Origin of the sequence: Mobiluncus curtisii subsp. curtisii ATCC 35241 (genome assembly GCF_000146285.1) — a bacterium.
GTDB classification, from domain to species: Bacteria; Actinomycetota; Actinomycetes; order Actinomycetales; family Actinomycetaceae; genus Mobiluncus; species Mobiluncus curtisii.
The window spans coordinates 1,676,922-1,734,592 of record NZ_GL385912.1; the positions used below are offsets into that span (position 1 = coordinate 1,676,922).

Annotated in this window: 44 protein-coding genes and 2 tRNA genes (1 of these 46 only partly in view); 17 read left to right on the forward strand and 29 right to left on the reverse strand. The window is 56.2% G+C overall.

What is annotated here, in order from left to right; genetic code table 11:
- Window positions 1-407 precede the first annotated feature (407 nt).
- Both HMPREF0574_RS07275 and HMPREF0574_RS07280 read right to left on the reverse strand, forming a co-directional pair.
- Entirely contained in the window at window positions 408-2,279 is a 1,872-nt protein-coding gene (locus tag HMPREF0574_RS07275) for an FtsX-like permease family protein (RefSeq protein WP_004008083.1), read from the reverse strand.
- A complete protein-coding gene (locus HMPREF0574_RS07280; protein ID WP_004008084.1) occupies window positions 2,272-2,994 on the reverse strand; it encodes an ABC transporter ATP-binding protein in 723 nt (240 codons plus the stop codon). Before HMPREF0574_RS07280 ends, HMPREF0574_RS07275 begins: the two co-directional genes overlap by 8 nt.
- A 254-nt stretch (window positions 2,995-3,248) precedes the next feature.
- On the opposite strand from HMPREF0574_RS07280, the gene HMPREF0574_RS07285 reads away from it, so the two are divergent.
- Together HMPREF0574_RS07285 and HMPREF0574_RS07290 are read left to right on the forward strand one after the other, a co-directional pair.
- A complete protein-coding gene (locus tag HMPREF0574_RS07285; protein ID WP_004008085.1) occupies window positions 3,249-4,421 on the forward strand; it encodes a sensor histidine kinase in 1,173 nt (390 codons plus the stop codon).
- Window positions 4,422-4,423: 2 nt separating this feature from the next.
- Window positions 4,424-5,098 carry a response regulator transcription factor gene (locus HMPREF0574_RS07290; protein WP_004008086.1) on the forward strand — a complete coding sequence of 225 codons (675 nt, stop codon included), beginning with the start codon at window positions 4,424-4,426 and terminating at the stop codon, window positions 5,096-5,098.
- 521 nt (window positions 5,099-5,619) lie between these two features.
- On the opposite strand, the gene HMPREF0574_RS07300 is transcribed toward HMPREF0574_RS07290, so the two are convergent.
- A tRNA-Val gene (locus tag HMPREF0574_RS07300) sits at window positions 5,620-5,693 on the reverse strand.
- Window positions 5,694-6,431: 738 nt separating this feature from the next.
- Between HMPREF0574_RS07300 and HMPREF0574_RS07315 the strand changes: the two genes are divergently transcribed.
- Window positions 6,432-7,679: a YibE/F family protein gene (locus HMPREF0574_RS07315; protein WP_004008088.1), complete on the forward strand. Its 1,248-nt coding sequence runs from the start codon at window positions 6,432-6,434 to the stop codon at window positions 7,677-7,679.
- A 175-nt stretch (window positions 7,680-7,854) separates the two neighbouring features.
- On the opposite strand, the gene HMPREF0574_RS07320 is transcribed toward HMPREF0574_RS07315, so the two are convergent.
- A tRNA-Met gene (locus tag HMPREF0574_RS07320) sits at window positions 7,855-7,928 on the reverse strand.
- 167 nt (window positions 7,929-8,095) lie between these two features.
- Complete coding sequence (locus tag HMPREF0574_RS07325; RefSeq protein WP_004008089.1) at window positions 8,096-11,386, reverse strand: UPF0182 family membrane protein; 3,291 nt, start codon at window positions 11,384-11,386, stop codon at window positions 8,096-8,098.
- 312 nt (window positions 11,387-11,698) lie between these two features.
- Here HMPREF0574_RS07325 and HMPREF0574_RS07330 point away from each other — a divergent pair, with 312 nt between their 5' ends.
- Window positions 11,699-12,400 (forward strand): hypothetical protein, encoded by a 702-nt coding sequence (locus HMPREF0574_RS07330; RefSeq protein ID WP_236585907.1) that lies wholly within the window; start codon window positions 11,699-11,701, stop codon window positions 12,398-12,400.
- Between the two features lie 27 nt (window positions 12,401-12,427).
- Here HMPREF0574_RS07330 and HMPREF0574_RS07335 read toward each other — a convergent pair whose 3' ends face one another.
- On the reverse strand, window positions 12,428-13,987 hold the full coding sequence (locus HMPREF0574_RS07335) for an ATP-dependent helicase (RefSeq protein WP_004008091.1): 1,560 nt from the start codon (window positions 13,985-13,987) through the stop codon (window positions 12,428-12,430).
- A gap of 174 nt (window positions 13,988-14,161) precedes the next feature.
- Here HMPREF0574_RS07335 and HMPREF0574_RS07340 point away from each other — a divergent pair, with 174 nt between their 5' ends.
- Window positions 14,162-15,178 carry a hypothetical protein gene (locus tag HMPREF0574_RS07340; RefSeq protein WP_004008092.1) on the forward strand — a complete coding sequence of 339 codons (1,017 nt, stop codon included), beginning with the start codon at window positions 14,162-14,164 and terminating at the stop codon, window positions 15,176-15,178.
- Here the strand turns inward: HMPREF0574_RS07340 and HMPREF0574_RS07345 are convergent, their stop codons facing one another.
- A complete protein-coding gene (locus HMPREF0574_RS07345; RefSeq protein ID WP_004008093.1) occupies window positions 15,179-16,693 on the reverse strand; it encodes a zinc-dependent metalloprotease in 1,515 nt (504 codons plus the stop codon).
- Window positions 16,694-16,711: 18 nt separating this feature from the next.
- On the opposite strand from HMPREF0574_RS07345, the gene HMPREF0574_RS07350 reads away from it, so the two are divergent.
- The 5 genes from HMPREF0574_RS07350 (at window position 16,712) to HMPREF0574_RS09670 (ending at window position 20,100) form a co-directional block, all read left to right on the forward strand.
- Complete coding sequence (locus HMPREF0574_RS07350; RefSeq protein ID WP_004008094.1) at window positions 16,712-17,929, forward strand: YlbL family protein; 1,218 nt, start codon at window positions 16,712-16,714, stop codon at window positions 17,927-17,929.
- 12 nt (window positions 17,930-17,941) lie between these two features.
- On the forward strand, window positions 17,942-18,715 hold the full coding sequence (gene rph / locus HMPREF0574_RS07355) for a ribonuclease PH (RefSeq protein ID WP_004008095.1): 774 nt from the start codon (window positions 17,942-17,944) through the stop codon (window positions 18,713-18,715).
- Complete coding sequence (gene rdgB, locus HMPREF0574_RS07360; RefSeq protein ID WP_004008096.1) at window positions 18,712-19,407, forward strand: RdgB/HAM1 family non-canonical purine NTP pyrophosphatase; 696 nt, start codon at window positions 18,712-18,714, stop codon at window positions 19,405-19,407. Before rph ends, rdgB begins: the two co-directional genes overlap by 4 nt.
- 224 nt (window positions 19,408-19,631) lie before the next feature.
- Complete coding sequence (locus HMPREF0574_RS07365; protein WP_231294218.1) at window positions 19,632-19,901, forward strand: hypothetical protein; 270 nt, start codon at window positions 19,632-19,634, stop codon at window positions 19,899-19,901.
- 34 nt (window positions 19,902-19,935) lie between these two features.
- A complete protein-coding gene (locus tag HMPREF0574_RS09670) occupies window positions 19,936-20,100 on the forward strand; it encodes a hypothetical protein (RefSeq protein ID WP_004008098.1) in 165 nt (54 codons plus the stop codon).
- A gap of 18 nt (window positions 20,101-20,118) precedes the next feature.
- Here HMPREF0574_RS09670 and murI read toward each other — a convergent pair whose 3' ends face one another.
- The 4 genes from murI to HMPREF0574_RS09675 form a co-directional block, all read right to left on the reverse strand.
- Window positions 20,119-20,928, reverse strand: a complete 810-nt coding sequence (gene murI / locus HMPREF0574_RS07370; protein WP_036324965.1) for a glutamate racemase — start codon at window positions 20,926-20,928, stop codon at window positions 20,119-20,121.
- A gap of 18 nt (window positions 20,929-20,946) precedes the next feature.
- The gene (locus HMPREF0574_RS07375) at window positions 20,947-21,771 is read right to left on the reverse strand and encodes a DUF2017 family protein (RefSeq protein ID WP_004008100.1); all 825 of its coding nucleotides are present in this window, start codon (window positions 21,769-21,771) and stop codon (window positions 20,947-20,949) included.
- Between the two features lie 15 nt (window positions 21,772-21,786).
- Window positions 21,787-22,089, reverse strand: coding sequence for an ATP-dependent Clp protease adapter ClpS (clpS, locus tag HMPREF0574_RS07380; protein WP_004008101.1), 303 nt, complete (start codon window positions 22,087-22,089; stop codon window positions 21,787-21,789).
- Between the two features lie 73 nt (window positions 22,090-22,162).
- Window positions 22,163-22,312 (reverse strand): hypothetical protein, encoded by a 150-nt coding sequence (locus HMPREF0574_RS09675; protein WP_004008102.1) that lies wholly within the window; start codon window positions 22,310-22,312, stop codon window positions 22,163-22,165.
- A gap of 154 nt (window positions 22,313-22,466) precedes the next feature.
- Between HMPREF0574_RS09675 and HMPREF0574_RS07385 the strand changes: the two genes are divergently transcribed.
- A complete protein-coding gene (locus tag HMPREF0574_RS07385; RefSeq protein WP_004008103.1) occupies window positions 22,467-23,804 on the forward strand; it encodes a nicotinate phosphoribosyltransferase in 1,338 nt (445 codons plus the stop codon).
- Here the strand turns inward: HMPREF0574_RS07385 and HMPREF0574_RS07390 are convergent.
- The 3 genes from HMPREF0574_RS07390 to HMPREF0574_RS09680 all read right to left on the reverse strand — a co-directional run bounded on the left by HMPREF0574_RS07390 (window position 23,801) and on the right by HMPREF0574_RS09680 (window position 24,934).
- Window positions 23,801-24,109 carry a DUF3039 domain-containing protein gene (locus HMPREF0574_RS07390; protein WP_004008104.1) on the reverse strand — a complete coding sequence of 103 codons (309 nt, stop codon included), beginning with the start codon at window positions 24,107-24,109 and terminating at the stop codon, window positions 23,801-23,803. The two genes, HMPREF0574_RS07385 and HMPREF0574_RS07390, sit on opposite strands and share 4 nt — an antisense overlap.
- A gap of 128 nt (window positions 24,110-24,237) precedes the next feature.
- A complete protein-coding gene (locus HMPREF0574_RS07395; protein WP_004008105.1) occupies window positions 24,238-24,522 on the reverse strand; it encodes an HU family DNA-binding protein in 285 nt (94 codons plus the stop codon).
- A gap of 259 nt (window positions 24,523-24,781) precedes the next feature.
- Window positions 24,782-24,934, reverse strand: coding sequence for a hypothetical protein (locus tag HMPREF0574_RS09680; protein WP_004008106.1), 153 nt, complete (start codon window positions 24,932-24,934; stop codon window positions 24,782-24,784).
- A gap of 14 nt (window positions 24,935-24,948) precedes the next feature.
- Between HMPREF0574_RS09680 and HMPREF0574_RS07400 the strand changes: the two genes are divergently transcribed.
- Window positions 24,949-26,382, forward strand: a complete 1,434-nt coding sequence (locus HMPREF0574_RS07400) for a sodium-dependent transporter (RefSeq protein WP_004008107.1) — start codon at window positions 24,949-24,951, stop codon at window positions 26,380-26,382.
- 44 nt (window positions 26,383-26,426) lie between these two features.
- Here the strand turns inward: HMPREF0574_RS07400 and HMPREF0574_RS07405 are convergent, their stop codons facing one another.
- The 3 genes from HMPREF0574_RS07405 to HMPREF0574_RS07415 are packed head-to-tail and all read right to left on the reverse strand — an operon-like array spanning window position 26,427 to window position 29,677.
- Window positions 26,427-27,059: an ABC transporter ATP-binding protein gene (locus tag HMPREF0574_RS07405; RefSeq protein ID WP_004008108.1), complete on the reverse strand. Its 633-nt coding sequence runs from the start codon at window positions 27,057-27,059 to the stop codon at window positions 26,427-26,429.
- A gap of 9 nt (window positions 27,060-27,068) precedes the next feature.
- Window positions 27,069-28,277, reverse strand: coding sequence for an ABC transporter permease (locus HMPREF0574_RS07410; protein WP_236585908.1), 1,209 nt, complete (start codon window positions 28,275-28,277; stop codon window positions 27,069-27,071).
- Entirely contained in the window at window positions 28,274-29,677 is a 1,404-nt protein-coding gene (locus HMPREF0574_RS07415; RefSeq protein ID WP_004008110.1) for an ABC transporter permease, read from the reverse strand. Before HMPREF0574_RS07415 ends, HMPREF0574_RS07410 begins: the two co-directional genes overlap by 4 nt.
- Before the next feature lie 346 nt (window positions 29,678-30,023).
- On the opposite strand from HMPREF0574_RS07415, the gene HMPREF0574_RS07420 reads away from it, so the two are divergent.
- From HMPREF0574_RS07420 to HMPREF0574_RS07435, 4 genes are read left to right on the forward strand one after another with little or no spacing between them, the layout of a single operon-like run.
- Window positions 30,024-37,124, forward strand: coding sequence for a DUF5979 domain-containing protein (locus HMPREF0574_RS07420; protein WP_004008111.1), 7,101 nt, complete (start codon window positions 30,024-30,026; stop codon window positions 37,122-37,124).
- 13 nt (window positions 37,125-37,137) lie between these two features.
- Window positions 37,138-38,637, forward strand: a complete 1,500-nt coding sequence (locus tag HMPREF0574_RS07425) for a SpaH/EbpB family LPXTG-anchored major pilin (protein WP_004008112.1) — start codon at window positions 37,138-37,140, stop codon at window positions 38,635-38,637.
- Between the two features lie 56 nt (window positions 38,638-38,693).
- Window positions 38,694-39,665 carry a class C sortase gene (locus HMPREF0574_RS07430; RefSeq protein ID WP_004008113.1) on the forward strand — a complete coding sequence of 324 codons (972 nt, stop codon included), beginning with the start codon at window positions 38,694-38,696 and terminating at the stop codon, window positions 39,663-39,665.
- Entirely contained in the window at window positions 39,650-40,687 is a 1,038-nt protein-coding gene (locus HMPREF0574_RS07435; RefSeq protein ID WP_004008114.1) for an isopeptide-forming domain-containing protein, read from the forward strand. The genes HMPREF0574_RS07430 and HMPREF0574_RS07435 overlap by 16 nt, the downstream gene beginning before the upstream one ends.
- Here the strand turns inward: HMPREF0574_RS07435 and HMPREF0574_RS07440 are convergent.
- The 8 genes from HMPREF0574_RS07440 to sucC form a co-directional block, all read right to left on the reverse strand.
- Window positions 40,644-41,861, reverse strand: a complete 1,218-nt coding sequence (locus HMPREF0574_RS07440) for an NADP-dependent isocitrate dehydrogenase (RefSeq protein ID WP_004008115.1) — start codon at window positions 41,859-41,861, stop codon at window positions 40,644-40,646. The genes HMPREF0574_RS07435 and HMPREF0574_RS07440 overlap by 44 nt on opposite strands.
- A 125-nt stretch (window positions 41,862-41,986) precedes the next feature.
- Window positions 41,987-43,888: an AMP-dependent synthetase/ligase gene (locus tag HMPREF0574_RS07445; RefSeq protein ID WP_004008116.1), complete on the reverse strand. Its 1,902-nt coding sequence runs from the start codon at window positions 43,886-43,888 to the stop codon at window positions 41,987-41,989.
- Window positions 43,889-43,939: 51 nt separating this feature from the next.
- Entirely contained in the window at window positions 43,940-44,299 is a 360-nt protein-coding gene (locus HMPREF0574_RS07450; RefSeq protein ID WP_004008117.1) for a hypothetical protein, read from the reverse strand.
- A gap of 90 nt (window positions 44,300-44,389) precedes the next feature.
- Window positions 44,390-46,234 (reverse strand): bifunctional phosphoribosylaminoimidazolecarboxamide formyltransferase/inosine monophosphate cyclohydrolase, encoded by a 1,845-nt coding sequence (locus tag HMPREF0574_RS07455; protein ID WP_004008118.1) that lies wholly within the window; start codon window positions 46,232-46,234, stop codon window positions 44,390-44,392.
- 111 nt (window positions 46,235-46,345) lie between these two features.
- Entirely contained in the window at window positions 46,346-46,990 is a 645-nt protein-coding gene (purN, locus tag HMPREF0574_RS07460) for a phosphoribosylglycinamide formyltransferase (protein WP_004008119.1), read from the reverse strand.
- On the reverse strand, window positions 46,987-48,399 hold the full coding sequence (locus HMPREF0574_RS07465; protein WP_236585909.1) for a cell division protein PerM: 1,413 nt from the start codon (window positions 48,397-48,399) through the stop codon (window positions 46,987-46,989). The genes purN and HMPREF0574_RS07465 overlap by 4 nt, the downstream gene beginning before the upstream one ends.
- 194 nt (window positions 48,400-48,593) lie before the next feature.
- Window positions 48,594-49,517 (reverse strand): succinate--CoA ligase subunit alpha, encoded by a 924-nt coding sequence (sucD, locus tag HMPREF0574_RS07470; protein ID WP_004008121.1) that lies wholly within the window; start codon window positions 49,515-49,517, stop codon window positions 48,594-48,596.
- A gap of 15 nt (window positions 49,518-49,532) precedes the next feature.
- Complete coding sequence (gene sucC / locus HMPREF0574_RS07475) at window positions 49,533-50,693, reverse strand: ADP-forming succinate--CoA ligase subunit beta (protein WP_004008122.1); 1,161 nt, start codon at window positions 50,691-50,693, stop codon at window positions 49,533-49,535.
- Between the two features lie 113 nt (window positions 50,694-50,806).
- Here sucC and ppk2 point away from each other — a divergent pair, with 113 nt between their 5' ends.
- Window positions 50,807-51,835, forward strand: a complete 1,029-nt coding sequence (gene ppk2, locus HMPREF0574_RS07480) for a polyphosphate kinase 2 (protein ID WP_004008123.1) — start codon at window positions 50,807-50,809, stop codon at window positions 51,833-51,835.
- Between the two features lie 42 nt (window positions 51,836-51,877).
- Here the strand turns inward: ppk2 and HMPREF0574_RS07485 are convergent, their stop codons facing one another.
- From HMPREF0574_RS07485 to HMPREF0574_RS07500, 4 genes are all read right to left on the reverse strand, one after another.
- Window positions 51,878-54,511: an ATP-dependent helicase gene (locus tag HMPREF0574_RS07485; RefSeq protein WP_004008124.1), complete on the reverse strand. Its 2,634-nt coding sequence runs from the start codon at window positions 54,509-54,511 to the stop codon at window positions 51,878-51,880.
- On the reverse strand, window positions 54,508-55,644 hold the full coding sequence (locus HMPREF0574_RS07490) for a sialidase family protein (protein ID WP_004008125.1): 1,137 nt from the start codon (window positions 55,642-55,644) through the stop codon (window positions 54,508-54,510). Before HMPREF0574_RS07490 ends, HMPREF0574_RS07485 begins: the two co-directional genes overlap by 4 nt.
- Before the next feature lie 111 nt (window positions 55,645-55,755).
- The gene (locus HMPREF0574_RS07495) at window positions 55,756-56,457 is read right to left on the reverse strand and encodes a LuxR C-terminal-related transcriptional regulator (protein ID WP_004008126.1); all 702 of its coding nucleotides are present in this window, start codon (window positions 56,455-56,457) and stop codon (window positions 55,756-55,758) included.
- Between the two features lie 28 nt (window positions 56,458-56,485).
- Window positions 56,486-57,671 carry the 3' portion of an ATP-binding protein gene (locus HMPREF0574_RS07500; RefSeq protein ID WP_236585910.1) on the reverse strand. It continues 74 nt past the right edge of the window, so only the last 1,186 of its 1,260 coding nucleotides appear in the window; its start codon lies beyond the right edge, outside the window — the gene reads right to left on this strand; the stop codon is at window positions 56,486-56,488.

Consider the following 57,671-nt stretch of genomic DNA (forward strand, 5'->3'; position numbering starts at 1 on the left):
TTTGCCCGCAATCTGGCAGGAAATTACGGCTAAAAGCCATCACAAAGGGGGGTAAGACAAATCTGGAAATAACTCGCCTATAGTCAATAATTAAACTTTCATGATCAATGTATTGAATCTGCCTGGTGATTTGCCTCCTACCATTTGCAATAATTTTATTACCAATGGTATTCTGTAGATATCCTTCCAATGCCGACAGAAAAGTGAATAATAGCAAAAAAGCCAAAATAACCAATATCTGATATGCACTAATTGAGTTAATGTTATCAAAAAGAGATTTCAGAAGTAGTGGTTGAACCGTATTCACTAGAGACGTAACCACACCAATCACAAGCGTAGCTATAAACGAATACTTTATGGCAGCAACTTGTTTAGTATACAATCTGATTGAGGCTTTATTAAACATTTTATAGTACCGCACGTAGTGAATGGTGCGTTGCCAGCGTTTGTATCACTAAGGTAAAGAGCAAAATTGATACCCAACAAATAAGGATTAGCGGCATTACATACATAAAATCCGCTATAGTTGAGGTTTGCGCCGCAGAAGAGCATCGATATGCTGTAAATAGTAGACTGAGCAAAGTCAATAATAAAGAAACCAGTTGAGTAGATAAAACCGTAGCTAATCCAAAGCTAAGGATATCCTTATTATCTACTCCCAGGGCATGTAGTTGTTGACATTGCTTTCTACGAGCGATTTCCTCACTTATCGTTAATTGCAATAAGGCTATCAAAGTCATGATAAGTATGACACCGAACATGCCGACATTACCTCTGAAAGCAAGTACGTGCCGCATATTTTGCAAGTACTTAGCATAGCCATACCTAGTAAGTACTTTAACTTCAGAGTTGACAGACTTTGCAATATCTTGTGACATCTGAGGGGTAATTCCGCGGGCAAATACCATTGTTTCTGTATTCTTGGACTTCGCAAATTTCGGGAAATGAGAAAGCATCGACCAATCTATAAAGTAACCTTCATGTACGGAGTCGTGGAGAAGAGCAGTCACAGTTAATTCAAAAGATTCACCATTTTCATTATATATAGTAACCTTATCCCCAATAACACTACCAGATATACTGCTGGCCACATTTGTATTTCCAACGTTATCTAATTGTCCTTGAATAAGTTTTTGATTTAAAAGATTAAAGTTTTCCTTAAAATCAACATAGTAAAGGCTATAATATCCTCGCTTATCCGTTATTAGCCTTTCACGTATGCGTGATACATCCGCAGATTTCGCTGATACTAGATCATAGATTTTATTAGCATCCGCTGACCCTTCTGTAATGAATACCGAAGAAGCCTTTGAACTGTTGTAAAAATCTTGATACAGCATCTCTGACGTCGGAAAGTCCAGGGCCATAAAAGTGCCAACAATCCCAAGACATATAATAGGCGGTGCCGCGTAATGTGAAAACCTAAATACATTCTTTTGACTTACTTGAGATACTAATAAACCAATGCCGGGTCTCAACAGTCCAATAGCGTTACCTATCAGTTTAGATACAATCGGGATAAACAATGGTGCAACTAACAAAATAGCTATAACTATCATCAGTGGTACAAGTAATATGTACAAACCACCAAAAGCATCTAGATTCACTGCAAAAAGAAAAATCCCAATAGCTAAAGCCAGCAAAACCCTCCACACAACCGTAACCGGAGAAATCCTCTTTATAGCGCTTTTTGTTTCTTTTTCACTCCCCACCTTTATTGTCGCAAAATATCCAGCAACAGCACACTCAAATATGACTAGCCCTACCACAAATAAGACCTGCATAAAATTGAATTCATATGTTACGTGTAGGCTCTTTCCAAAAAATCCAATAGCACTTAAAAAGTGTAACTGCGGTATAGAGAAAAAGCTACCAATTACGGCGGACGGGATACCCACAAACAAGCCAAGCGCGAAAGCCTCAAAAGCAATTAGCGAGTTTAATTGCGTTTTGGAAGCTCCGGACAGCTTTAATAATTGAATTTCTTCACTACGAAGTTGTACCACCTGCACTATAGCGGAGAATATAAGAAAAGAACTCAGTACTAACAGAATAATCCCCAAGAAAAACAATACCCCTCTTAAAGGAATCAATTCCAGGCTTACTTCTTCCGAGGAGACACCATCAACATGAACTAGTGCAGGATTTGACAGATTCATACCTAAGGCAACTTGTGCTGAAGAAAGTATGGTGACGATGCTAATCGTTACGGCACAGCTGAGGTATAGGGATTTATGGCCTTTTAATAGTCTAGTGGCTAATTTTGCGAGCTCAAGCATTTGCGTTCTCCATATCTAGCAGGATATTGGATATTTCTTGCGCCGACTGATAGTTCCCTTGCTGTACTATCCTACCGTCATAGAGGAACAACACCTTCGCCGCCGCTGCCGCCACCATCGGATCATGCGTCACCATCAACACGGTCGCCCCGGTTTTATTTAGCTCCGTCAGATTCGAGATAACCTCTTTACTGGATTTACTATCCAAAGCACCCGTCGGCTCATCAGCAAACACTATCTCCCGCTTACTCGCAATCGCCCGCGCAATAGCAACACGCTGCTGCTGACCGCCTGAAAGCTCATCAGGAAAACGCGACGCAAAAGACCCCAGATTAACACTCTCCAAAGCAGTCATCACTGCGTCTTTGCTCAAACGCTGATGATTAAAATACGCCGGCAAACGCACATTATCCACCACATTAATCGCATCCACCAGATTATACTCCTGAAACACAAATCCCCAGTCCGTCCGGCGCAACCGATTAAGCACAGACTGCTTCACTCGTGTTGTATCCTTCCCCTTATAAAGAACCTCACCACCCGTCGGAGACAATAATCCCGCAATACATTTCAGCAACGTAGTCTTCCCCGACCCGGACGGCCCCATAATCGCCAAATAATCACCCGACTCCACCGTATAACTTACCCCTTTCAAAATATCACCCTGCTTAGAATGATAACGAAAAGAAATATTATTAATATCAAACAAAGCCATTTAAACCTTCCTTTCCAATTCGAGATACTCTTTTAATAGATGCTGGTCTGTGCATGTTTCCAATCTACCACCACTAGAAGCGAGTTCTAGGAGATTACTAACATTTCCTGTCCAACTTTCATCGCATAACTTCTCCTACTAAAGTAGGAGAACAACTAGCACCAAAGTCGAATATTTTTCACAATTATTTTTTAAATCACTACATTTTCTTATGACTGTATTCTTTAGAGGGAATCTGGTTTATTATAAAAAACATGGATATCCCTCGGTCTCAACTAAGCCGACTCTTACACCTCGATGTGGCCGCCAGAGCCGGACTGCAATGGCTCATGACCACTCTGACCCTGCGTGGACTGCTCTTGTCGACCATCCTTGCTGTTTTTGCCCTGTGGCAGGTCTGGACTTGGATAAAAACCCCACCGCACTCCCTTTGGTTGTGGCTGTTGATACTGCCTATAGTTACCGCCTGGATTTTGATGGTTTTCCGTCCCGTGCCGGGACGCTGGATTCTGTTAGCTGTGTGTGTCCTCTATATCTTCTTGCCAGTACAAACCCCGATATTGCTTCAAAGCATGGCTTCGCTAGTGCTATGCGCCGAGGGGACAGTGCATCGGCAACGCTGGCTAGTCATAGCCACTGTGCTCTCCAGTTTTGCATCATTCCAACATTTCGATTACCAGGTTGAGTCCCTCATCAGCCAGTTAATCCTGAGCCTAATAACTGTTGGTTTATCTTGGGCAGCACGCGTGATTGTGGAGGAACGCGAAACCGCAAAAGAAAACGTCCGACGCATCCAGGAAGAAACCGAACAACGCATCGCCGCTGCCATCCACGACACCACCGCCCGAGACCTCACCCGTCTGGTGCTGCGCCTACAACATTGGGAAGAGTCCAACACTTGCGACCGCCAAATTATTCAACAAGAACTGCAGCAAGAAGCCGCCGAGTCCCTCAGTCGGCTGCGACACCTGATTCGGGTTCTCGAGGGGGTACAACTAGGCATCGACCAGGAAGCACTCACCCTGAAAGAAACCCTAGAGCAAGCCCACAAGCACCTGACTCACGCCAATATCAGCCTCACCACAGACATTGACCCACGGCTTTACAATCTACCCGTGGAAAACACCCTGATAGTAACCGAAACCGTAGCGGAACTGCTCGCTAATGCGGAAAAATACGCCGCTCCACTAAGTGAAGTCGAGCTGAGTCTAAACCTAGAAGGACAGACGGTGATGCTTTTTCAAAGCAACCGCATCGGGCAATCCCCCAAACCCCCCGATGTTTCCGGGGGAACCGGACTGCAACGCTTGGCCTACCGGCTGGACAACCTCGGAGGAAACCTCGAGACCAGCACCATCGGCGCAATGTGGCTCACAGAGGCCCGAATCCCCCTGATTCCAGACCTGGAAAAACTATTGAAAGGATAATCATGACCGCAGACACCCACCACCACTACCAGGTCATTCTGATAGACGATGACCACGAAATCCTTGAAGATCTGCGCTTAGTCATCGAAGCAGATCCCGAAATCAGTGTGGCTGGCATCGGCTTTGATGGGAGCTACGTCCTGGACTTAGTGCAAACCCACCATCCCGACGTGGTTCTGATGGATGTAGAAATGCCCAAAGTGGACGGCATCGCCGCCACTCGACAGCTCAAATCCCGATACCCTAACCTGGGAGTAATCATGTTAACAAACTTCCGCCATGATACTTGGCTGAAAGAAGCCCTAGATGCCGGGGCGGACGGATTCCTGACCAAGGACACGCCCCGCGCCGACTTGTCCGCTGCGATTAAACGTGTCGCCCATGGTGGCAGGTTCATGTCTACCAAACCCCTCAATATGCTGATAGCCAACTACGAGGACCCCAATTTCACCCCCGACCCCAGGTTCCGTGCCGGGGAAAAAGCTCTCACCGCTACCGAGCGGCAAGTCTGGCAGGAAGCCCTGAGGGGAAAAAGCAACGCGCAAATCGCCAAAGTCATGCAAAGCAAGGAAAGCACCATTAAAACCCACATGAGCGCCATCATGCAAAAATTCTCGGTACGCTCCCGCGCTGAACTCCTGGTTTTCAGTGCCAAAAACGGAGCTATTCGCGAATAAGTCAATCCAGGTACCTCATACCCGCGCATCCTAACCTAGCCATAGTGCACGACTGCCCGCTCCCACCACGCAAAAGTGGGCGAGAAAAGTTACCTATCAACCGAAAAAATCCTCGAAAAATCGCACACTGCCAAAAAGTTTCTGTATGAAGGATAGAATTTTAGGATTAATTGTGTGTTTTTTGTTTGGGTTTTCCCATCCCTTTCCGGCTTTGTCGCCGGTGCGGTACCCCTTACGTATATCTAGCAAGTCAAGATTTACCCGGCGCTGCCCCTCACGGGTTCGAGTCCCCAACCCCTTTAAATATTTTCGGACGGGATAAACCCGCCCGACAAAAAAGTGGACCCAGAAGGACTCAGTGATTTTGCTACGCAAAATCACCACCCGCTCGAAATCTTCGATTTCTCACGCCAGCGCCTGAAAACGCTGTCGCGTTTTCGGACGGCGCTGCCCCTCACGGGTTCGAGTCCCCAACCCCTTTAAATATTTTCGGACGGGATAAACCCGCCCGAAAATATTTGTGGACCCAGAGGGACTCGAACCCCCGACATCCACGGTGTAAACGTGGCGCTCTAGCCAACTGAGCTATAGGTCCTAAGGGTTTGCGCGAAACGCAAACACGAGACTATTGAGGATAACATTTGCCACGGCAAGTTGCGAACTGACCAGCCCGAATCACTCCGCAAAAATAATCTCTCCACCACCTCTAGGCTCCCCCACCGGCAGGCTTGTATCCGAAGGCCAGCCCACGTCTCCTGCAGTTGCCGCAACAACTACTCTTTTACCGTTGTACGGAACCCACCCTGGGGTGGTATCAACGCCATCTACGCCCGCATAATATGCGCCCACACAGAGCAGCTTCGCTGAACCGGTTTGCATGCCGGTTCCATCCCCGCTCGTGCCAGCCACTGTTTGTGGTCCATCAAAGACCAGAATCGCGTACTTTTCATATTTAAAACTCCCGCTATAGTCAGGAAGACGATTTTCCGCAGCCTTAGAATCAGGTCAGCACTTTAAGACCACGGGTTTCCCAGGTCTGATTCTTTGGTCGTGAATCCCAACCTTTTGAGGCAGCCCGCATCATTAATCCCCCCCCCGCCAACCGCTCCGTGTGCGCCGCGCTTGGTGACCGGATTGCAGCGTTGTGGCAGACCGGTCGACAGAGCGGGTGTTCCCGCTCCCCCTACGGACCTGTTGCCTTCGACACTCTCAATAGGCACTGTCGCTGGGAAACCAGAACCATGCCCCATGTCAGTTTCCGCACCGAAATCATTGTAAAAGACGAGCTATTCGCCCTGCACAACCGTGACTGGCACGGATATACTTGCTGTCTGTGTCTCATTCTCACTCGATTTCTCGGATTTCTCGGACTCAAGAGGCTTCGACGACTTCGCCCGCTTCGCGCCTGGCGATGATAATTTCCTTGGGCTTGATTACGGTCTTGACCTTGGCGGGAGTGGTTTGGCTCTGGCCCGATTGGCACCATCTGCAAGAAGTCCGCCAGCTGAACTTCAGTTTCGCGACCGCACCGGGAGTTTCCTATGAACGCGCCAACATCGTGAAACTCGAGCCAAAGTGTCGAGACACCGACATTTCCTCTTCTGGCGCGCAAAGCCACCTAGACGACTGCGTCCGCCTGACCGTGCGTCTGACCAGTGGACCCGATTCCAACCAGGTCACCACCCTGGAGGCAGTCGGACCCGGCGCACATTCGGACTTGAAACCCGGTGACACTATCCAAGTCATGCGCTCACCAGGGGAAAAACCCGGCGCCGACACCTACACCTTCACCGGCGTCCCCCACGACCTGCCCATTATCCTCTTTGCCATCCTGTTCGCCGTGATAGTTTTGGCAGTCGCCCGCGTCAAAGGAGCGCTTTCGCTGGTAGGACTAGCGTTCGCGACCGTGGTGATTGTGTACTTCATGCTGCCGTCCCTGGCCAGCGGTCGACCCGGCATCTGGGTCGGAGTGGTCGGATCGTGCGCCATCATGCTCATCGTCATTCACATCGCCCACGGCATCTCCATGCGGACCGCATCTGCCCTGCTGGGCACCGTGTGCGGTTTGGGGCTTTCGGCTTTGCTGGGCGCCATCGCTGTGAAAAGCGCGCACATTTCGGGTTACATTGACGAAACCTCCTTTGACCTGTCCGCCGCTATCCCGCACCTCAACATGAGCCAACTGTTCGTTGCTGCCACTATCCTGGCGGGACTGGGGGTGCTTAACGACGTGACCATCACTCAAGCTTCGGCGGTGTGGGAGCTGCGATTGGCAGCCCCAACCTATACTCGTCGCGAAATCTATCAAAGCGCTATGCGCATCGGACGCGACCACATCGCGTCGACGATTTACACCATTGTCTTTGCCTACACCGGCGCGGCACTCTCTACGGTGATGCTGATAGTTTTGTTCTTTGAACGCTCACTCAGCGACCTCTTCACGACGGAGGCTCTCGCCGCCCAAGCCTTGCAAATATTGGCATCCGGTTCTGCCCTCATTGCCAGCGTCCCCATCACCACCGCTATCTCTACCTTGGCGGTACGCAAACCCACCCCGCCGGTGACTGAAATTTGCGATTAAATCGGGGTTGGGGTGGCCTAAGGTATAGTCCCCCGATTTCTCGCCCCCTCACCCGACAGCTCTCGACACGCCAGACAGCAGACACGCGAAAATCCCCCGTATTTGAGCCCTCGTTACAGACAAAAAGAAACCCCCTGAACCGAGCAAAGAGGCAGTTCAGGGGGTATTTATTTAGTAGCGGGGGCCGGATTTGAACCGACGACCTCCGGGTTATGAGCCCGGCGAGCTACCGAGCTGCTCCACCCCGCGTCAAGCGACCCGTACACTTTACCAGTTCTGAAGTTTTACCTCAACTTGGCAGGCGTCACGGGTCGAGCTCACAAGCCCGCTGCGGCACTTTCCGGGTCGACTGACGGTTTCTCAGCCCGGCGATTTCCACCTCGACTAGGGGACTTTCCGCAGTCGACCCTCCCGCGTCAGCTAGCGAATTTCCGAGGTTGCGGACGAGCGCTGGCTGCCGCAGAGGCTTTCACCTTGGGGCTAGCCGCCGGGGTCGCTGCGCCGCTGGGCTGAGCAGTTGGCTGGACGCTAGGGGTATCTCCGGGATTTGCCGGCTGCGTCGCGTCCGAAGGCAACGGCGCGAAGGTCAGGGCCAGCTGCAGCTGTTGCTTTAGCTCGGTTTGAGCCTTACCGTAGGCTTCCCAATCGCCTGCCTTCATAGCCGCGTCCGCATCATCCATCGCCTTGCGTGCGCCGTTCAAAGCCGCCTGGAGCTGCTGTTGCGGCGTCAAATTCGGCTTGGCAGGACTCTGCTCACCATCCGCACCGGCAGCTCCCGGCACGTCATTTTCAGAAGTCTGTACCCCGGCGTCACCACCAAATAGCTGATCCAGGGAAGCCTGCAGCGTCGGGGCGAAACCAATCTTGTCGCCGAAAGACGTCAGCACGAAACGCAGCAGCGGATAGGACGTACCCGAATTACCCTGCACATACACCGGCTGGACATACAGCAGCCCCCCGCCGACTGGCAAAGTCAGCAGGTTACCACGAACGACTTCGGTAGATTGCTGGGACAGCAGGTTCAAGGTCTGCGAGACCGTATCGGTGGTCTTGAACTTGTTGGACACCTGACCCGGACCGGGAACTGCCAGGTCCGAGGGCAAGGACAGCAGCCGTAGCTTGCCATACCCGTCACGAATCTTGCCGGGCTCTGATCCCGTTTCCGAGTCCACCGTCAAATACCCGGTCAACACGTTTCGGTCCGATTGTCCGTAAGGAATATAGGTCGAGTACAGTGAGAACTCGGTCGATTCCTGACCGGGGGCTTTCATAGTCAGATAGTAGGGAGGCTGCAGCGCTGACGAGACGGTTTGGGAACCCTCGTGAGTCGGGTCATCAGGCAGCTTCCAGAAGTCCGAACCGGAATAGAACGAACGCGGGTCGGTCGTGTGGTAGCGCGCAATGAGGTTTCGCTGCACTTTGAACAGGTCCTCAGGATACTTAAAGTGCGCCATCAAATCGCCAGAAACCGAACTCAGCGGCTCAATCTGACCGGGGAACACGTTACTCCAAGCGTTGACGATGGGGTCTTTCGCGTCCCACTGGTACAGATGGACCGAACCGTCGTAGGCATCAACCACGGCTTTCACCGAGTTGCGCATATAGTTCACGTTATTCATGACTTGGTAGCCGTAGCCAATGTTGCGCGAATCAGAGATAGAAGTGTTCAAATCCATGTGGTTTGAATACGGGTAGGAGTTCGAGGTCGTGTAACCGTCAACAATCCATACCACCCGTTTCGGGGTTTTCGGGTCGCCGTCCATGTCCACGACCGCGGGATAAGCCCGCGAATCCAATGTCAGGTATGGGGCGACTTTCGCCACGCGTTCTTCGGGAGAACGATAAAACAGGATTTGGGATGATTTATTGACCTGTTGAGAAAAGAAGATTTCAGACGAACGGAACTTGAGGGCATACATCAGCCTCTCCCACAGGTTACCCACGCTGGGTCCGCCTTTACCCGTAAAGGTGTTGTTCACGCCCTTGTCCTGAGTTACATCCGAAGGGTAATCAAACTCGCGTTTCGGCGCGCCCTTTGGCGCCCCCACGATGGAATAATCCGGCGAGAACTGACCAAAGTAAATCCGCGGTTCATACTCACCCAACTCGCCTTGGGAAGGGATACCTTTTTCCCAAAACGCCGGAGAACCGTCCCCTTCAACCTTGGAACCGTAGGCAGTAACGACCCCGAAACCGTGAGTGAACACCGTATGCTGGTTGACCCAGGACTTTTGAGAATCGCCCAGCTGGTTCGTATCCAGCTCGCGAACCGCAATCACGGTGTCTTGTGCCTTGCCGTCAATCGTGTAGCGATCTACCGCCAGGTTGGAGGCAAAACGATAGTACTGCCGGTTCTGTTCCATCTGGCCAAAAGTGCGGGACACTACCGAAGGGTCCAACAGACGAATCGAGGCGGTAGACTCGCTGTCCGACCGGAGCTGACCGGCAGTCGCCTCCGTGGTCGCTTTATAGGTTTCTTCCTTTACGTCAGCGATTCCAAAGGCGTCACGAGTCGCTTTGATGTTGTTCGAGATGTAGGGCGCTTCAAGTTCCTGCGCGGAAGGATCGACCTGGAACCGCTGCACCAGCCACGGGTATAGCCCACCCACCAGCACTGATGACAGCACCATGACACCGACCCCGGTGGCGGGAATGACCCAAGACTTCCGAAATGCACCGATGATGAACAATACCGCGATGACCAAGGAAATCCCTACCAAGATGTTCTTGGCTGGCAGGACGGCATGAATATCGGTATAGGACGCCCCGGAGAATTTGTCGTGCGTGCCCAGCAGCAGCACGAACCGATCCAGGTAGTAGCGCAGACCGATGATGGCAGCCAGGATAGCCAGCAACACCGAAATATGAATCCGGGTGCGGTTGGGGATTTCAGCAATCTTCGTGGACAAGTTACCTTGCAGATAGTAGCGACCCAGGGTAAACATTCCGGCAGCCACCACCACATAGAACAGCAGGGTGGTCAACTCGGAAAATACTGGCAGAGAGAACACAAAGAATGACGAATCGCGAGCGAAGATGGGATCCTTGACCCCAAAGTTACTCCGGTGGAACCATGCCGCGAACAACTCCCACTGCGAAATCAACGGGGTGGCGACCATCAGACCCACCACCAGCGGCAGAACCACAATCAGGAATTTACGCCACGGCTGCAGAGTATCGTGCAGGGCTGCCACCGCGGGACGCTCGGAGCGGCGGGTAGCACGCCGGAATTCCTCCTCCAAATCAGCCGTGTCAAAGACCGTTTCAAACTCAGCATCCAAGTCAATAATTTTTTCCGAGTCAGCAGGCTTGTCGGCACCTTTACGGTCCGTTGACTGTTCGCCTGGGTAGAGAGTTTCATCACTCTGCGAGTCTGGCTTTTCCTGCTTACCGGTATCTGGGTTAGTTTTTTTACCGTTACGCTGCGCTTGGCGTTTCGCCGCGTCCATCTTGCGTTCCGCGTTGCGACGTTTCTTAGCTTTGCCGCGTTGCGAAGCATCGGGACTCGCCTGTGCCGCAATCATCAAGTTCACCCATGTCACCGCGGCCGCCAACAACATTGCCACGACCACCAGACCAATGCGCCACCCCCAGGCTGTCAACACCACGGAAATGCGACCCAGCTGCTGATACCAAGCCAGTTCTGCCCAAACTTTGGACATGACACCTACCACGGCGATAAGCACCGCGATAATCGCGACGACCATGCCCAATGTCTTGTTTCCACCCTGCGGAGCGGAATTCGTTCCCCCGGCAGCGGGACGTGGCATACGGGGCGGCTGCATCCCGCCCGGACCACGCGAAACACCCCCCGGAGGACCGGCAAAAATGTTGCCAAAGAATGAACCGTTGGAGGGATGCCCTGTACTCACTTAACACCTCAGTTTCAAATCGGGTACTCAAGTGCCATCTTTCCACAAAACCTCGGTGTTCTTCCATTCGGGACATTTTTCGTCCACTGTGACCGCTCACCTGAGTGATTCCCCGAAGTTTCAACTTTTGATGGGATAATGGAAATCATGAGTGAGTCAAGCAATCCTTTAACGAATTTTCCCGGCGGGACCGTAATGGGGATGTCATTTACTCCCGATGGGGACTCCCGCCCGACCCCGACCGGAGAAGAATCCGTACCCCCCGCGTCTGAACAGGTTCCCGTCACGGCTGAGATTCCCGCTATTGTGCGGGTAGTGTGGGAGATTGACGCCCATGCCGAACCACTGACAGACCTGCAAACCGGTCAGCTCTTTACTCTGCACAAGACCGGGGATGCCGCCCAAATGCTGACCGGACATGCTCCGGATGAGCTGGTCAACGCGATGCGTGATACCGCCGAGTCAGATCCGGAATCGTTGACTGCATTGCCTTTCCAGCTGCCCAACGATGACGGTTTAGATTTCTTAAAACAGCTGGGGCGCGTGGTATGGAGCGACGAAATCGAAGGCGTGGCGGTGCTCTATGAAACGAACGCCATGTTGACCGCCGCAGACATGGCAGACGCCCCCGCTGACCCCCAGGAACGGCAAGCCTACCTGGAGAAAAAGACTGCCGGTCAAGAACGATCCCGCTTCGTTGTGGCAGCCACCCGCACTGAAGCCTGGTCGGTCGTGCACCCGCGCTTCGACACTGACCCGGAGCATATTGAACAGGGCCCGGCGTTAGTCGCGGATTTGCTGCAGCTGATTACCAACGGCATCAACGGTGGTTCAAACACCGCTTCTTGACCTGCGCTAGCGCCGACCGAACCGAGTCTAGTGCCTGCCGGAACGCCGCAGCGTGGCACTGCGGTGAGGCCAAAACGGAGCCAGGAAACGGCACGCCTCACGCTCTTGAGAGGAACCGTCACGGCGGGCTTTGGCAAAAGACACGATAAGTCGGCTGCGCGCCCGAGTCACCCCGACATAGCACAAGCGACGTTCTTCTTCGATGGTCGCAGCGGTTTGGGCGAGGCTGATGGGCAGTAGCCCTTCACTGGCTCCTGCCAGAAACACGACTTCCCACTCGAGTCCCTTTGAAGAATGCAGGGAAGCTAACGTTACGCCGCCGGGTTCGTCGTCCTCCGTGTCTGTCCCGCTGTTCGCAGTTCCTCCCGCTAGTTTCGTGACCTGGTCCTTGATTACGAAAGGAATTCGTTTCGCCCCCAACGCCACCGCGAACAGGGCAGCTTGGGCGTTGGTGCGGAATAGCACCGCAATTTGGCGGGGCGACAGACCTTCCGCCAGCAGGTCTTGAATGCGGCGGGCAATTTCCTTGGCTTCAGTTTCATCATCCGGCGCCACGAACCATGACACTTCCGGACCGGTTTCACGTTGGGATACCAAACGGACAGTACCTCCCAGAGGTCTACCGTCCGTGCCTTTTGCCTGAGCGAGAACCTGATTCGCCAAGTTTACAATCTGAGGAGTGGAGCGGTAGTCCCGGATGAGTTCCACAACCTTCGCTTCGGGATAGGTCTGGGTGAACTCGGTCAAGTATTCCGGAGTGGCGCCGGCAAAAGAGTAGATGGTTTGTGCCGCGTCCCCCACTACTGCCAGATCACGGCGGCGACCCAACCAGCTCATCAACAGGTAGTTTTGCAGGGGTGAGACGTCCTGATATTCGTCCACCACGAAGTAGCGGTACTGGTTGCGGATGGTCCGCGCCACATCCTCGCGTTCATCCATCATGCCCGCGCAGAGCAGCAAAATATCTTCAAAATCCAGCATTTCTGCCGCTATTTTCGCGTCCTCATAGGCGTCCAGCAGTTCTGCCACTCGCTCGGTGCTCAAATCGGCTACGGCTTCGCGCCCTGCCGCTCGCGCTGCCAGGGCATAATGCGACGGGTCTATTAGTGAAACTTTCGCCCACTCAATTTCCCCCGCCAGCGCGCGCACCTGCGCTTTTCCGAGGTTCAGCCCCAAACGTACTCCCGCTGCCGTCACCAGGGTCGCTTTCAGCCCGGTCACGGTGGGCACGGTCCCCCCCATAACCTGTGGCCAAAAATGCCTGACTTGCGCCAGCGCCGCGGAGTGGAATGTGCGCGCCCAGACCTGTCCCACCCCCAGACCTTCCAGGCGGGTTTTCATCTCTGCCGCGGCTTTTTGGGTGAATGTCAGCGCCAACACGTTTTCGGGATTGACCTGACCGCTGCGCACCCCGTAGGCGATGCGGTAGGTAATTGCCCTGGTTTTTCCGGTACCCGCCCCCGCTAGCACGCACAGTGCTCCGTGCTGGTGCTGGGCGACCTCGCGTTGCTGTTCATCTAGGTCATCGAGCAGTTGGACGGCGCTCACTTCCGGGCTGGGCAGCGCGTCCTGACGCTTACGGTCCACGGTTACCTCCTCTCAATCCCGCGTTTCCGGGTTTCCTCAAGTGTCCCACGCCGGTCGACACGGCACGAAACCGGGGGTCTGTCCAGCCTGGACGCTGAGTTATCCACAAGCTCTAAATTGTCATTTGAGTTTATTATATATGTTTTGAGATGCTTTGAATAGAGGTGATATATTATGAAACTAAATGAGGGTATTCACTTGGTTCGGCTACCTGATGGCTCCGTCGAGCTGTGCGCCGGGTTGGAAACCATGTTTCGCTTTCCGCAATGTTCCGAAAAAGAGTTCCAGCTACTGCAACGCCTGGTGGCAGGCTGTACCCGCCCGGATTTGTCCGATTTTGCCAAAGCCTGCCGCATCCCCTTGACCAGAGTCTCGGAAATGCTGCGGACCTTGGCTGATGCGGAACTGCTGCAACTGCGCAATCCCCGCCTGTACGGCGGTCCCGATGACGGTTTTTGGTCACGAGTGGGGGGCGCCAAGATGCGCCGCACCTATCGGCTTCGCCAAAAACTGAGCGTCTCCCTCAATCGAGCCGACCGCATGGCACAACTGCTGGCGGTGGAACTGGGCGCCGCCGGCATCGGCAAGATTCAGGTCCCCACCTCCACCCGCAGTCCCGAACCGGACTTGGAAACTGCCCCCCATCCGCGGCTCACCACGAAAGACCTGGTGGAACAGCGTCGACGGCACGCCACGGTAACGACGCAGCGAATCGCGGCGGACTTGGCGGTGCAGTTCAGCTGGGGCATCCCCGATCCGGTAGCGGCACAAAAAGCGATGCAGACCAATCAATCTTTCCTGGCAGTGGTGGCAGGCCACGATTTTGTTGAGGTCGGACCGTTGGTCGTGCCCGGACTGACACCGTGTACATCCTGTCTCGCCCTGCACCAAGCCACAGCGGTGACGCACCTGGCAGAACGCGCCGCGAACCTGCACTGGGCAGCATTTCCACGGGTAGAAACCGCGTTGGCAGGAGTGGGGGCAGCGATTGCGGCAGCGCAGGCTCTGGCGTTCCTAGATTGCCGTGCTCTGCATCCCGGCGATGTCACACGCATCTCGGTGGATGGCACCGTCACCACGCGGCACTTTGAGTCTCACCCGGAATGCGATTGCAGTTACCTCCCGATGGAACTTGACGTCCCTCCAGAACCGGCATTTGCGAAGCGGGCACGGACAGTTCCCGCTGCCTGACTAGGCGTCAGAAGCGGGATTTGGCGGGCTGTCCGGGTCCGTCCCGTCACCGGAACCATCGGGAGAATCGGTACCGAAACGGTCTTGTGACACCTCCGCGTCACCCTCCGAGTCGATACCGGGTTCCAACCCTTTGGCGTATCCCAAAGTCCCTTGCAGCATGGCCTCTAAATCGGCTTCCAGAGGGTCTTTCGGACCTTCTCCTGCCAAACGCGCCACGAACTGGTCGGGGGCGTCGAAGTCGCTTTCCTCCGGCAGCAGGTCCGGGTGGTCCCACAAGCCTTCTGCCCCGGCTTCTCCGAGCTTTGCCACCAGCTTGGACCACAAGGCGCTGGCTTCGCGCAATCGTTTGGGTCGCAGTTCCAAGCCGATGAGGGCGGCGAACGCTTTTTCTGCCGGTCCACCGGTGGCGCGGCGCCGATTCATCATCTCTCGCAAAGCGCCTATCTGGGGTAACGCCCCTGCCAAGCAGCGCGTGGTCACCATGTCGACCCAGCCCTCCATGATTGCCAGCAGGGTTTCCAGACTTTGTTTCGCCGCGGTTTGGTTGTTCGTCTGGCTGGGAGTCAGCACGCCTTGGGCAATAAGTCTATGCAGGGCATCTTGATCCATCGGGTCCAGCCCTTGCAGGGCAGACTCCATCGCCTGCAAATCGAAGTTGATGTCCCTCGCATAGTCCTCAATCGCTTTAATGACGTGCATCCGCAACCACGGCACCGCGTGATAAAGCCGCACGTAGGCAGCTTCACGAGTCGCCAGGAAGGTCAACACCGGCTCGACTTCCAGGCTGATGTCGGCAGCGAACTTTTCCACGTTTTCCAGCACTATTGCCGCTTGATTCACCTCTCCAACCGGCAGCCCGATGTCGGTCGAGCCGAAACTCTCCGCCGCTAAAGTCCCCCAGGCCTGACCAAACTGCAGCCCAAACAGATTTGAGCTCAACACCCCCAGCAGGGAATCCAGATTCAGCGACGCCGGGTCACCGTCCTTGGAAAACAGCCCCATCAGCTGATGCAGCTCGGGTGGTCCGGAAGAAATCTCAACGTGTAAATCCCCGTCCGCAATGTGCGCAGACAATGCCTGTTTCATAGAATCAGACGTCTTCGCAGCCACCGGGGTAACCAAGATTTTCCAGACTTCAGACGAGGCATCCAGCCACTTTGGTACGGACAGGGCAGCATAGCTGGCGGGGGGTGGCGTGAGCGAAGTGACCGGGTCGAGACGCAAATTCGCTTCTGACAGAGCTTGACGCACTCGGTCTGCATCCGCGGAAGTCACCACTTGGGTTGCCCCGCCCAGGCGCCCCAAGGCGGTCATGCGCGCCAAGTCCCAGTTCACCGGTTCATCGGAACTGGATAGCAGCGACTGCAACGGGAAAGCAAAAATACCTTCTCCACCAGAAAACGCCGAAAACGGGGTGCCGGAACGGAGCTTTTCTTCCATCTCGCGGGCTTTTTCCTCGCCAAAAACCTGGCGCAGCATTTGAGCCCAGTCAGGCATCTCACTTTCATCCATGAGACTATAGTATCCGTGATGAACACCGATGCGCTGGATAAGGGGGCGGACACGCCCGTACCCAAAGATTCACTGACGCTTGCATCCGGAACTGATGCGCCACCAGAAGACCCTGCTGACGCGCCTGAACCGACCCGCTCCCGCTGGTCTTTGAGTCGTTGGGTCTGGGGTCTCGTCCTCATCGTCCTGGGCGGGTATTTTCTGTTCCTCTATTCCTACCCGGTGGTCATCAACTATCCCGGACCGACTTTTGACGTACTGGGTAAGGATTCTAAGCAGACTCCCCTCATCGAGGTAAAAGGCGCGAAAACCTATCCGAATCACAACGGACAACTCCGCATGACCACGGTTTCTTCCCTGGGCGGGCCCGGTTCCATGGTCAGTGGTTGGGACCTGATTATGGCAGCATTTAACCCGAATGCCACCATCTTGCCGGTGGATGTGGTCTATCCCCGCAACGTCTCTAGCAAAGATATTAAGAAACTCGGCGTGCAACAGATGGACCAATCCCAGCTTTCTGCCGAGGCGGTGGCATTGGAAACCTTGGGATATAACGTGAAAATCACCTGGTCTGTGGCTGAAGTTGCCAAGAAATCCCCCGCGTTCGGAGTCTTGCATCGCAAAGACGTGGTACGGACCATAGCCCGACCTGGTCAAACCCCGGTGACTGTCCACACGGTCGAGGACTTGCGAAAATTCCTGGAAGGAGTGCCGGGCGGCGACACTATAGAACTCGGCATCGTCCGCGATGGACAAGCCCAGACGGTGCGTATGAAAACTGCTCCGGCAAAATTACCAAAAGGCAAAATCGGGAAAGGTTCGCAACTCAGCATCTATTTGGCTTCGGATGTAAAGATTCCCCTCGACATCACTTTCCATCTGCAAGACGTGGGCGGACCTTCCGCAGGGACCATGTTTGCCTTGGGAATAGTGGAGCAGCTCACACCCGAACACCTGACAGGGAAATCGGTGATTGCCGGAACCGGGACTATCGACCTGGCTGGAAAAGTCGGTCCTATCAGCGGAATTGCCCAAAAGATGGCGGGGGCAAAAGCTGACGGAGCTAAGTTTTTCCTGGCTCCGACCCAGAACTGTGACGAAGTCGTGGGTCATATCCCGAAAGGGCTGACGGTGACAAAAATCGGCACGTTTTCCGAAGCACTGGACGCAGTGCAAAAAATCCGCGACGGAAAGACCTCTGAACTGCCTCAATGCACGGTTCCCGCCCAGAAATAATAGACTGTGGATATGACTGAGAGAATAGAGCGCGCAGACGGTCGTCGGATGGACCAGCTCCGCGAGGTGACTTTGCACATGGATTGGGTCAGTGCCCCGGAGGGCTGTGTGTTGGTGTCTTGCGGGAACACCAGGGTGCTGTGTTCCGCCAGCTTAACGGAGGGGGTCCCCCGGTGGCGCAAAGATTCTGGCTTTGGCTGGGTCACCGCCGAGTATGCCATGCTCCCCCGTGCTACCGACACCCGTAACACCCGCGAGTCAGTCAAAGGGAAAATCAGCGGGCGCACCTCAGAGATTTCCCGACTCATCGGACGGGCGTTGCGCGCTGCGGTGGATTACGCCGCGCTGGGGGAAAACACTATTGCGATAGACTGCGACGTTTTGCAAGCCGATGGGGGTACCCGTACCGCCTCGATTACCGGGGCTTGGATTGCCCTGCAGCGCGCCATTGCCGTGGGGCGGGACAGCGGTTTTATCCCCGGCAATCCCACCCGTGACTCGGTCTGTGCTATTTCGGTGGGTATCATTGATTCCATCCCCCGCCTGGACCTGCCCTACGAGGAAGATTCTCGTGCCGAAACTGATATGAACGTGGTGATGACCGGCTCCGGATCCCTGGTGGAAGTACAGGGAACCGCAGAAGGCGCCCCGTTTAGCCGTGCCGAGCTGGACGCTTTGCTGGATTTAGCACAGGCTGGTTGCCGTGACTTAACCCGGCTGCAGCGCGCGGCAGTAGACAGCGCACCCGGAGCGGTGCTGACGCTAACAGATGGAGTAATCGCGTGAGTATTTTGACTTCTGTACCGGATTTGCGGGATAAGAACGCTCAGAAACTGAAACTGCCACCGGAGGCTCAGGTGGTGATGGCTACGGGTAATACCCACAAAGTTCGGGAAGTTGAAGAAATTTTGCGTCCTTTGGTGCCCAGTCTGCGCCCTGGGGGGATTGTCGCCGCCGGCACGTTGGGAGCGCCAGAACCGCGCGAGGACGGTACATCATTCTCTGCCAACGCTCTGATTAAGGCACGGGCCTTGGCCAGCGTGGTGGATGTGCCGATTTTGGCAGATGACTCCGGTTTGAGCGTGGATATTTTGGGTGGCTCCCCAGGAATTTTCTCCGCTCGGTGGTGCGGGCATCACGGCGACGACCGCGCCAACCTGGAACTTTTGTTGAACCAGCTGCAAGACATTGACGATGGCTATCGCACGGCAGCTTTTATCTGTGCCGCGGTGCTGCTGATTCCGGGAGGCGGAACATACCTGGGAAACGGGGTTATGGGCGGACGATTGGTGCGCGAGCCGAAGGGAAAAAATGGCTTCGGATACGACCCAATTTTCCTGGCAGACGGTCAGGAGGTCACCAATGGTGAGCTCAGCAAGGACGCCAAGAACGCTATTTCACACCGCGCCAAAGCCTTTAGCCAGATTGCTCCGCAGCTCGAGGCAATGCTGGGGGTTCGCACTCGTCTCACCCGGTAACGGCGGCGTCCCCCTCCGGACTGCCCTCATCGCGCTGGGGCGCAACCGACGCTGCCTCAATTGTCCAGACAAAATCTGTGAGTCGCCTGTAAGGAGGGAGAATTTTTCTTTGATTTTTCCCCGCAGTCTAGCCTTTCACGGGTCAAAATGGCACAATGGACGGTGAGAGCAAAGGATTGCCCTCGCGGAGTCGTTTAACTTCGCCAGAGTTTCAGGAGGAAATTATGCTTTCAACAGATGTAGTTGGGGCGATAAACCCCGCGTTGACAAATCAGGCTTTCACCCGCCCGGCTCCGGAGCCCAGTGGGAAAGCAGACAAGCCCGAGCCCATTTCGAACACCTCGAAAACCGAGGCTGCGGCTACCGGCGGTCACAGTGCCTTGAACGGTAACGTTGCTGAATTCAAGCCTGTCGTTGGTCCTTCACAACCGACCCATGCGGATTTGCCGCACACCTACAAGTCATCGAATTCGCACCTCGATGTCATGCTGTGACGGTTATCCGAGGTACTGAGGAAAGGACGGAGTCATGAACCCAATTTCTGGCGCTGCGCCGATTATGGACGCAGAAACGATGAAAGCCCTGATGGTAACGGCTGTCGCTGCACAGACAGCCACCGCGACTAAAGCTGCTACGGCAGCCGCAGCGCTAAAGGTCATGAACCCGCAAGGCGGGCTCGACGTTTACGCCTAAGGTTCAGTAATCTGATTTTCACACGCGCTCGACCGCAGTGACCTCCGGTCCCAAGAATCTGCGTGCCAGCCGTGTAAAGGTTTGCGTATCCCCCGTTGCCAAGAACTGGTAACGGGGGTTTACCGTATCTGTGCCGTCATCTGTGTTCAACCAGTCCTTGTCCAACAGTTGACGATAGACATCGTGAGCAGTCTCCTCGGCAGAAGAAACCAAAGTCACTTCCGGTCCCATAACGTAGCTGATGATACCGGAAAGCAACGGATAATGAGTGCAGCCCAACACCAGGGTGTCCACCCCGGCATCACGGATTGGTTCCAAGTATTCTCGCGCTACCGCTAGCAATTCCGGACCCGAAGTAATGCCGCGTTCCACGAAGTCCACGAATGCCGGGCAAGCTTTCGCGCTGACCTGCACTTGCTGGTAAGCGTGCAGGGCGCGTTGATAGGTTTCCGTTTCAATAGTGGTGTGGGTAGCGATGACCCCGATATGCCCATTTCGGGTAGCGGACACGGCACGATGCACGGCTGGTGAAATGACTTCCAGGACGGGAATCCCCAACTCATCATACTTTGACCGCGCCGCAAATACTGCCGTAGCCGAAGCCGTGTTACAGGCGATGACCAGCATCTTTACCCCGCGATCCACCAGCTTGTCCATGACGCTCAGGGACAGTTCTTTGACTCGTTCCACCGGTTTGGTGCCGTAGGGGCTATTGGCAGTGTCTCCGATATAAGTCACCGATTCACCCGGCAGCTGGTCGATGATAGAACGAGCCACTGTCAGCCCGCCCAGCCCGGAATCAAAAATCCCAATGGGTGCGTTATTCACTATCAAATCCTTTGCGTTCTAACCATCAACGGCATACATTAACGTTTCCAACCACCACGACAAAGCATTATAAATGCTGGCGATGGTGATTTCGTAAGCTGTGTAGACCCCGGTCTCCGGGTCGGACTCCGCCATCAGCTCGACTTCTTCCGCTCTGGTGTCGTTATCAATGCCCAAGGACCACCCCAAAGCCAACCGTGCATCGTTGATAGCGGTGACCCACACTTTCAAGGCTTCCGGCTTCACCATCACGGCACCGTTGCTGTGGGCAGCCCACCGCAGGCTTTCAGCGACCGTTCGCATGGCAGCAGTTTTTTTCGCTGCCAAATCGGGGGTGGTCAAGGCGCGCAGTTCCGCAGCTTCTTCCGGGTCCTGGCTCATGGGGCGCAAGATTGCCGCAATGTAGGGGTTCGCTGGGCATGGACGCGGACCCAGGGGGTCGAAGTCTAGCGCCGCTAAGGTTTGATCGTCGGTCATGCCCCGTGAGTTCGGTTCAAAGCCGGTGTTTCCGCGGCGTGGGGTGGCGGATTCACCAGGCTGTTCGTGGGGCTGATTGAGGTCCGTTTCCGTCTCTGTTTCCTCACTGGCGCTGTGCAGTTCGGGACGCGAGGTGATGGAAGACACCGTATCTACTCCCAACAGTTTCTCAAACATGAGAGTGTGTTCTTTCGGGGAATTCGGATCGAGGTCCACCCCCATCATGTCCAGGACGTCGCGCTGTTCTTCGGCTTCCATCGCGTCAGCCAGTTCCTCGAAAATCCCCGCCAGCAAGACCGCCTCGTGCGGCTCAACCCTGCTGAACCACCCTTCTGAAGGCGCGTTCAGCGCTGCAAATGCACGCATCGTGTCCGGTCCCCCTCAATCAGCTTCCTGTTCGAGCGTCGCCCACAGCCCGTATTCACTCATCGCCAACACGTCAGCTTCCATCTGTTCACGGGTTCCCGCACTCACCACTGCGCGACCTTTAAAATGGACTTCTTTCATCAGGTGCTCCGCGCGCTCGTGCGAGTACCCGAAATAGGTCTTAAACACCCAGGTCACATAGCTCATCAGGTTCACGGCGTCGTTCCACACCACTGTGTTCCACTGACCGGGAAGGACCCGGTCCAGCTGGGCGACCGCAGACGGAGCATATTCGGTACCGGGTTCGACAATACTCACGCTTTAAGGTTAAAGGTTTTTGACCAGGCGCGCAGGATTACCGCGCCTCGAAGCAAAAAGCTCCACCAGCATCTTAGAGCACCAGTAAACCGACCAAACCTGCCAGGAGCAGCACCACCAGGAGGGCGACGACAGCCCTGGTCACTCTGCCGCTGCCGAGCTTGTGGGCATTTGACACGTGGGGAACTAGGTTTTTACGGGAATCAGCATCATCCTTGCGCATAGCTTTATGCTACCGGCTCCCGTCACGCCACCGAGACGGGAATGAACAGATGCCGGCTTTATCCCCGTCCTGGTGACAGGTAAACGCGCGAGCGGGATGCCGGCGTCTCCAAGTTGAAACGGAAAACCCGCCGGACGCGACTATAGTTATACCTATGAACACGCGCGAATCGACTGCCTTACTGACTGATATGTACGAGCTGACCATGGTGGACTCCGCTTTGGAGCACGGGATGGGACAGCGCCAATGCGTGTTTGAGATTTTTACCCGACGATTTCCCGCTTCGCGGCGTTTCCTGGTGATGGCTGGAGTGGCGCGGATTTTGGAGGGACTCAAGCGTTTCCAGTTCGATGATTCTCAGCTGAAATACCTCTCGGATCACAAAATCGTCGGACAGAAAACGATTAAGTTTCTGGAGGATTACCAGTTTTCCGGCGACATTTTCGGCTATCCCGAAGGCGAAGTATTCATGGTGAATTCGCCAATTTTGACGGTTCGCGGGACGTTTGCCGAGACTTGCCTGTTGGAAACCTACCTGCTGTCGATTTTGAACTTCGACTGTGCGGTGGCGTCGGCGGCATCCCGGATGACCATTGCCGCTCACGGCAGACCCTGTCTGGATATGGGGGCGCGCCGGGTACATGAGCGGGCGGCTGTTTCCGCTGCTCGCGCCGCACAAATTGGCGGTTTTCAGGGTACGTCTGACTTAGAGACCGGGAAACGATACGGGATTCGCGCTATCGGCACTGCTGCCCACGCCTTTACCCTGCTGTTTGAGGATGAAGAAGCCGCTTTCACCGCTCAGATTGAGTCGATGGGTCCGGACACTACACTGCTGGTAGATACCTACGACGTGACTGCTGCCGTCGAGAAAGCGGTGCGAATTGCCAGAGCTGCCGGGGGGGAACTGGGTGCGGTTCGTTTGGATTCGGGTGACCTGGTGGCAGGCGCGTTTAAAGTTCGCCAACAGCTCGATGATTTGGGGGCGACTTCCACCAAGATTACGGTGACCAATGATCTGGATGAATACGCTATTGCCGGTTTGGGCGCCGCGCCAGTGGATTCCTACGGGGTGGGCACCCGATTGGTGACCGGTTCGGGGATTCCGACCGCTGCCCTGGTCTACAAGCTGGTCGCTCGTGAGGACGCAAACGGGAATCTGGAATCGGTGGCGAAACGCTCGGTTGAGAAGTCGACTCGGGGCGGATTGAAATGGGCGGGACGCGCTATTGAGGATCACACTGCCATGACCGAGCTGCTGGTGACTGCCCCGAACCGGGAGGCTGCTACGGAATACTTCGCGAGTCACGAGGCTCGCCCGTTGCAGCGGGATTTCGTAATCGACGGGACTATTGACAAATCTTGGATTGGTCCCGATGCCCTGCAGCGCGCTCAGCAGCACCACATCGAGGTCCGTAACGAACTGCCTTATCAGGCGTGGCGCTTGAGCGAAGGCGAAGTGGCTATCCCCACAGAATACGTGGACCTTTAGCTCTCAGAGCCACCGAAAAAGGGCCAGCCGGGTTGACCGTTATGGTCCCCGTTCATAGATTTCATGATTTCTTTGCACGCCGGGCAAATCGGAAAATTCTTAGGGTCGCGCATCGGCACCCAGACTTTGCCGCACAGGGCGATGACAGCTTGACCGGTCACAGCCGAGGCGGTAATTCGGTCTTTGCGCACGTAGTGGGCGTAACGCTCGTTGTCACCAGGATTACGTTTCAGTTCGGTTTCGGTGCGTTCCAGCACCGCCGTGCCACCTTGAGTCAGGGGCTGACCCGCAGTTGTTTCGCTCATGCCACCATTGTAACCTGTAACCGCCCGGGTCAGCCTGGGCTGTGGTGGTGGCAGACTCGGTCCGAGCGACACCCCTAAAAACAAAGCCGGTCGCCACGGGGGCGACCGCTTCGTACGAGATGCTTCGATTACTTGTTGGACACAGCCTTCTTCAGGGTGGAGCCGGCAGAAATCTTAACGCCGTAGCCAGCGGGAATCTTGATTTCTTCGCCGGTGCGGGGGTTGCGACCGGTACGAGCGGCACGAGAAACGCGCTCCACATTCATCAGACCGGTCACCTTCACGGTTTCGCCCTTTTTGAGGGAGTCAATCAAGATTTCCTGGAAAGCAGACAGAGCGCCGTCAGCTTCGGTCTTGGACAGACCGGCTTTCTTGGCGATCTCGGCAACAAGTTCAGTACGATTCACAGACATGTGATTCCTTTCGGATAGATCGTCGATTTCACTTTGGTGAAATCCTCCATTAGAGACTACGCAAATTTAGCGCATTTGTCAGCGAGTTAGCAAACAAATCTCGATTTTTCCGCGGTTTTCCACCCTCTGGATGCACTCGTTTCACAACGACCACAAAAGCCTCATATTTTAGCCTTGCTGCGGGGCATCCCGACGGGTCGGTACCGCGCACTTCCCTAGCGACATTTCGTGGCGCGGCTGGTCGGGGTCACGAACGGAACTAACCGTTGCGGGTCACGTCACTCGCCCCACCGGGCTGGTGCGCCACAAACGTTGCCCCGACCGCCCCGACTTTCCCCCAACGCATCCAAAATACGGTCTTTTTGGGTTGGGAATGTAAGATTTCTGCGGAGAGAGCCCCGGCTGGTTTCACAACCCAAAATACCGTTGGCTGTCCCCACTGCAAAATCGAAAAGACAAAGGAAGATTATTTTGGTAGATGTCAGTGTGGTCCCCGAGCAGCGAGCCTCGTGGTCAGGAAAACTCGGTTTCGTCCTCGCGGCAGCCGGTTCAGCGGTCGGATTGGGCACTATCTGGCGTTTCCCTTACCTGGCGGCGCACTACGGTGGGGGCACGTTTATCTTTGTGTTCTTTCTCTTTATGCTGACCTTGGGTGTTGCGCTGCTGGTGTTGGAAATTGCACTAGGGCGGAACACGGGCAAATCCATCATCATGGCGTTTGCATCTTTCGGTAAGCAATATCGGTTTGTGGGAATGCTCACCGCCGCGGTCCCCTTCATCATTGCTTCGTATTATGGCGTGGTGGGCGGCTGGGTGACCCGCTACATGTTCGCCTACGCCGCCGGCATGACGAAAGAACTGGCTGACGGAGGCGATAATTTCGGGGCATTCATCTCTGACGGTCCGCAATCTGTGGCGTTCATGCTGCTGTTCGGGGCGATTACGTTCATCATCGTGGCACTGGGGGTCAACGGTGGGGTGGAACGCGCTAACCTGATTATGATGCCGGCGCTGATTCTGGTTTCACTGTTGATTGGAATCTTTACTTTGACCCAGCCCGGCGCTTTGGACGGTTTGCGATATTTCTTGGTTCCCGATTTTTCCAAGTTTTCACTAGAGTTGCTCATCGCCGCTCTGGGACAGACGTTCTTTGGTCTGTCGCTGGGTGCGGCGACGATGGTCACCTACGGGTCTTACATGAAAAAGGACGTCTCGGTGACGTCCTCGGCCCTCCAAACGACCGGCACCACGCTGGGGATTAGCCTGCTGGCGGGATTGATGATTATTCCCGCCACGTTCGCGACCTTGGGTTCTGCCAACGCCGTGGCAAAGAATTCCGGACCGTCCCTGATGTTCCTGGTTATCCCGGAGGTGTTTGAAAAGTTTGGCAGAATCGCTACCGGTATCGGTTTCGTGTTTTTCCTGCTGGTCATGTTTGCCGCTCTGACCAGCATGATTTCCCTGGTGGAGGCCTGCGTGTCCATCTTGCAGGACACTCTGGCATGGAAACGACGCCAAGCCCTGTTGGTCACTGTCGTGGTGCTCAGCTCTGCGGGAATCATCGTGACCTTGGGCTACAGCTCCCTGTCGTTTATTCAGCCTCTCGGTGAGGGGTCGACCATACTTGACTTCCTGGACTTTATGACCAGCTCGGTGATGATGCCACTGGGTGGTTTGTTGATGTGTCTGTTCTTTGGGTGGCGAAAGAAGCCAGCAGTACTCATTGACGAAGTGCGTCTCTCTGGGGAGTTCAAAAGAGCCGGGCTGTGGGGTGTGATGATTAAATACGTCGCCCCCATCCTGCTGGTGGCAATCTTTATCACCAGCGTGTTGAAAACGTTCGGCATTATCAGCTTCTAAAAAGAGTTTTGCCTCCGGCGAGTAAATCGACCGGAGGCAAAACTTTACAGTTCCACAAGTTTGCGTCGCTGTAGTCGCAGGGTCACGTCGGCGTTGCGGGCGAGCTCTTTGGAGTGAGTCACCACAATGACGCATTTGCCTTCCTCGTGGGCAGCCTTTTGCAGGATTTCTGTCACTCCCGCGGCGGTCGCTTCATCCAGGTTGCCGGTCGGTTCGTCTGCCAAAATGACCGGCGCTGCGGACACCAGGGCGCGTCCGATGGCGACCCGCTGCTGTTGCCCGCCGGACAGCAACAGGACGTTGCGTTTCGCTTCTTTCGCGTCCAAGCCCAACTTTTCCAACATTTCTGTGCTGGCTTTCGCGTTGACCAAGCGCAGGTTCTCCAGTGGAGTCAGGTAGTCGATGAGGTTGTAGTTTTGAAACACCAGGGAAATTTGGTGCTTGCGATGGTAGGAATAACCCTTTTTCGCGATGTCTGCCCCGTCAAATAGGACCGTACCCGCGGTCGGGGCATCGAGTCCTGCCAGCAGACTCAGCATCGTGGATTTGCCTGCCCCGGAGGCTCCCAGAATGGCATAGAACTTACCTTTCTGAAACTCGTAGTTGACGTCGTCCAGGACTTTTGCCCCAGCACCTTTGTAGGTGTAATCGATGTGATCCAACTGTAAAATGCTCATTTTTTCTCCTTAACTCAACTTGGAAAGAATAGATTTCGGGGTTTGACGCATGATGGGGAACAGCGCCAGCCCCAGCGCGATGATGATGACCAGGAAGCCCAGTCCCAGGGACATCGCATTCCCCGCGATTCCGTTGGCAGGCTCTAGCGCCGCTAACGTCTCATTCCCGGCTTTGGACAGCACCAGCTGACCCAAGCTGTTTGACAGCAGCCGTCCCAGGATGACTGCCAGCACGGCGCCCAGCGCCCCAAATATGATTGCCTCCAGGAGGAACTGCAGCCCGACCTCCAGTTTCGTCTTGCCCAGGGACAGCAAGATACCAATCTCGGGCAATCGCGAGCGCACCCAGAATGTCGCCACCAGTGCCAATACCAGCGCTCCTGCCAGGCAGAATCCCCACAGCAGCATTCCTAGCATCTGGTCGACGCCGGAAATGGCTTGGAGCACATCGGCGAACTGCGCCGAATTGTTTTCCAGGCTCAGCTTGGGGGCCGTGGTCTGAGCGGCTTTCAGGACCTGGGGCAGTTGGTCAGCTCGCTCGGTAAAGTAACGTGCGGTACTGACCTGACCGCCGAGCTTTTGCAGGGCGTCGAGGTTCGTAAACACTTGGTTTTCGGAGTTCCCCGAGGGCAGCCCGGTACGGTTTTCGGCTTTCCCGGAATAAATCCCCCCGATTTTCAGTCGCACCACGGTGTTTTCGTGGCGCAGTTCCAGGGTGTCTCCCAAGTGCAGGGAATTTTTCCGCGCGAAGTCGCGGTGAATCATCGCCTCAACACCAGGTTTACCGATGTGAGAGCCCTGTTCCAAGGTATAAATTTTCCCCAAGAACTCTGGGTTTAGCGACGAATCGCTGGTGCCTTTGATTCCCAGCAAATCCCCGCCAAACTCGGGGTCCAGCTGGATTCCGCTGGCGGCGCTGACCAGGCTGGCATTTTCCGGTTTTGCTGCAGCTTCGCCTTCATAGGCGTGGCGTTTGACTCCCGGCAGGTCAGCGAGTTGTTTCAAGGTCTGGTCCGGGAGCTGACCGGTTTGGCTGGTGGCGGTGAACCCCGCCAAAACGTTAGAGCTGATGGCATCGCGCACACTCAACATGGTGGACTTTACCCCGGACTGGGCGACCAGGGCGGTAAACACCAGGGTAATAATCGCCACCATCAGCAGGCTGCGACGCGGTCGGCGAATGACCGAACGCCAAGAACGTGACCATACCCCGTTCATTTGTTATCCACCAACAGGGCACGCGGGCTTTTTCGCAGCATCGGCACGGAGGCAATGACCACGACTATCGCAATCAGCACCAGCACCGTGATTGCAATCTGACCAGCGGATGCCAGGCTCAGGTCGACGGTGAGTTTCTCTAGCGTCTTCATAGACGCCGAAGATTCCATATCCGCCCCAAACTGACCGGCTTTCGCCATTTCTTGAGCAGCTTGGTGATTGACCGAGGACAGCACGGAAGTGCCCATCCCCTGCGCCAGCATTCCCGCCCCGAAATAGGACAGGACGAAAGCAGGAACGGCAATAAAGATTAGCTCCAGGGCGTACTGCGCCATAATGCTCGCTTTGGTCACCCCCATCGACAGCAGGGTTCCCGTCTCTTTCTTGCGTTCGTTGAGCCACAGACACAGCACCAGCGCCAAAATGGCTCCTGCCAACACAAAGGTAGCAATCGTGGTGGTGGTCATGACACTACGAACCCCGTCAATCGCGCCGGTGATACCGGCGAGGTATTGGGTCGAGCGGCTCAACTGATAGCTGCGCCAGTCGATGTCTTTGGCAGCGGCAGCTTTCACCACATCGTCAAAGTTGGCGCCCTTTTTCACAAAGAAGTTCGCATCTTGATAGATTTCGGTGGCAGGTGTGACGTTGTACAGCGTCCGGGTGGTGTCCAAGTCGGTAAACACGGTGTTAGAAAACAGTTCGTTGCGCGATACCGCCCGGTCTGCGTTTGAGCCAGACACGAGTCCGACGATTTCGGTGGTGACTTCATTAGTCGAGTGGTTTTGGTTATCGGCGTCATAAGGGTTGCCCTTGAGTGTCAGTTTGCTGCCGATGGTCAGGTGATTGGCTTTTGCCAAGTCCTGGTTGATGATGGATTTATTTTTGTCCTGGGCATTCAGGTGGCGACCTGCCACCAGTTTTAACGCCCCGGAGCGGAAGTTATTATCCATCTTGGTGTCGTTGACTCCCCACACGTTCACGGCGTTGCCGAACTGGGCTTCTTTCGTTTCGTCATAGTCTTGACGGTCGAGCTTTTGGGCTGTGGCGTCCACCAGGTCAGCGGTGACGTTCTGGCGGGCGACGTAGTTCTGCACTCCGTCCAGCGAGGCGAGTTTTTTAATGTCGGCGGGCTTCACGTTTCCGGCGCCTCGCGGCGTGCCGGTGTTGAACTGGGGATTGTTTCCCAGCACAAATCCCTGTCCAGTTTTTGCATCGATTTCCGCCGCGGTGGCGTCAGTAGCGCGGGACACGGCATTAGCGGACATCAGCACCGTAGACATCGCCAGAAATATAGCAAAAATGATGATGGTTTTAATTCGTTTCCGGGCGACGTAACGCCAGGACCTTCCTACGAACGACAATAGATTCCCTCCTGTCGTGGTGTTTAGCGTAAGCATAGTGATTTTCTTTGCTCAGTAAGCATAAGCAACTGCGGCGGCACCCGCCCTCGTGGAGCCTCATACCAGGGTATTAACCCGTCGATTCGTCCTCAGACCAGGGCACCACTTTGCCGAGCTGAGTATCCATATTGTCTGAGGGTCGTTTTATTCCGAAACAATCATCATAACACGCAAAAAGATCTATTTTCCTGTAGATTTCCTCAAAATATCAGGGGAAATTGCCGGGAAGGCTAAAAGCCCAGGTAAATACCCGATGTATGGTGTGAATAGAGAAATAGCGCGTCCTGACGGTATGGATGAAGAATAAAGGCTTGAAAGCCGCTACGGAATCAGGGTGGGGACAATGATAAACCGGGTAATAGTGCAAAAAGCTCTGGCGATAATCGCCACTTTCGCCTTGCTGATAGGTACAGTACAGCTAGTTTCCATGATGGTGCGACCCACACCGGCCGATGCATCTACAAACACCCAGAACATTCCGCCGGACTACGGTCCCCTCGGCGACGCCGAAAATGATCCCTGGACCACGAACTTCCCACGCCCCGACAATGTCGAACATGCCCCCGAATTGACTAATAACCGCGTTGCTTTGGTGTTTAACTTCGAGCCGAGCTACGCCTGGGAAACCATGGGCGGAGCCTATTTCAGTTACAAAGACGGCAAACCCTACCGCAACTTTGATCAGTCCAATCAAATCATTCAGATGCTCAGCCACCTGCGGGGCGCTCCGGTCTCGGTCGGGGTCTACACTTTCCACCGGGCTCGTTCTGCTAACGGGGTATCCCCCAATAACACCCCGAACTTGAAAGCGACTTCCCTGGAGAACAAAGACGGTTTTGACAAGGTCGTCGCCAAGTTGCGTACCTTGGACGCCACCGATGGGGAAGGCTATCGGATGAAGGCTGAGGACGGCTCGAACTTCGAGTGGGGACTAAAGCAAATCCGCAACGATATGGATGCCTATGCGCAGGAATATCAAGCCAAGCACGGAACTGCGCCCTCCCAGCCCCTGTATAACAACATCATCGTGTTCACCACCGGACTGGGATATTGCTACGGCAATCCCAGCAATGAGAAATGCCGACCGGTGTTGGACAGGTTAAATGCCGAAAACGCCGCGTACGATGAAGCCAAAGCGATTGCCGACAAGGGCGCCCACGTGAACTTTTTAGCTATGGGACCGTCCTATTACAATGATGGCCGACGGAAAGACTTCCTCACCAAATTAGCTGGGAAAGCCGGCGGCAATATCACCGTCATCAAACATAATCTGAACGGCTACGGAACTAAAACCTCGAATACCCTGCTGAACTACGACTGGTATCACTTCCAGGACCCCCGGAATATGGACTCTGACTGGTACAACAAACCGACCAATAAGAAAGATGCTGCCCAGCGGGAAGCAATCCGAAAAGCCTGTAACCAATTTGACCCCTCTACCGGTCCGGAACCGACGGGCAATCCGTACGACTTAGCTGAACAACGCTGCAATCACGTGCGGGATGGAAAGTTTGCTGAAACCGTCGAGGACTACCTGTTTAGAGACAAAGGTCTGGAGATTACTGCGGATGCGGTGGATGAAAACTTGGTGTTCCAACACCCCATTGCGAACACCGACTTTGAAATCATCGGTGGCAGGAAACTGTCTACCGGCACGGACGGCATCGTTGAAAAACCCACCAGGGGTGAGCGCAGCCTGCAAATTGTGCCTCGACCAAATCAGGAAAAGTACGCCCTGACCCGCCTCCGGCTGCCGAATGACAAATACTCCCCGGAAAAACTGCCCCGAGAGGCTAACGCCCGGTGCGTAGGTTTCTCCAGCCGCAAAGATCCGTTTACTTTTGCCCCGGCAGATGCCACGGGTACAAATACCCGCGGCGGGATTTCCCTCGCGCAAGCCGACTTCGATAAGTACACCTATATTAAATGTGGGTTCTATCACCGCCTCCTGCAAGAATCCGTGCTGCGTAAATCCGTGAAAGTCAGCAATGAGCAAATCCGCTTTGACGTGCTGAAATCCAAGTTTAAAGTGGCGTGGAGTTGTAAGGATCCCTACACTGTTACAGACCCCCAGCAGCCCTTTGTAAAAGATTCCAGAGAATTGGTGTTGGCAAAACAAAATACCAGCGGTCCCGACGTCACCCTGAACACTGAATATACCTTCCCCGATATACCCATCGGCACTAAGGGTCGGGATGACGTGCACCGTCTGCCGGTTGGCGCCACGTGCCAGGTGGACAGCTCCGTGAAGTATCCGCATCGCTGTTACGGCAGGGATCAGTCCGCTAGTTGCCCCGAGCCGTGGAAAAAAGCCGACTGGGACAACCTGATGACCGTCCAGGATACCCTGGATCACTCGCAATACTTTGAGGTCAAAGAAACCAAACCTGTTGCCCCAGCCGCCAACGGCTACGACTACAGCTTTACCGCCTCCGGGGAGCATTTGACCAAGCCGGAGTTCGCGGCTCCTACCGAGAAATCCATCTTGGAGTCACTAACCACTTTCACCTCGAAGAAAGCCTCGGTGAAGTTAAAGGTCGAGCTCACCAACAAAAGTAACGATCCCGCATTTTCGAGCCTAACTAAGCCAGGGAAAGTGCCGGTTTACTACAACTGCCGCTATATGGGTGACCCGACTCGCCCGCCGGAGATTCCCGAATCCGGCGCTGCCGCGATGCCCGGTTATGTGGAACTCGGCGCGGTAGATGTGCCTACCAACGGTACTGATTACTACGAGCTGGGGATTAAACGTGACCCCACTACCCATGAGCCGATATTGGATAAAGCCGGTCACACCATTCCGACCTGGCCGGTCGGCACCCACTGCCTGTTCACTTCCCTGCCCCCGAAAGGCGCACCCGGAACCGCAACAACCCACCCGTGGAGCGTAGAGGGCTTTAACATCATCGACAGCTACTCCTCCAACGTGTGCGCCAGTGATTGGAAGGATAAGGGCACTGCGGAGAAAAAGTGTACCAATAACTATTTCTGGGTTCATTCCGGGGGACAGAAATCCATTACGCTCCAGCAGGACCTAGTACGGAAGAATGCGCAGATAACCTTCACCAAGACCGTGAGCGGGGACGCAGAATTGGTGGGGCGTGAACAAACATTTAAGGAAAACCTCAGCTGTACGCATAATGGCGCGAACATCCACACCGGTACCGCGAGCTTTATCGCACAAGCGGACGTGCCCGTCACGGTCACGGTTCCGGCAGCTGCCAAATGTAGCGTTACCGAAGAGAATTTGACCGGTGTGCCGAATGCCATCACCGTCACTAAACCGGGGCAAAAGACTTTCGGTCCGATTACGGATACAACCACTCCGGTTCCGGTTACGACCGATACCAAATTCACGTATAAAACTGTCAAGAAACAGATACAGCACGTTTCCAGCTTTGATACCACTGTCTCTGACCAGGACCTGCAAGATGCTTTGCAGAGTCTGACCAAGAAGGTTACTGCTACCTGCACGAAGCCGGGAGTCGCAAAGCCTGAGGTTATTGAAACGAGTATTAACGGTGACGGCACGGTCGATTTGGGAACCCTTCCCATAGGCACGACCTGTACCTATGCCACGGAGATACCGGGATTACCAGATTTGACGAAAGCGACCGGCGCAAACGGAGCCCCACGCTATCCTGACGCCAATCGGGTCATCGCCTCTACCACGGTGGAATCCCCTAACGTGACTTTGGATGGGGCTCCCGCAAAAATTACCACCACTTATAAGCTGCAAACTGCTGGCAATATCACCTTGCACACCGAATCCGGGGACACCCTGCCCTACGCCTCCCTCAAGTCCGGACTGCCCGACTATTACGACTACACCATTAGTTGTAAGGGTCAAAGTCAAAACAAAACGGTCAGATTGGACCGGGTTAATGGGGAAACGGTTCTGACCGGGAACACGCAGATTCCCGCGGACACCGAGTGTACCCTGACCCAGGTCACGAACGATGACCCGAGACTGACCCGGATTACCAAAATGACCCCCTCTAACGGCTACACCGTCAAGCATACGTCGAGCGATACTGGCAATCCCGTACTCACGTTTACTTCCCCCACTGCGAACGGTAGCTTGAGTATCAACATTGTCAACGACTATGCGGTGGCATATACACAGCTGACGCTCTCGACCACCACGGACGTGAAAACTTCTGCCGATACCGACTCAGCAGCCAACATTAACGTACCTGCGAAGTGGAAGAAAGCCCTGTTCATCCACAAAACGGATACCGGAGCCACCACGGGCGACTACAAGGCTCGTGCCAAACTGGTGTGTACCAGCGGGTCGGACAAATACACCATCGCCGGCGACTTTACGGTGAATGAGGACGGCTGGCGACTGCCCAACCCGCTGACAGTGCCGGTGGGCTGGAGCTGCCAGATTGACCTCAAACAGCCACGGTTTAAGATTCCCGGCGCTGACCTGGTGGGTGCTGACGGCAAGGCACTCAACGCCGATGCCCCCTCGGGAGCCAACTTTACGTGGAACGCCGTGGGCGGTTCCGGAACAGATGCCACCCAGAGCGGTTTAACCGGCAAGGTGGTCACCCGAGCTGGAAGTGCTGCTGATGCCAACAGCCTGACACTGCATATCCCCTACCGGATGCAGCTGGGTTCGTTTAACCTTAAGAAAAAGGTCGGCGGCGAAGGCACGTCGATGATTCCGGGAAATCACCAGTTCAAGGTCGATTATTCCTGCACGCTAAACGGGGTAAAGATTCCGATACCCGCTGCCCGCACTATCAAGGGTAAGCAGGACGTTACTGCCACGTTAGGCAACGACCTCAACGACCGACTCGCGGATTTGGCAGACCAGCAGAGCATCAAGATGGGACGGTTCGAGCAAGGTGAATGGCACCCGATTGACGCCCTGCCCGCCGGTGCCGTCTGCGCGGTATCCGAAGATTCGACCGTAGCCGAGCGTCCGCACTCCAAGTGGGACAACTATTGGGAGCTGAATGAGGGGTTCCGTTCCCGCGAACCGATTGTGTCCAACTGCGAAACGAAAGGCACTGACCTGTGCAGCTACCAGACTGCCACTTCGAAAGCCATCGCCCTGGTGAAACTGCCACGCGACGCTGGAACCAAGAAAAACGAATTCTGGTCGGATAAAGACAATCCCGCCGGTTCCACCAACCCGATCGTGCCCAAGATACTGCCGGAAAACTTTGCGGGCACGATGGTGCCGTGGAACAACTACACGTTTGAAAAGACCCGCGTAAAGGTAAATCTAAAGATAGACGGTAACGGGAAACGCCTGGGCGAGGGCAAAGCAGTCTCCTTGCGTTTGTACTGCAAACCACCCACCCTGGTGGCGAACGGAGTCACGATTCCAAACGCCGGTAACGCTGCCGCTATCTATAACACCACGCTGAAACTAACCCCCAGTAAGGCTGACCCCTACACGGCTACCGCCGTGTCGGACGTGTTCGTGCCGGTGGACTATAACTGTGTGCTGGCAGAAATCCGACCGGAGTCCTATGACGCTACGGTGGACTACCAGCTGCACCGAGTGAGTTCGGATACCTCCACCAGTTTGACCGATGATATTCCCGCTGATGCCACCGACCCCCTGGCGACCCTGAAAGATCATTTAGCGACCCTATTTGGGGACATTGATGTCAACGGTGGTACCGCAGACGGCGTAACATACGCGGCGGATGAAAACCTGGTGCCGGCACAAAACGAAGGCATTCTCAAGGGCTTCCGGGTACATCCCGACTACGTTTCGGCACAGGGAGGCGAGCAAAAGTACACGGTTTTCGACCTCACCAACACCTACATCCGTCCCGAAGCAAACCTGAGGGTCACTGCCCTGGTGGACACGACGACGCCAAGCACCACGTACCAAGAAAACGTCGGTTCGAAGCTCACCATTGCGGGATACCAGGTCAACTACACCTGCACCGATGCTTACCTGCGGAATCCGGCTCAGCCGCCCGCCACCGAGGACACCCCGGTGACATACACCGGCACCGTGAACGTGGACAGTTCCGGTCACGCTGTTCAGGTCCAGCGGAATGCTGAGACAGAGGGGATTCTGCCTGCCACGGCTACCTGCGCTTTCACGCTGAAAAACGCCGACACTACCGACCCGATAGCCAACTACCCGACTTTACGTCACCGGCTGGGCGCAGACTGGCGCGAAGACACTGTGACCAGTGACCCGACACCCAGCACGAAGAAAGTCTCGGCGGAACAATTCCAGTCCGAATACATGGACGATAAATACCCCTGCCCAACTGAAACTGACCCGGATCAGCAATGCTCGACCCAGAAATCTGATTTGACCCAGTATCAGCACGCGAAAGGCGTGACCCTCGATCCGACGGGCAAGAATCAGACCACCATCACTTTTACGAACACCTACCTGGTGCAAAAGGCCGATATTGGGGTCGTGGCGTATCCGCAAGGCGACCGCGCTGAGCTGCTGCTGGCAAAGGACACGACAAAGTACCCCTATACCTACCGCTGTACCTATCCGACGCTGCCGGTCACGTATCCAGAAACGGGAAGTCTGCAGTATGAATACACCAGCGCCTCCCCCGTCGCGGTAGGCGACGCCAAGGCTGCCCAGTTGGCTCGCGCAATCGTGCCAGTAGACACCAAATGCACCATTGTCCCCCAACCGCCCTCGGCAGATTTGAGCAGCCTGACAAATAAGGGTCTGACACACCTGACCTCGCTGATGACACCGCCACGGGAACAGCTGCTAGACCCTGCCACCGGAACGCCCCGCACCGCACCGAAGTTTAGTGACGTGCTCACCGCCGAAGGCAACGTGGAATGGTCGGCAGCTAACCGCGCGGAGGTACCCTCGGCGGGTTTCCCGATGAATGCTGGCGACGACCCGCGCGTGGTGCTGCACACGATTTATCGAGACAAGGCAAAAGTCCAGGTCCGCAAGGTGGATAAGGATTTCCAGACAGCAATCGATACCGGGGCTAAGTTCAAGATTTACCCCGTCGACACGAACGGTCAGCCAGATTTAAATCAAGGCATCGAGGTAAGCGCGCAAACGGACGTGAACGGCAACACAATACCCGGCGTATTCACGGTCACGCTGGCACCCGGCGGGTATGCGCTGGAGGAAACCAAGTCCGGGATGGGCGAAATGCTGCCGACCTATTGGAATTTCACGGTCAGTCCTCAGAATCACCTCGATAGCAACCGGAAATTCGACCCGTACACCGACTTTGGTCAGGACCTCGAGGTCAAATTGGCAGGCTATGTCTCCCACACCGGGATGGTAGCCGTGCGGACCCCCGCAAACGATACCCAGCCGTGGTCTATTGATGTGGCGGAGGTTTCCTCCGGATATTTGCCCAAGACCGGTGGGGCACGTCTCTGGATTGAGCTGACGGGACTGCTGATTCTGGCAGGTGGGCTCGCCCTGACTTACCGACGCAAGACTTTACTCAAAGAAAACCATTAATAAACACAGGAAGATGAGGTTAGTTAATATGAAATCCATAGGAATACCCATTTGGCGTCGCACTGTGGCGATTTTTGCCACCGGAGCGGTCGCCCTGCTGGGGGCTGCGGGAATGCTCAACGCGCCGGTCGCCTCCGCCGCAGCGATTAACGGTAACGCTACCGGCTCAATCACGGTGCACGCTCTGACTATGCCCACCGGCGGTCGGACGGCAACCCCCACTGGTATGGAAACGACTCCGTTACCGGCAGGTGCAACGGCAATCGAAAACGCCACCTTTAAACTCGAGAAATCCAACATTGACATCACCACCAATGCTGGATATTCGAGTGCCCTCGGATTGACAGCAAAAAATTTCGGCGCCCTGGATCCGACCTTCGCGGCACAAACCGGCAAGACTACAACAGACGGTACCCATAAATTCCAGGGTCTAAAGCCGGGCGTGTATCGACTCACGCAGACTGCTGCCCCGGAGGGGAAAACCCTGATGGCTCCGGCGGTCGTGTTTGTCCCCATGACGGATCCAGCCAACACCGCCAACTGGGTGTATGACATCCATGTCTATCCCAAGAATGGGGATGCCAGCAAGATTAAAAAGACGGACATTACTCCGGCAGGTACTCCTATCACGGTCGGTTCCACAATGACTTGGCAAATGGACGTGCCGATTCCAGATATCGACACCAACGACACCTTCGCGACGTTTAAGGTGCAGGATTTGCCGACCAATATGAAAGCTACAATCGTCTCCTCCGTTACCATCGACCCCGAACACGCGAATACCGGTTTGACTGCTGGCAATGCCAATGACTACACCGTGGCTACTGACTCACCGACCGCTAACCAGCTGGAGGTCACCTTTACTCCCAATGGTCTAACTAAAATTAACGCTGCCAAGGGCAAAACCATGCGTTTGATTGTCAAAACCGAAGTGTTGAACTCGGTCAATACTACCGACGGGGTCACCAACGCCGCGAAGGCTATCTACACCACGGCGAACGGCGGCGGCGGCGAAACGACTATTGTGTCCGATCCGGATAACCCTGCCAAGACCACTTTCGGCAAGCTAAAGATTTTGAACGAAAACGCTACCGGCACCAAACTTTCCGGAGCGAAGTTTAAAATCTACCAGTGCGCGGGCGACCCGTTGGGCACCAAAACGACAGGGAACGCGCTGACCATCGGCTCCAACAGTGAGTTCGAGATTACCGATGCCGCTAACGGTGTGATCGTCGGTCCGCTGGGCGCCACTGAGGGAGAGCTCTGCCTGGTCCAGACCAAGGCACCGGACGGTTATCAGCAGCTGGCGGGTCCGCAAAAGTTCGAATTCACTAAGACGAAGATTACCGGCGCTACTGACAAAACCGTAACGGTGACGGTGAAGAACACCTCCACCAGCTCCATTACCGGTTTGCTGCCGAATACCGGTGGCAAGGGCATCATCCTGTTCGTCATCGTCGGTTTGGTGCTGTTGGGTGGAGCTGCCGTCTATATGCGTCGCCAGCGCTCCTAAGCGCGCTCACCCGCAGTACCGGGATTGAACTCAACTAGCCGAAAGGAGGGGTAAACGTGAGTGGAAAGAACACTGTAGTGTTGGCGCCACGCTCGGTCGCGAACGCGCCGAAACATATCAACGTCGTCCACTCACGCCCCCGCCTGTGGATTCCTGTGCTGTTGACCATCATCGGGATAGGGGTACTGCTCTACCCGGTGGTGGCAACAAACTTCAACAATTACGTGCAGCACCGCCACACCCTGACCTACAGCGAACAAATCGAACAGAGCCGACCCGAGGTACTGGACGAAATGCTCGCGAAAGCCGAGGAATACAACCGAAGCATCCCCGGCACCCCCGTGCTGGACCCGTGGATGGCGCGCGTGTCCAAGAACAACTATCCCTATCAGGGGTATCTGCACCAGCTGGACCTGCTGCCCGAGATGGGACGCCTGATTATCCCCAAAGCGCGGGTCGACCTGCCGATTTATCACGGCTCCGAAGTGGAGACTCTGGAGCGCGGGATTGGTCACCTCTACGGTTCGTCCCTGCCGGTGGGTGGGAATGACACCCACGCCGTGTTGACCGGACACACCGGACTGCCCACCGCGACCCTGCTGGACCACCTGGTAGACGTGGAAAAAGGCGATTTGATGTTCCTGGACGTGATGGGACGCAAGATGGCTTACCGGGTTTACGACATCCGCGTGGTGAAACCCGACGAAATAAAGACCCTCAAAGTCCAGGGCGGACGCGACCTGCTGACGGTCTTGACCTGCACCCCTTATGGAATCAACTCCCACCGCCTGCTGGTCACCGGGGAACGCACCACCCTGCCCCCCGAGGACTTCCCCGCGGTGCAGGCTCCGCTACAGACCTTGTCTTGGTGGATGTGGGTGCTGGTCGCTATCGCCACCGCGGCAGGAGTGCTGGCAATAGTGTGGGTGTGGGGGCAACTACGTCGGCGACGAAACGAAAACTTTAAAGGTGACGCACCGCGTGAAACCGAAAAAACCAGGGAGATGAAGTCATGGAAACGAAACTGAAAATGCGCCTGACCGCGCTGGGGGCAGGATTTGCGCTGGCTCTCAGCCTGGGTGCCGTGCCCGCCCTGGCCAGCAACGAAGAGGACCACATTCATGCCGTCACCGGCACCACCACCGGGTTGAACGTAAACGCCATTGCTGGCTCCCAGACCGGCACTATTGAAGTGCATCTGACCCGCAAGAACCCCAATGATGACCCGAAAAACCCGACCGTACCCAACGGGTCCACCGCAAACTACACGGTAAAGATTTCGAAAGTAAAAGACGTCGCCACCACCGGGACAGGCGTGGATTACCGCAAGTTGGCACAGCTGACTGTCACCCAAGCGCGCAAAAAAGGCTTGGAAAGCCCCCAAACCGGCACCACGAACTACGCCGGTGCGGTGGAGTTTAAGAACTTAGCACTGGGCGTGTACCTCATCGAGTCCACCCCACCAAACACACCTAACACGAACTTCCTGAAGTTCTGCCCCTCCCTGGTGACTCTACCCTACGGCGACACGTCGTCTGGCAGCCCCAAATGGAGTTACGGACTGGGACTGGTGCCAAAACCGGTAGCGACCGCAGCGCCTCAGCCCGGAGGCGGCACTGGCGGTGGCGGAGGTACGCCTGGATTCGCTCCCACGCCCAGCCAGAGCGCCACCCCCAGTCAGAGCCCGAAACCCAGCGTTAGCCCGGTTCCCTCCCCCAGCAATACCCCGCTGCCAAAGCTGCCGAAAGGGGTCGACCCGAACCGAGTCACCGACCCTTATGACATCCCCGGCTGGATTTACGACCCAAAGACGAACACCTACATTCCCAACCCGGACGACCCGCGGGTGGCTGGCACTTGGGAAGAATGGGGTCTGACCCCGCTCAGTCAGTCGCTGCCCGGCAAAGTCGCCGGTGCGCTGGCAAAGACTGGGGTGCAGATAGCCGGAGCCATGACGCTCAGCGCCGGGCTGATTGTGGTGGGGCTGGTGCTGATGCGCCGGCGCTCTAACTCAAGCGAGCCTGCAGATTCTGATCCAGGACGTTCATGAATTCGTCGCTGGTCAACCACGGGGTATCTCCGCCGACCAGCAGCGCCAAGTCCTTGGTCATCTGACCGCCCTCGACAGTTTTTACGATGACGTCCTCGAGGGTCTCGGCGAACTCAATGACCGCCGGGGTGTTATCGAGCTTGCCGCGATGCGCCAGCCCGCGCGTCCAGGCATAGATGGAAGCAATCGGATTCGTAGAGGTCTGTTCCCCCCGCTGCCAAGCCCGATAGTGGCGCGTCACCGTGCCGTGCGCTGCCTCTGCCTCAACGGTGCGCCCATCCGGGGTCATCAGCACGGAAGTCATCAACCCTAGTGAGCCGAAGCCCTGCGCCACCGTGTCGGATTGGACGTCGCCGTCATAGTTCTTGCAAGCCCACAGGTAGCCGCCGTGCCACTTGAGGGAACTGGCGACCATGTCATCAATCAAACGATGCTCATAGAGCAACCCGGCAGCTTCAAACTTGGCTTTAAATTCGGATTCATAGACTTCGGCGAAAATGTCTTTGAACGCCCCGTCGTAGGCTTTCAAAATTGTGTTCTTGGTAGAGAGGTACACCGGGTATTTCCGCGCCAGGGCATAGTTAAAGCAGGCATGGGCGAAATCGCGGATAGAGTCGTTAAAGTTGTACATGCCCATGGCGACACCGCCCGCCTCGGGCATGTGAATAATCTCGTGCTCGATGGGTTTGCTACCGTCGTCAGGCACCCAGCTCAACATAATCTTGCCAGCACCGGGAACCTTAAAGTCCGTCGCCTTGTACTGGTCACCAAACGCGTGCCGCGCCACCACAATCGGCTTGTCCCAACCCTTGACCAAACGCGGCACGTTTTGCATGATGATTGGCTCCCGGAAGATGACCCCGCCCAGAATGTTGCGGATAGTGCCGTTGGGGGACTTCCACATTTTCTTTAGCCCGAACTCCTCTACGCGGGCTTCATCAGGGGTGATGGTCGCGCATTTCACCCCCACCCCGTACTTCTTAATGGCGTTGGCGGAATCAATCGTGACTTGATCCTCAGTCCGGTCGCGATTTTCGATACCCAAGTCGTAGTACTTCAGGTCTACATCCAGGTAAGGCAAGATGAGTTTTTCGCGAATTTGTTGCCAAATAATGCGGGTCATCTCATCGCCGTCGAGTTCGACCACCGAATTTTCCACTTTGATTTTCGCCATTTTTGCTCCTTGTAGAGGTCAATTTTCCGGGCTTAGCGCCACCACCGAAATTTTACTCGATATCGAGATAAATTTCCAGGAAATTGCCCCCCTAGGGTGGGAGCACCGGGTTCGAGCCGGCAGTCTTACTTCACCAGTTTGTCGGCGTAAAGTTCCTCGATTTCGGCAGCAAAAGCCTCGGCGACCTGCTTGCGCTTGACTTTCATCGACGGGGTCAGCAGACCGTTTTCGACGGTAAAGGCGGTCGGCAAGACCTTGAACTTACGGATGGACTCGGCGCGAGACACCCGGGCATTGACCCGTTCCACCGCTCGTGAAATTGCCTGCAACACCTGGGGATTCTTGGAAGCAGTCAGCGGGTCCATCGTAGGCATACCGTGGTTCTTTAGCCAGGTCGGCAACATATCCGCATCCAGAGTAATCAGGGCAGACACGAACGGCATTCCCTCGCCTACCACCACCACTTCGTTAATCAAAGCATACTGGCGCAGCGGGTCTTCCAACACGCAAGGCGCCACGTTCTTTCCCCCGGCGGTGACGATAATGTCCTTGGCGCGCCCGGTAATCCGGACGAAGCCATCCTGGTCGATAGTCGCCAAGTCACCGGTCTTAAACCAGCCGTTTTCAAAAGCTGCCTCGGTTTGTTCGGGATTGTTATGGTAGCGATGGAAAATCGCGGGACTCTTTGCCAGCAGCTCTCCGGTGGGAGAAATTTTCAAGTCAGTAGCTGCAACGGCAGGACCGACCGTGCCAATGCGGTTGGTCCTGAGGTTGTTAAAGCACAGGGGCGCGCAGGTCTCGGTTAAGCCGTAGCCTTCCAGCACCGGCATTCCAATACCGCGAAAGAAATGCCCCAATTCTTCGCTCAACGGCGCTCCGCCACAAATCACAAACTTGAGGTTCGGACCAAACAGAGACAAAATTCGGCGGTAAACCAGTTGGCAATAGACCAGACGTTTCGCCCGCAGCCGCCGGTTGGGTCCTTCGGGGGTGTCCAAAGCGCGCGAATACGCCTCGGCGACTTTCACCGACCGAGAGAACAAAATCCGTGAAATCCGGTGCGCTCGGGCTTGAACCTGAGCCGTGTTGTAAATCTTTTCCAGTACCCGTGGCACCACCATTGCATAAGACGGTGCGAATTCTTGCAGGTCCGTAATCAGGTTGCGGATATTGGGAGCATGACCCAGGGTGCCCGCGCCCCAAAGCTGGAGGAACTGCAGATACTGAGCCAAAACGTGCGCCAAAGGCAAGAACACCAGCAGCCGAGAGGACGGATACCCTGCGACTTCCGGCATCCACCTCATGCCGTTCGCCAGCAACTCAATCCAGTTCCCGTGCGTCAGCTCCACACCTTTGGGTTTCCCGGCAGTCCCGGACGTATAAATAATCGTGGCAACATCGTCGATAGTCACCGCGCGGGAACGCTCGTCAACCTGAAAATCGGGAACGTCCATCCCGGCTTTCTTAATCCTGACCACCGCGGAATCTTCCAGGCACAACACGTGTTTCAGGCTGCGACCGCAATCCCGTTTCGAGCTGACCAGCTCACGCATTGCGTTCGTTTCGCACACCACCAATGCCGGGTCAGCGTCCTCCAGAATCCACGCGATTTGTTCCGCGGAATCCGTCTCATAAATGGGAACCACCACCAGTCCGGCGCAAAATCCCGCGTATTCCAACAGCATCCAGTCATACGAGGTGTGCCCCATGATAGAGAACCGATCTCCGGGTTGTAACCCCATCCCAATCAAGCCACGCGCGACCGAGTGAACGTCTTCGTTAAACTCCACTGCCGTCATCGAACGCCACCCGCCGAGCTCGGTCTTTCGATCCAGCAGTTTCGCGTTGGGCAGGCGACGCACCCGGTCTGCCAGTGTCCAAGGCAAAGTTTGATGCTGTTCAGCGGTAAACAATCGGGGGCAATGCCAGAATCGCTCCCCGTCTATTTCCACCCATCCAGGCTTATCCATCGGGTTCTGTGCATGGGTGGAAATCTCGTCTCGATTGTTACGTTTTTCATCAGCCATAGGGTTAGCTTACCAACTTTCTGAAATATCCTGCCATTGAGTCATCGCAGTTCACCCTGGTAATACCAGCATCACCAAGGTAATTCCTGTTGCCGCCGCGACCAACACCGTCACATCAAAGATGGTCCCGCGCGCCCGAGTCCACGCGTGGCGGTTGGTCAGGCGAAACACTGCCAGTGCCAACAAAACCACCACTAAGCCCCAAACTGCCGCTTGCCACCATCCGACCACGGAACACACCAACAGAGCCACTACCGCTGCCCCCAACAGCAGCACCTGAACCCGGCTGGGGGCATCAAACGGATGCGGAGCCGAGTCGGGCACCAAAGTGGGCTGATCAGGCGTCACGGAGTCCAACGCCTGCCAGTCCGGCGCGGCAGGTTCGGGAGCTTGCGGGTTTGGGGTGTTCAAAAGGTTCCCTTGACGTTTTCTGAAGTCGGTTACGGTTTCGGAGTCACGGCGGGACCAGAAATCGCCAGATTACCGGTCCCGCCAGCACGTCTAGTGGAAGAAGTGACGCACCCCGGTGGTAAACATCGCGACTCCGGCCTTTTCACACACGTCGATAGTTTCCTGGTCGCGGATAGAACCGCCGGGCTGCACGATAGCTTTCACACCTGCGTTGATGAGAATCTGTGGCCCATCGGCAAACGGGAAGAACGCATCGGACGCCGCGACTGCGCCCCGAGCTCGCTCGGGCGGAGCAGCCACTGCCAAGTCCTCAGCCCGCGCTCCCCCGGCGGTATCGCTCTGGCTCGCGGCGGCGTCTCCAGTCTCGCGTCCACCCAGGGTGTTGGCGCGTTCCACCGCCAGTCTGCAAGAATCCACCCGGTTGACCTGCCCCATGCCGATACCGACCGTCGCGCCGTCACGTGCCAAGAGAATAGCGTTAGACTTCGTGGCGCGGATAGTCTGCCACGCAAACTCCAGGTCATGCAAGGTCGCTTCGTCAACATCAGGACCGCACACTTTGGTCCATCCGCTGGAGCAATCCCCTGACTCCGCCACATCATCCCGCTGCTGCGCCAGGTATCCCCCGCTGATTTGGCGCACTTCCAGTGCCCCTCGGGCTGGCGGGGTAACGCGTAACACGCGCAGATTTTTCTTGGATGCCAGGGCTTTCACCGCTCCTGGCTCATAGGCGGGAGCCAGCACCACTTCGGTGAAAATCGGGGCAATCTGTTTCGCCAGTTCCACCGTCACCGGACGGTTTACCGCAATCACCCCACCGAAAGCACTGACCGGATCGCAGGCGTGAGCTTTACGATGCGCGGTCGCGACGTCAGCGGCTACGGCAATCCCGCACGGATTGGCGTGTTTGATAATCGCCACGCAAGGCTCAGCGTGGTCATAAGCTGCCCGAATCGCCGCGTCTCCGTCCGTGTAGTTGTTAAACGACATTTCCTTACCATGCAACTGAATCGCGTTGGCGATGCCGGGAGCCGGCTTTGAGTGGGGGTCCGAACCTGCCCGGTCGCAAGCCTCAATATCATCCAGCTCGGGGTAATGCGTGCAAGCGGGACAGTTGCATTCTCCCTGTGCATTTTCTTCCATCTGGTCCGCAGTCTGTTCCAAATCAACATAGAGCGCCGCGGACTGATGGGGGTTTTCTCCATAGCGCAGGGAGGCAATCCGATCCCCGGAAAGTTCCACCCATTCCGGCATCGCAGAATCCTCATCCGATTCGTCTGCCGACGCCTGATCCCCGACGTTTTCCATCGCGAAACGAGTCATCTGGTCATCAAGCCAAGTGGCGATAGCAGCATCATATTCAGCGGTATGCGCGAAAGCTTGCGACGCCAAGAGCCTGCGTTCGTGCAGGTCAAAGCCACCTGCCTGGACTGCTTCGATAACGGCGTCATAAGTGTAGGGCGACACCACGACCGCCACGGAAGGGTGGTTCTTGGCGGCGGCACGCACCATGGAAGGCCCGCCGATGTCAATCTGTTCCACGCAGGCATCGAAGTCAGCGCCGCTGGCTACCGTATCCTCAAAGGGGTAAAGGTTGCACACCACCAGGTCAATCGGCTCGACCTGCAAATCTTGCAACTGCTTGACGTGGTCAGGTTTGCGCCGATCCGCGAGGATACCGGCGTGGATGTGCGGATGCAGAGTCTTAACCCGACCTTCCAAGCATTCGGGGAAACCCGTCACGTCCTCTACCGGAGTGACTGGCAAACCCGCGGCCGCAATCTTTTTTGCGGTGGAGCCAGTGGAAATGATTTGCACGCCAGCTTCGACCAGAGCCTGTGCCAGCTGTTCCAGTCCGGTTTTGTCCCACACGCTAATCAAAGCCCGTTTGACAGGAATCTGAGTATCCTTGTTCCGATTTGTCGTTTCCGCCACCTTGTCTTGCCTTCCTTAATTCAGGTTATTGCTTTTTTCTAAAAATCAACAGTAATTGGGCGTTTTCGGGTCTTGAGCGCAATCCCGTCGCCAGAAACCCGCGATTCAATCCTAGTCACTTTCAAAACCGGCACGAACTTCGTCAATCCACCAGCCGTGCTGCACCATCCGCCCCACGCTGGCGACCAGCTGGGCGCGTTCGGCAACTTTGATTCTCTGGGTCAAGGTTTCCAGGTCGTCATCATCATGGACAGGAACCGCCACCTGAGCCAGAATCGGACCGGTGTCCATGCCTGGATCAACGATAAACAGCGTCGCCCCCGCCAGCTTCACACCGGCTCGCAGGGCATCGCGCGGACCGTGGATGCCCACGAAAGAAGGCAGCAGTGAATTGTGGGTGTTGACCACGCGGGAAGGCCACTGGGCTAAGAATTTCGGACCTAAAATTTTTAGAAACCCGGCACTGACGATTAAGTCTGGCTCCCAGGATTGCACCGCTGCCGTGAAAGCGACATCCCAGGATTCCCGGTCAGGAAAGTCCCCCATGCAGACCGTAGCGGTGGGAATTCCTCGTGATTGTGCCCAACGCAATCCCTCAGCAGTGTCCCGGTCAGAGACAACCCCGACTATTTCCGCACCGTAAGCCGCGTTAGTGGTCGCCGCATAGAGCGCCTGCAGATTAGTGCCGACTCCGGAAATCAGCACCACCAAACGGGAGGGGCGATCATCGGGTAGCGTAAAGACTCGCTTTTTCATAAGTCGATTCTAGCAGTGGGCAGAGCCTGCGGATTCTTGCCCGAGACTCGCACCGCGAAGCGCCGAGTGGCTTCGCGTGTCCAGGGGTGGTTCAGCAGGGCGGTCACCACAAAAGGTACCCCCCAAGCCAGCACTCCCGCATAGAGAGTCGAACCGAGGGGACCCACGTTGACCAAGCGACCTGGACCTAGTGAACCGCTCACGAACCACACGATGAGCACCCCTCCCAGCAGCAATCCTGCCAGGAACAGGGCGAGAGACAACGCGGTGTCAGCCAGTCCGAGCTGGTGACGTCCACCCAGGTAGAGTCCCAAACCAATGGCTAACAGCACCGGAAAGATTAGGGGCCACCATCCTACCGGTCCGTCCGGTAGCCACGCCAGCACGGGTACCGGCGGCAGGTCACCCCCAATGACTTGACCGGGAGAAAACACCGTCCCTTGTCCCAAGGTAATCCCCGGGCCGGTAATCCACGCGGCTCCCCACACCAGCAAAGTCGGCAAGTATGCCAGGATAGCCAAGACCATCGCGACAGAACCCAAAGCGTCCGGTTTGAGACCAATCCAGATAGTGCGCATCTGCTCCCAGCCGGTAAATATACCCGCTGCCAGGAAAATCGTGGAGAGAACCATGCCCCCTCGAGCCAACACGCGCAGGCAGCGACCTGCCAGACTCAGCCAGGGCCACGGCTCGCCTTCAGGGAAAAACGCGGTCACATTCCACCAGGTCTGATGCCTGGCGACGACAAAGAACACAATTGCGGCAAAGCACAGCGAAAAAATGATCGCGTGCCACACCACCAGGGAAATCGCGGCAAAACACAAACACCCCCAGGTCGGGAGGAGGAACGCCAATAGCCCCCAAGCCAAAGCGGCGGCATTAGCCGGTTTCGCCGTCCGTAAACTCGCTGCCAGCAGCAGCCCCATCAGCAGAGTGAGCCCCCACGGGGTGAGGGAAAACCGCATGGTTTCGTTGGAAAACTCAGCACGGAACGCAACCGCAAAAATAGCGTTGCCCACTGCCAGGGCGTCGCTCCACTTCGTGCCTTTTTCCGAAGGAGTAGTGGCAGTAGGCATCCACACCGCAATCGCCAACAGCACCAGCACCGCCCAGCTAATCGCCCACGCTTGAAACCCCAACCACAGTGAGCGCCAAGTTCCGGCAGGGAACAGTTCGGCGCGGGTTGGTTTGTGGAAAACCGCACGGAATGCGGAGCGGAAGTCGGGATGGCGGAAAGATTCTGCCGTGTTCAGCCCCGCAGTGCCGGTTGCGGGCGCCGGCAAACCGGAACCTACCTCGCTGGACTCGACCGGCAGGGTTTGTCCTTCCGGAGCAGTATTGACGCGACGCTGACGCCTCCCCGGTCGACTCGGGGGACGTTGACCGGGACGGTTAGACCGTGCGTCCATAACTCTCCTCCCTGGCGCATTGAGCGCGCCTCGTCCCATTTAAGTATAAGAAACCCTCAGAACCGCGCCGACTTGCCACACCGGTACGACCCGCCGCAACGCCCTTGTGAACCGACCCAATATCCCCGTGACCAGGCAAAAGGGCGCGGTCAAAATCAGTTCCGACCGCGCCCCCTAAAAAAGCTAGGGCAGTCCTATTTGCTCTGCATGATTTCTCGGGCGATACGCGCGGTTTCGCTCGGTGTCTTGCCGACGCGCACCCCCACCGCCTCAAGCGCTTCTTTCTTGGCAGCCGCAGTCCCGGAAGAACCAGAGACGATAGCGCCGGCGTGCCCCATAGTTTTGCCTTCGGGAGCGGTGAAGCCCGCCACGTAACCCACCACAGGCTTGGTGACGTGCTCTTTGATGTAAGCGGCGGCGCGTTCCTCGGCGTCGCCACCAATTTCGCCAATCATTACGATCAGTTCAGTCTCGGGATCCTGCTCAAAAGCCTCGAGAGCGTCGATGTGGGTCGTGCCGATGATGGGGTCCCCGCCGATACCGATGCAGGTGGTGAAGCCCAAATCGCGCAGTTCATACATCATCTGGTAGGTCAGGGTGCCGGACTTGGACACCAAGCCGAGCTTGCCGCGCGGGGTAATGTCGCCGGGAGTGATGCCCACGTTGGACTTGCCGGGGCTGATGATGCCGGGGCAGTTCGGACCAATCATGCGCACCCCGTGAGACTTCGCGTAGGCAAAAGCGGCGTTCGTGTCCTGGACGGGAATGTGCTCGGTGATAACCACCACCAGCTCCATGCCGGCATCTACCGCCTCAATGATGGCGCCTTTTGCCCCGGCAGGGGGCACAAAAATGACCGAAGTGTTTGCGCCGGTCGCTGCCTTGGCGTCGGCGACCGTGCCATACACTGGAACGCTGACGGTACCGCCCTGGACCGAGTCAGCCAACGGACCGTAAGGAACCACGTCAAAATCGACGGTGGTTCCAGCCTTTTTCGGGTTCGTGCCGGCGACCACCTTGGTGCCGTAAGCGAGCATCCGAGTGGTGTGCTTGCGACCTTCTGAACCGGTCATGCCCTGGACAATTACTTTGGAGTTTTCATCAAGAAAAATCGACATGGTAGTGCTCCTCCTTTACTTCGCTGCCAGCTGCGCAGCCTTGTCAGCGGCTTCGTCCATCGTTTCCATCATGGTGACCAAGGGGTGATTGGCAGCTTTTAGAATCGCGCGCCCCTCCTCGACCTTGTTGCCGTCCAAGCGCACCACCAGGGGTTTCGTCGCCTGGTCGCCGAGAATCTGGAGCGCACCGATGATGCCGTTGGCAACCTCATCGCAGGCGGTGATACCACCAAACACGTTGACGAAACAGGATTTGACCTGCGGGTCGGTCAGGATTACGTCCAGACCTTTCGCCATGACCTCAGCCGAGGCACCCCCGCCGATGTCCAGGAAGTTCGCGGGTTTCGTCCCGTACTTTTCGCCGGCGTACGCCACCACATCCAGGGTAGACATGACCAGACCGGCACCGTTACCAATAATGCCGACCTGACCCTCCAGACGCACGTAGTTCAACCCGGCCTCTTGTGCTTTGAGCTCACGTTCATCAGCCGCCCGCTGGTCGACCAGTTCGGCGTGTTCGGGGTGACGGTACCGGGCGTTATCGTCCAAAGTGACTTTGCCGTCCAGAGCGATAATGTCCCCCTGGGGCGTCGCCACCAGCGGGTTCACTTCCACCAGGGTGGCGTCCTCACCGGTATAAACATCCCAAAGTTTCAGGAAAACCGGCACGACTTTGGCAGCAGTTTCCGAATCAAACCCGGCTTCGTCGGCAATCTGACGCGCCACGGTCGTGTCCATGCCGGAAGCAGGAATCGGGACTTTTGCCAGTGCTTCGGGCTTTTCCTTGGCAAGCTGCTCGATTTCCATGCCGCCCTCGACCGAGCACATCGCCAGGTTCTGGCGGTTCGCGCGGTCCAGCAGAATCGAGAAATAGAACTCTCGATCGATGTCGGTGCCAGCCGCCACCATCACGCGGTAAACCGTGTGACCTTTAATGTTCATACCCAAAATCGCCTGGGCGTTGGCTGCGGCTTCCTCTTCGCTGCGAGCCAGCTTTACACCACCCGCCTTACCGCGACCGCCCGTCTTAACCTGGGCTTTTACCACTGCCAGCGGAACCTCCAAGGCGGTGAAAGCAGCCTTGGCCTCCTCCACCGTGCTTGCGACTTTACCCGGTAAAACCGGGGCTCCGTGTTTATTAAACAGGTCACGCGCCTGGTACTCGTAGAGGTCCACGCTGTTCCTTTCGGTCTAGAAATTATGTCTCGATATCAAGATATTTCTAGTGTATCGAAAAATATCAGATTTTCCACCCCGATAATTACCGCCCCGTCCTGCAATTTCCGTCTATGCTGGAGGTATATCTCTGTAGGGCGTTAGCGGAGCAAAGGAGCGTCGCCATGCAAAACCACGATAACCCGGACAAGCTCTCGACGGCTAAACCGGAACCACCCCTCAAAGTCCCCAATAAAATCTATGAAACTGAGCTGTATCGCCTACAAACCGAGCTGGCAAAACTGCAGCGGTGGGTGAAACAAACCGGAGCTCGCATCGTGGTCATCTTCGAAGGTCGTGACGCTGCCGGAAAAGGCGGCACCATCAAACGCCTGACCGAGTACCTTTCCCCACGTGTCGCCCGAGTCGTGGCGTTGCCCACCCCTACGGAACGCGAAAAAACCCAGTGGTATTTCCAGCGCTACATCTCTCACCTGCCCGCCGCCGGAGAAATCGTAATTTTTGACCGCTCGTGGTACAACCGTGCCGGGGTCGAAAAGGTCATGGGCTTCGCCACCCCTATTCAGGTGCAAAAGTTTATGCAGCAGTGCCCGACCTTTGAGCGGATGCTGGTCGAAGACGGCATCATGCTGCGCAAATACTGGTTCTCGGTATCCGACAAAGTGCAGTACGAACGGTTTTCCCGGCGTTTACATGATCCCTTGCGCCAGTGGAAACTCTCGCCCATGGATTTGGAGTCCATCACTCGGTGGGAGGACTATTCACGAGCGAAAGACGAAATGCTGGTGCATACCGACACCACGGAATGCCCGTGGTATCAGGTGTCTTCAGACTCTAAGAAAGCCGCCCGGCTGAATATGATTGCCCACTTCCTGTCCACTATTCCCTATACGGACCTGCCCAGCGATACTGCCCCCATTACCTTGCCTGCACGTCCGCCCTCGAGCGGATACGTGCGCACCTCGTTTGAGACGGTGCGTTCGGTGCCCAATCATGCCGCCGAGGTGGTGGCACGCGCCAAATCCGGCAAGATCCCATTCGTGACCTTGGACGCCTTGCCGGAAGGGACAGAACTGCCGACCGCGGGCAATCCTGCGCCGGGAGTCAATAACAAACCCAAAAAGAAGAAAAAGAAAAAGTAGCTGAACTTTACGGCAGACCGGCATCCCGCCGGTCTGCACCGTTTAATCCACCGGAGTGAGCGGGGCAAAGTTCAACAGCAGCCGCTTGGCAGCACCCGTGCGGAACTTCACGGTGGCAATAGTGCCTTTGCCTTGCCCCTCCAAGCCAGTAACCTTGCCTTCCCCGTAAATATCGTGATGGACCCGCTGACCGACGTGAAGTTCAGGAATCTTGCCCGCCAGTTTCGCTTTCGCCTTTTTCGCCGGTGCGGCTGCCGAGTCCTTGCCGCCCGCCAAGTCGCGTGCCGTGGTGAGTCCTATCCGCGAGTTGGCGAACTTGCCCCCGAACGCGGAGCTAGACCCTCGTGACCCAGATTGTCCCTGACCAAAGCGAGACGTCCCGTAGCTACCTGTGGCTCCCCCGCGTCCGCCACGCCCGCCGTAACCATAAGCGGAGCTGGTCGGTTCACCGTAGCCACGGGACGCCAACCCGCCGAAATAGTCCACAGTGGTGGCTTCGCGCCGGTTATCCACCAGTTCGGCAGGGATGTCATCCAAGAAACGCGAAGCCGGCATAGTTACCGTCTCACCAAACACCGTACGGGCGGCGCAACGCGTCAGATACAGCCGCTGGCGCGCCCTCGTGACTGCCACATAAGCCAACCGACGTTCCTCCGCGATGTCCTGAGGATTCTCCAAAGAACGCGAATGTGGGAACAGACCGTCCTCCATCCCGGTCACGAACACGGTGTTGAATTCCAGTCCTTTCGCGGTATGCACAGTCATCAAAGTCACCTCCGGAGGTGCAGCGGGGTGTGCCGGGTCAGCAGGGCGTTCGGGTTGGGCGGCGGTGTCAGGAAGCTGATCGGCGTCAGCGACCAAGGAAATCCGCTCCAAGAAATCCGCCAGGCGGGCATCCGGCTCGGAAAGGGAAAAATCCTGCGCCACGTTACGCAGCTCCGCCAGGTTCTCCACCCGCGCATCGTCCTGAGGGTCATTGGATTTCCGCAGTTTCGGCAGGTAGCCGCTGTCCTCCAGGGCTGTGTCCAAGATTTCGTCCAGGGGGGCGCTCGCCGCGTCCAAAGCCCGCATTGCATCCAAAACGCCCACGAACTCGGCAATCCCCGCGCTGGCTTTCGCGCTCAAGTCGCCGTGATGGGTTCCCCCCGGCAGGAATTGGCGCAGAGCCTGACCGAAATCGAGATTTTCACGCAGCGAAACCTCCCGGATGGTCTGCACCGCTTTGTCTCCCAAGCCGCGTTTCGGTTCGTTCAGCACCCGCAGCAGGTTTCCGTCATCGGCAGGGTTCGCCGCGGCGCACAGGTAAGCGATAGCGTCTTTAATTTCGCGCCGATCATAGAACTTGGTGCCGCCCACGACCCGGTACGGGATGCCTTCCCGCGTCAGCATTTCTTCCAGGGAACGCGACTGGGCATTGGTTCGGTAAAACACCGCGAATTCGTCCCAAGATGAGCCTTCCTGACGCAGCTTTTGCAGCTCGCGGACGATGAAAGCGGCCTCGTCCCGGTCGGTGTCAGCCGCATACAGCACCGCCTGCACGCCCTGACCGGCGTCAGTCCACAGATTCTTTTTCCGCCGCCCCTCGTTTTCCGAAATAATCGCGTTGGCGACCGACAGAATCGTGCCGGTAGAACGGTAATTTTGTTCCAAATAAACCGTGGTGGCGCCGGGGAAATCCGACTCAAATTCTTCAATGTTGCGGATAGTCGCGCCGCGGAAGGCATAAATTGACTGATCCGAGTCCCCCACTACCGTCAGCTCGGCAGGAGACTGGGCATCGCCCGCCGCGCCCACCGTGAGCAAGCGTATCAGCTCATATTGCGCCGGGTTCGTGTCCTGGTATTCATCTACCAAAACATGACGGAATTTGGCTCGATAGCGTGCCAAAATATCGGGATGTGCTTTCCACAGATAGACCGTGGACGCGATGAGGTCGTCAAAGTCGAACGCGTTGGCGCGACGCAGCAGCTGCTGGTACTCGGTATAGATTTCCGCCGTGAGCTGGCTCATTTTGTCGACCCCCGCACCGAGAGCAAAGACTTCGGGGGTGATGAGCTCATTTTTGGCTTGGGAAATTTTGGCAGCAAAAGACTTTGGGGGGAAACGTTTCGGGTCCAAACCTCGCCCTTTAATGATGCGGTTCAGCAGGGCTTTCGTGTCGGCAGTGTCATAGATAGAAAAGGACCGGGTCACCCCCAGGGTGTCAGCCTCGGCACGTAGAATCCGCACGCAAGCGCTGTGGAAAGTCGACACCCACATGTATTTCGCGGCGTTGCCGACCAGGGATTCGACACGCTGACGCATCTCGGCGGCAGCCTTGTTGGTGAAAGTAATCGCCAGGACTTCCCAAGGGCGAATTCGTTCGGTCGCCAGCAGCCACGCAATCCGCCGGGTCAGCACGCGGGTCTTGCCCGAGCCGGCTCCTGCCATGACCAGAAGCGGACCGGACTCGTGGGTCACCGCGGCGTGCTGTTCCGGGTTCAGCCCGTCCACGATTGCGGCAACTTTGCGCGTCCGCCAGTCCTCGCGCTGTGCCGCGTCCGCCTCGGACCAGCCTGCAAAATCAGAGGTAGCGTCGGGAGTTTCAAAATGCGCGACCGCTCCGCGCGGCAAGACTGCCGACACGGGAATTTCGCCGCCAGAACCTTCTGCGAGGGAAGAAAACAAATCATTCATGCTTGGTGAGCCCACTGTTCCGCTAGTGCATCAATGTTACCGAGTTGAGAGAAAGGCAAGATTTCGCAGATCACGCCGTCAGTGCTCTCGAAGGCGATGGCAAACTTGGCTTGGTCTGCCATTGAAACAATGTCGAGAGCACCGTAGGTTCGCACATCGAACGTCTCTGCTTCTCTAAATGACTTGGCACCATCGGTAGACAGCATCAACACCGTACAGTCTCCCTGGTCCGTGGTGCGTTCACCGATGTAGCTGAACACGTCCGCATGCGGAGTGCCCGGACAAGCTCCGTGAAACACTTCTTCCAACGGACTCATGATGTTAATCAGACGAGAATCTGTCGCGGCAGTGGGCTGTCCAAACGTGCGACCGGCATCGGCTGATTTCGCCCACGTTTTTACCGTCGAGTCTTGGGTCTTCATCAGCAGCATGACTTCAGTTCCGTCACTGTTGGACACCGCCGTGCAATAATCCACGTTTGCTCCCACCGGAGACGACGCCCACCAGCTGGCACCGTGGTCATCCGAGCCGATAAACACAGCTTTGCGATCCCCCGATTCGTCCACAACTACTCCCGCGTGGCACAGGCGTTGCGCCCATTGCCCGCTCGTCAGCTGCGTGCCCCGCCCGCGCGGGATATACGCCTTCGAAAAGTCCCGACCGGCAATAATCATGGAAGTAATATCTTGGTGTTCCCAGCTCAAGCCATCATCATCGGTCCACGCCACAAAGAGTGCCGTTTGCACCTGTCGCAAGTCCCAATCCGGCACCAGGGAACGGGTATAGAAACAAAACATGCGCCCGGTTACGCAGTCATGTAGGAACGAGGGGACATGAAATCCGAGAAATTCCTGCGGGCTGCCTGCTGCCAAAGTGCGAGGTTCTTCCCAGGTCAGACCGTTATCAAAAGACCGTGACAGCCGCAGACTGGTCGGGCACAGCCTACGGTAATGAGGTTCCTCTAAGCTGGCAGATTTCGCTTTCGCTTGCTCCATCCGGGCAGAGGCGGCGCACTCGGAGGGCAATGCCTCCCAAATCATCAGCAGCACCCGGCTGGAAGTGCGCGCAATAGCGGGATAGCGCGCCTGCATGAAGCCTGCTGAAGCGTGCGGGGCTACCACGGTGCGCTGCATGATTGTTCCTTTTCTGACCCGAAAATAATTGCGCCTTTACGTTATCATCTCGCAGCCGTTTGCTTCACCTTCGGTGAGCTTTCCACAGGCGCTCCGCAGGCTCCCCGCGGGTCAGCTAATCCGACGATCCTGGGCCCATTTGGACAGTTCATAGCGGTTGGACAGCTGCAGTTTGCGCAGCACGGATGAAACGTGCGTTTCCACAGTTTTCACAGAAATATACAGCTCAGAGGCGATTTCTTTGTAAGCAAAACCGCGGGCAATGAGGCGCATGACTTCGAACTCGCGCTCAGTGAGCGAATCAAGTTCGGAATCATTACCCACCATATCGGTGCGCGCCGCCCCGAACGCGTCCAGCACGAAACCTGCCAGCCGCGGCGAGAAAGCCGCGTCTCCCCCCGCTACCCGGACGATGGCATCGACCAGGTCAGGTGTCGCAATAGTCTTGGTCACGTAGCCACGAGCCCCTGCCCGAATGACCGCCACCACGTCTTCTGCGGCGTCAGACACCGACAGCGCCAAGAACCGGGTCGGCACTCCCAGACACGCCGCCGCGACTTCGGCGCCCCCGCCACCGTGACCACCTGGCAGATGCACGTCCAGCAGCGCCACCGTGGGAACGTTCTGACGCACTGCGGCAACAGCATCCTCCACGCTGTCCGCCTCTCCCACGACCTGGACTTCGTCAGGATATTTGCTCAGTTCCGCAATCACTCCCGCCCGAAACAGTCCGTGATCATCAATGACCAGCACCGAAATGGGACATTTTGGATGTTCCCCACCATTCTGGGGGCTCCCGTCTCTGTCACTCATCTTTGTTTCCTCCCTAGTCTTGCCCAGTTTAGCGGGGCACTTTCATCGCGACTTCACAGCCACTGTGTCCCGACCGGATGGTCGCACTGCCACCGTGACGCTCCAGCCTCTCAATGATGGAATGTTTCACGCCCTGATGTCCTTGCGGAATAGCGGCGAGGTCGAACCCAGTGCCGTGGTCGCGCACGAAACATTCCACCGCGTCCGACCCCACTTCCAGATAGACCGAAAACGGTGGCGCACCGTGGCGTGCCGCGTTCGTCAGGGCTTCTCGGGTCGCCGCCACCAGCGGCTCGGACCACGCTCCCGGAACGGCATCTCCCACCGTGACGGTGTCTAAAACCACTCCGTAACGGTCCTCGATTTCGCCTGCCAACTCCTTGATAATCTGGGACAGCGACGAGTCCACATGTCCGCGGTCTTCATAGAGCCAAGCACGCAGCTGACGTTCCTCGGCGCGAGCCAATTTCGCCACCTCTGCAGCGTCATCAGCCCGAGTACGAATCAACGCGAGGGTTTGCAACACCGAATCGTGCAGGTGGGCAGCCATATCGGCACGGACAGTTTGGCGAGTTTGCTCCGCCAGAGATGCCTTGTAAGACATCCAGAAACGCGCCCACAGCGGCAAAACTGCCAAGCTCAGCGCGGCGATAACGACCAGGGTAATGAGTCCCCCGCGCAGCGCGTCCCGCAGACTGATAGTTCCAGAGAATCCAAACATAACCGCAAAAATCACCAGGAGGGCACCGGGAATGGCAAACCCCAGGAATCTTCCCATCCGCAGCTCGGACGGAGATGAACCCGCCGAAGCCCCCGCCCAAATCAGGGCGATACCGGTGATGAGAATGATGATGACGATGAGGGGACGTAAATCGCTCATGATTTTCGGTCCGGAATAAGCGCCGACCCCAGCTATGGCGATTAATCCCAGCGCCAGCAAAATTGTTGGAACGGTCACATTTCGCCAGCGTTCATTGCCACCAAAGTGCCCCTCGAGTGGCGCGTTAGAGGTTGCCAGCCGCGAATCTGTGCGAAACGGTAGTCCCGCCGCACCCCAAGGATTGCCGCGTGGCACAAAAATCCACAACCAGGCGTACAGCAAAATGCTGACTCCGGTGGGAGCTAAAACTACCAGAATGAGTCGCACCAGCCACAGCGGCATTCCCAGATGCAGAGCCAATCCCGCGGCTACTCCAGCCAACACCCCGTCCTTA

Excerpts from the sequence above, each read along its gene's own strand:
- HMPREF0574_RS07275 (WP_004008083.1), bottom strand. The coding sequence starts at position 2,279 with ATGCTTGAGCTCGCAAAATTAGCCACTAGACTATTAAAAGGCCATAAA.
- HMPREF0574_RS07280 (WP_004008084.1), bottom strand. The coding sequence starts at position 2,994 with ATGGCTTTGTTTGATATTAATAATATTTCTTTTCGTTATCATTCTAAG.
- HMPREF0574_RS07285 (WP_004008085.1), top strand. The coding sequence starts at position 3,249 with ATGGATATCCCTCGGTCTCAACTAAGCCGACTCTTACACCTCGATGTG.
- HMPREF0574_RS07290 (WP_004008086.1), top strand. The coding sequence starts at position 4,424 with ATGACCGCAGACACCCACCACCACTACCAGGTCATTCTGATAGACGAT.
- HMPREF0574_RS07325 (WP_004008089.1), bottom strand. The coding sequence starts at position 11,386 with ATGGTCGTCGCGATTATCGCGGTGCTTATCGCCGTGGTAGGTGTCATG.
- HMPREF0574_RS07330 (WP_236585907.1), top strand. The coding sequence starts at position 11,699 with ATGAGTGAGTCAAGCAATCCTTTAACGAATTTTCCCGGCGGGACCGTA.
- HMPREF0574_RS07340 (WP_004008092.1), top strand. The coding sequence starts at position 14,162 with ATGAAACTAAATGAGGGTATTCACTTGGTTCGGCTACCTGATGGCTCC.
- HMPREF0574_RS07345 (WP_004008093.1), bottom strand. The coding sequence starts at position 16,693 with ATGGATGAAAGTGAGATGCCTGACTGGGCTCAAATGCTGCGCCAGGTT.
- HMPREF0574_RS07350 (WP_004008094.1), top strand. The coding sequence starts at position 16,712 with ATGAACACCGATGCGCTGGATAAGGGGGCGGACACGCCCGTACCCAAA.
- rph (WP_004008095.1), top strand. The coding sequence starts at position 17,942 with ATGACTGAGAGAATAGAGCGCGCAGACGGTCGTCGGATGGACCAGCTC.
- HMPREF0574_RS07365 (WP_231294218.1), top strand. The coding sequence starts at position 19,632 with ATGCTTTCAACAGATGTAGTTGGGGCGATAAACCCCGCGTTGACAAAT.
- HMPREF0574_RS09670 (WP_004008098.1), top strand. The coding sequence starts at position 19,936 with ATGAACCCAATTTCTGGCGCTGCGCCGATTATGGACGCAGAAACGATG.
- HMPREF0574_RS07375 (WP_004008100.1), bottom strand. The coding sequence starts at position 21,771 with ATGCGTGCATTTGCAGCGCTGAACGCGCCTTCAGAAGGGTGGTTCAGC.
- HMPREF0574_RS09675 (WP_004008102.1), bottom strand. The coding sequence starts at position 22,312 with ATGCGCAAGGATGATGCTGATTCCCGTAAAAACCTAGTTCCCCACGTG.
- HMPREF0574_RS07385 (WP_004008103.1), top strand. The coding sequence starts at position 22,467 with ATGAACACGCGCGAATCGACTGCCTTACTGACTGATATGTACGAGCTG.
- HMPREF0574_RS07390 (WP_004008104.1), bottom strand. The coding sequence starts at position 24,109 with ATGAGCGAAACAACTGCGGGTCAGCCCCTGACTCAAGGTGGCACGGCG.
- HMPREF0574_RS07395 (WP_004008105.1), bottom strand. The coding sequence starts at position 24,522 with ATGTCTGTGAATCGTACTGAACTTGTTGCCGAGATCGCCAAGAAAGCC.
- HMPREF0574_RS07405 (WP_004008108.1), bottom strand. The coding sequence starts at position 27,059 with ATGAGCATTTTACAGTTGGATCACATCGATTACACCTACAAAGGTGCT.
- HMPREF0574_RS07410 (WP_236585908.1), bottom strand. The coding sequence starts at position 28,277 with ATGAACGGGGTATGGTCACGTTCTTGGCGTTCGGTCATTCGCCGACCG.
- HMPREF0574_RS07415 (WP_004008110.1), bottom strand. The coding sequence starts at position 29,677 with ATGCTTACGCTAAACACCACGACAGGAGGGAATCTATTGTCGTTCGTA.
- HMPREF0574_RS07420 (WP_004008111.1), top strand. The coding sequence starts at position 30,024 with ATGATAAACCGGGTAATAGTGCAAAAAGCTCTGGCGATAATCGCCACT.
- HMPREF0574_RS07425 (WP_004008112.1), top strand. The coding sequence starts at position 37,138 with ATGAGGTTAGTTAATATGAAATCCATAGGAATACCCATTTGGCGTCGC.
- HMPREF0574_RS07435 (WP_004008114.1), top strand. The coding sequence starts at position 39,650 with ATGGAAACGAAACTGAAAATGCGCCTGACCGCGCTGGGGGCAGGATTT.
- HMPREF0574_RS07440 (WP_004008115.1), bottom strand. The coding sequence starts at position 41,861 with ATGGCGAAAATCAAAGTGGAAAATTCGGTGGTCGAACTCGACGGCGAT.
- HMPREF0574_RS07445 (WP_004008116.1), bottom strand. The coding sequence starts at position 43,888 with ATGGCTGATGAAAAACGTAACAATCGAGACGAGATTTCCACCCATGCA.
- purN (WP_004008119.1), bottom strand. The coding sequence starts at position 46,990 with ATGAAAAAGCGAGTCTTTACGCTACCCGATGATCGCCCCTCCCGTTTG.
- HMPREF0574_RS07465 (WP_236585909.1), bottom strand. The coding sequence starts at position 48,399 with ATGGACGCACGGTCTAACCGTCCCGGTCAACGTCCCCCGAGTCGACCG.
- sucD (WP_004008121.1), bottom strand. The coding sequence starts at position 49,517 with ATGTCGATTTTTCTTGATGAAAACTCCAAAGTAATTGTCCAGGGCATG.
- ppk2 (WP_004008123.1), top strand. The coding sequence starts at position 50,807 with ATGCTGGAGGTATATCTCTGTAGGGCGTTAGCGGAGCAAAGGAGCGTC.
- HMPREF0574_RS07485 (WP_004008124.1), bottom strand. The coding sequence starts at position 54,511 with ATGAATGATTTGTTTTCTTCCCTCGCAGAAGGTTCTGGCGGCGAAATT.
- HMPREF0574_RS07490 (WP_004008125.1), bottom strand. The coding sequence starts at position 55,644 with ATGCAGCGCACCGTGGTAGCCCCGCACGCTTCAGCAGGCTTCATGCAG.
- HMPREF0574_RS07495 (WP_004008126.1), bottom strand. The coding sequence starts at position 56,457 with ATGAGTGACAGAGACGGGAGCCCCCAGAATGGTGGGGAACATCCAAAA.